The 55,991-nt window shown below is 72.0% G+C and carries 55 protein-coding genes, 1 tRNA gene and 3 pseudogenes (1 of these 59 running past the window's edge); 30 read left to right on the forward strand and 29 right to left on the reverse strand.

The genetic code is table 11. The annotated features are described in order from the left end of the window. Positions 1-183 (forward strand): annotated as a pseudogene (locus BMY89_RS08280) (hypothetical protein); the annotation flags it as partial. 157 nt (positions 184-340) lie between these two features. On the opposite strand, the gene cobA reads toward BMY89_RS08280, so the two are convergent. The 3 genes from cobA to cobC all read right to left on the reverse strand — a co-directional run bounded on the left by cobA (position 341) and on the right by cobC (position 3,865). After that, complete coding sequence (gene cobA, locus BMY89_RS08285) at positions 341-1,630, reverse strand: uroporphyrinogen-III C-methyltransferase (protein WP_092377618.1); 1,290 nt, start codon at positions 1,628-1,630, stop codon at positions 341-343. A 70-nt stretch (positions 1,631-1,700) separates the two neighbouring features. Next, complete coding sequence (gene cobT / locus BMY89_RS08290) at positions 1,701-2,792, reverse strand: nicotinate-nucleotide--dimethylbenzimidazole phosphoribosyltransferase (RefSeq protein ID WP_092379119.1); 1,092 nt, start codon at positions 2,790-2,792, stop codon at positions 1,701-1,703. After that, on the reverse strand, positions 2,792-3,865 hold the full coding sequence (cobC, locus tag BMY89_RS08295) for an Rv2231c family histidinol phosphate aminotransferase CobC (RefSeq protein ID WP_092377621.1): 1,074 nt from the start codon (positions 3,863-3,865) through the stop codon (positions 2,792-2,794). Before cobC ends, cobT begins: the two co-directional genes overlap by 1 nt. 121 nt (positions 3,866-3,986) lie before the next feature. Here cobC and BMY89_RS08300 point away from each other — a divergent pair, with 121 nt between their 5' ends. Next, positions 3,987-6,119, forward strand: a complete 2,133-nt coding sequence (locus BMY89_RS08300; protein ID WP_092377623.1) for a transglycosylase domain-containing protein — start codon at positions 3,987-3,989, stop codon at positions 6,117-6,119. On the opposite strand, the gene BMY89_RS08305 is transcribed toward BMY89_RS08300, so the two are convergent. Further along, entirely contained in the window at positions 6,120-7,589 is a 1,470-nt protein-coding gene (locus BMY89_RS08305; protein ID WP_092377626.1) for a cobyrinic acid a,c-diamide synthase CobB, read from the reverse strand. It abuts the gene before it with no gap. 284 nt (positions 7,590-7,873) lie between these two features. Here BMY89_RS08305 and BMY89_RS08310 point away from each other — a divergent pair, with 284 nt between their 5' ends. Continuing rightward, on the forward strand, positions 7,874-8,692 hold the full coding sequence (locus tag BMY89_RS08310) for an SURF1 family cytochrome oxidase biogenesis protein (protein WP_092377629.1): 819 nt from the start codon (positions 7,874-7,876) through the stop codon (positions 8,690-8,692). A 5-nt stretch (positions 8,693-8,697) separates the two neighbouring features. On the opposite strand, the gene BMY89_RS08315 is transcribed toward BMY89_RS08310, so the two are convergent. The 4 genes and pseudogenes from BMY89_RS08315 to BMY89_RS08330 form a co-directional block, all read right to left on the reverse strand. After that, on the reverse strand, positions 8,698-10,266 hold the full coding sequence (locus BMY89_RS08315) for an ATP-dependent DNA ligase (RefSeq protein WP_092377630.1): 1,569 nt from the start codon (positions 10,264-10,266) through the stop codon (positions 8,698-8,700). Between the two features lie 105 nt (positions 10,267-10,371). Then, positions 10,372-10,578, reverse strand: a complete 207-nt coding sequence (locus BMY89_RS08320) for a hypothetical protein (RefSeq protein WP_092377633.1) — start codon at positions 10,576-10,578, stop codon at positions 10,372-10,374. Positions 10,579-10,640: 62 nt separating this feature from the next. Beyond that, on the reverse strand, positions 10,641-11,996 hold the full coding sequence (locus tag BMY89_RS08325; RefSeq protein ID WP_175510343.1) for a dipeptidase: 1,356 nt from the start codon (positions 11,994-11,996) through the stop codon (positions 10,641-10,643). After that, positions 11,986-12,894 (reverse strand): annotated as a pseudogene (locus BMY89_RS08330) (uridine kinase family protein); the annotation flags it as partial. The gene BMY89_RS08325 and the pseudogene BMY89_RS08330, both read right to left, overlap by 11 nt. Here BMY89_RS08330 and BMY89_RS08335 point away from each other — a divergent pair. Next, positions 12,829-13,230, forward strand: coding sequence for a rhodanese-like domain-containing protein (locus tag BMY89_RS08335; RefSeq protein ID WP_092377637.1), 402 nt, complete (start codon positions 12,829-12,831; stop codon positions 13,228-13,230). The pseudogene BMY89_RS08330 and the gene BMY89_RS08335 overlap by 66 nt on opposite strands. A 29-nt stretch (positions 13,231-13,259) precedes the next feature. Here BMY89_RS08335 and BMY89_RS08340 read toward each other — a convergent pair. From BMY89_RS08340 to BMY89_RS08350, 3 genes and pseudogenes are all read right to left on the reverse strand, one after another. Beyond that, positions 13,260-14,793: pseudogene (locus tag BMY89_RS08340) on the reverse strand (cobyric acid synthase); the annotation flags it as partial. Beyond that, a complete protein-coding gene (locus tag BMY89_RS08345; RefSeq protein WP_092379125.1) occupies positions 14,790-15,785 on the reverse strand; it encodes a cobalamin biosynthesis protein in 996 nt (331 codons plus the stop codon). The pseudogene BMY89_RS08340 and the gene BMY89_RS08345, both read right to left, overlap by 4 nt. A 186-nt stretch (positions 15,786-15,971) precedes the next feature. Continuing rightward, complete coding sequence (locus BMY89_RS08350) at positions 15,972-16,781, reverse strand: single-stranded DNA-binding protein (RefSeq protein ID WP_092377639.1); 810 nt, start codon at positions 16,779-16,781, stop codon at positions 15,972-15,974. 346 nt (positions 16,782-17,127) lie between these two features. On the opposite strand from BMY89_RS08350, the gene BMY89_RS08355 reads away from it, so the two are divergent. From BMY89_RS08355 to BMY89_RS08415, 13 genes are all read left to right on the forward strand, one after another. Then, the gene (locus BMY89_RS08355) at positions 17,128-17,550 is read left to right on the forward strand and encodes an HPF/RaiA family ribosome-associated protein (protein WP_092377641.1); all 423 of its coding nucleotides are present in this window, start codon (positions 17,128-17,130) and stop codon (positions 17,548-17,550) included. A 56-nt stretch (positions 17,551-17,606) separates the two neighbouring features. Further along, positions 17,607-17,813: a hypothetical protein gene (locus tag BMY89_RS08360; protein WP_111313803.1), complete on the forward strand. Its 207-nt coding sequence runs from the start codon at positions 17,607-17,609 to the stop codon at positions 17,811-17,813. A gap of 80 nt (positions 17,814-17,893) precedes the next feature. Beyond that, entirely contained in the window at positions 17,894-18,943 is a 1,050-nt protein-coding gene (locus BMY89_RS08365; RefSeq protein ID WP_170147615.1) for an alpha/beta hydrolase, read from the forward strand. Between the two features lie 105 nt (positions 18,944-19,048). Then, a tRNA-Arg gene (locus tag BMY89_RS08370) sits at positions 19,049-19,121 on the forward strand. Between the two features lie 107 nt (positions 19,122-19,228). Continuing rightward, complete coding sequence (locus tag BMY89_RS08375) at positions 19,229-19,708, forward strand: hypothetical protein (protein ID WP_139217925.1); 480 nt, start codon at positions 19,229-19,231, stop codon at positions 19,706-19,708. 174 nt (positions 19,709-19,882) lie between these two features. Further along, positions 19,883-20,827 (forward strand): helix-turn-helix domain-containing protein, encoded by a 945-nt coding sequence (locus tag BMY89_RS30835; protein WP_269766859.1) that lies wholly within the window; start codon positions 19,883-19,885, stop codon positions 20,825-20,827. Positions 20,828-21,085: 258 nt separating this feature from the next. Then, a complete protein-coding gene (locus BMY89_RS08385; protein ID WP_092377650.1) occupies positions 21,086-22,423 on the forward strand; it encodes a cytochrome P450 in 1,338 nt (445 codons plus the stop codon). 9 nt (positions 22,424-22,432) lie between these two features. Continuing rightward, complete coding sequence (locus BMY89_RS08390; protein ID WP_232521135.1) at positions 22,433-23,341, forward strand: terpene synthase family protein; 909 nt, start codon at positions 22,433-22,435, stop codon at positions 23,339-23,341. Further along, positions 23,328-24,917: a prenyltransferase/squalene oxidase repeat-containing protein gene (locus BMY89_RS08395; protein WP_232521136.1), complete on the forward strand. Its 1,590-nt coding sequence runs from the start codon at positions 23,328-23,330 to the stop codon at positions 24,915-24,917. The genes BMY89_RS08390 and BMY89_RS08395 overlap by 14 nt, the downstream gene beginning before the upstream one ends. 173 nt (positions 24,918-25,090) lie before the next feature. Further along, entirely contained in the window at positions 25,091-27,544 is a 2,454-nt protein-coding gene (locus BMY89_RS08400) for a sensor histidine kinase (protein ID WP_092377654.1), read from the forward strand. A 17-nt stretch (positions 27,545-27,561) separates the two neighbouring features. Beyond that, on the forward strand, positions 27,562-27,975 hold the full coding sequence (locus BMY89_RS08405) for a roadblock/LC7 domain-containing protein (protein WP_092377656.1): 414 nt from the start codon (positions 27,562-27,564) through the stop codon (positions 27,973-27,975). Positions 27,976-27,983: 8 nt separating this feature from the next. Continuing rightward, positions 27,984-28,361 (forward strand): DUF742 domain-containing protein, encoded by a 378-nt coding sequence (locus BMY89_RS08410; protein WP_092377658.1) that lies wholly within the window; start codon positions 27,984-27,986, stop codon positions 28,359-28,361. Beyond that, entirely contained in the window at positions 28,342-28,947 is a 606-nt protein-coding gene (locus BMY89_RS08415; protein WP_092377660.1) for a GTP-binding protein, read from the forward strand. The genes BMY89_RS08410 and BMY89_RS08415 overlap by 20 nt, the downstream gene beginning before the upstream one ends. 123 nt (positions 28,948-29,070) lie before the next feature. Here the strand turns inward: BMY89_RS08415 and BMY89_RS30840 are convergent, their stop codons facing one another. Beyond that, positions 29,071-29,505, reverse strand: coding sequence for a mycothiol transferase (locus BMY89_RS30840; protein WP_232521137.1), 435 nt, complete (start codon positions 29,503-29,505; stop codon positions 29,071-29,073). Between the two features lie 103 nt (positions 29,506-29,608). Continuing rightward, positions 29,609-31,177 carry a PQQ-dependent sugar dehydrogenase gene (locus tag BMY89_RS08425; RefSeq protein ID WP_092377662.1) on the reverse strand — a complete coding sequence of 523 codons (1,569 nt, stop codon included), beginning with the start codon at positions 31,175-31,177 and terminating at the stop codon, positions 29,609-29,611. Positions 31,178-31,274: 97 nt separating this feature from the next. Between BMY89_RS08425 and BMY89_RS08430 the strand changes: the two genes are divergently transcribed. The 5 genes from BMY89_RS08430 (at position 31,275) to BMY89_RS08450 (ending at position 35,722) form a co-directional block, all read left to right on the forward strand. Beyond that, positions 31,275-31,709, forward strand: a complete 435-nt coding sequence (locus BMY89_RS08430; RefSeq protein WP_092377664.1) for a nitroreductase/quinone reductase family protein — start codon at positions 31,275-31,277, stop codon at positions 31,707-31,709. A gap of 178 nt (positions 31,710-31,887) precedes the next feature. Further along, on the forward strand, positions 31,888-33,066 hold the full coding sequence (locus BMY89_RS08435; protein WP_092377666.1) for a sensor histidine kinase: 1,179 nt from the start codon (positions 31,888-31,890) through the stop codon (positions 33,064-33,066). Then, the gene (locus BMY89_RS08440; RefSeq protein ID WP_232521138.1) at positions 33,056-34,261 is read left to right on the forward strand and encodes a hypothetical protein; all 1,206 of its coding nucleotides are present in this window, start codon (positions 33,056-33,058) and stop codon (positions 34,259-34,261) included. The genes BMY89_RS08435 and BMY89_RS08440 overlap by 11 nt, the downstream gene beginning before the upstream one ends. After that, positions 34,234-34,947 carry a response regulator transcription factor gene (locus BMY89_RS08445; RefSeq protein WP_092377668.1) on the forward strand — a complete coding sequence of 238 codons (714 nt, stop codon included), beginning with the start codon at positions 34,234-34,236 and terminating at the stop codon, positions 34,945-34,947. Before BMY89_RS08440 ends, BMY89_RS08445 begins: the two co-directional genes overlap by 28 nt. Before the next feature lie 73 nt (positions 34,948-35,020). Beyond that, positions 35,021-35,722, forward strand: coding sequence for a hypothetical protein (locus BMY89_RS08450; RefSeq protein WP_092377670.1), 702 nt, complete (start codon positions 35,021-35,023; stop codon positions 35,720-35,722). Positions 35,723-35,803: 81 nt separating this feature from the next. Here BMY89_RS08450 and BMY89_RS08455 read toward each other — a convergent pair whose 3' ends face one another. From BMY89_RS08455 to BMY89_RS08475, 5 genes are all read right to left on the reverse strand, one after another. Continuing rightward, positions 35,804-36,553, reverse strand: a complete 750-nt coding sequence (locus tag BMY89_RS08455) for a lysophospholipid acyltransferase family protein (RefSeq protein ID WP_092377672.1) — start codon at positions 36,551-36,553, stop codon at positions 35,804-35,806. 90 nt (positions 36,554-36,643) lie between these two features. Continuing rightward, the gene (locus BMY89_RS08460) at positions 36,644-38,704 is read right to left on the reverse strand and encodes an amylo-alpha-1,6-glucosidase (protein ID WP_092377674.1); all 2,061 of its coding nucleotides are present in this window, start codon (positions 38,702-38,704) and stop codon (positions 36,644-36,646) included. After that, positions 38,704-39,072 (reverse strand): SCP2 sterol-binding domain-containing protein, encoded by a 369-nt coding sequence (locus BMY89_RS08465; protein WP_092377676.1) that lies wholly within the window; start codon positions 39,070-39,072, stop codon positions 38,704-38,706. Before BMY89_RS08465 ends, BMY89_RS08460 begins: the two co-directional genes overlap by 1 nt. A 176-nt stretch (positions 39,073-39,248) precedes the next feature. Then, the gene (locus BMY89_RS08470; RefSeq protein ID WP_092377678.1) at positions 39,249-39,665 is read right to left on the reverse strand and encodes a CBS domain-containing protein; all 417 of its coding nucleotides are present in this window, start codon (positions 39,663-39,665) and stop codon (positions 39,249-39,251) included. A 62-nt stretch (positions 39,666-39,727) separates the two neighbouring features. Next, entirely contained in the window at positions 39,728-40,750 is a 1,023-nt protein-coding gene (locus BMY89_RS08475) for an aspartate-semialdehyde dehydrogenase (protein WP_092377680.1), read from the reverse strand. 321 nt (positions 40,751-41,071) lie between these two features. On the opposite strand from BMY89_RS08475, the gene BMY89_RS08480 reads away from it, so the two are divergent. Continuing rightward, positions 41,072-41,530, forward strand: coding sequence for a hypothetical protein (locus BMY89_RS08480; RefSeq protein ID WP_092377682.1), 459 nt, complete (start codon positions 41,072-41,074; stop codon positions 41,528-41,530). 1 nt (position 41,531) lies between these two features. Here BMY89_RS08480 and BMY89_RS08485 read toward each other — a convergent pair whose 3' ends face one another. Both BMY89_RS08485 and BMY89_RS08490 read right to left on the reverse strand, forming a co-directional pair. Next, entirely contained in the window at positions 41,532-42,881 is a 1,350-nt protein-coding gene (locus BMY89_RS08485; protein ID WP_092377684.1) for a M16 family metallopeptidase, read from the reverse strand. Beyond that, a complete protein-coding gene (locus BMY89_RS08490; RefSeq protein WP_092377687.1) occupies positions 42,878-44,170 on the reverse strand; it encodes a M16 family metallopeptidase in 1,293 nt (430 codons plus the stop codon). Before BMY89_RS08490 ends, BMY89_RS08485 begins: the two co-directional genes overlap by 4 nt. 123 nt (positions 44,171-44,293) lie before the next feature. Here BMY89_RS08490 and BMY89_RS08495 point away from each other — a divergent pair, with 123 nt between their 5' ends. Beyond that, positions 44,294-45,031, forward strand: a complete 738-nt coding sequence (locus BMY89_RS08495) for a phosphodiesterase (RefSeq protein ID WP_232521139.1) — start codon at positions 44,294-44,296, stop codon at positions 45,029-45,031. On the opposite strand, the gene BMY89_RS08500 is transcribed toward BMY89_RS08495, so the two are convergent. Together BMY89_RS08500 and BMY89_RS08505 are read right to left on the reverse strand one after the other, a co-directional pair. After that, the gene (locus tag BMY89_RS08500) at positions 44,998-45,213 is read right to left on the reverse strand and encodes a hypothetical protein (RefSeq protein ID WP_092377690.1); all 216 of its coding nucleotides are present in this window, start codon (positions 45,211-45,213) and stop codon (positions 44,998-45,000) included. The genes BMY89_RS08495 and BMY89_RS08500 overlap by 34 nt on opposite strands. A 99-nt stretch (positions 45,214-45,312) precedes the next feature. Next, positions 45,313-46,464 carry an alkaline phosphatase PhoX gene (locus tag BMY89_RS08505; RefSeq protein WP_092377693.1) on the reverse strand — a complete coding sequence of 384 codons (1,152 nt, stop codon included), beginning with the start codon at positions 46,462-46,464 and terminating at the stop codon, positions 45,313-45,315. 302 nt (positions 46,465-46,766) lie between these two features. Between BMY89_RS08505 and BMY89_RS08510 the strand changes: the two genes are divergently transcribed. The 3 genes from BMY89_RS08510 to BMY89_RS08520 all read left to right on the forward strand — a co-directional run bounded on the left by BMY89_RS08510 (position 46,767) and on the right by BMY89_RS08520 (position 48,674). Beyond that, complete coding sequence (locus BMY89_RS08510; protein WP_092377696.1) at positions 46,767-47,891, forward strand: 3-deoxy-7-phosphoheptulonate synthase; 1,125 nt, start codon at positions 46,767-46,769, stop codon at positions 47,889-47,891. Between the two features lie 268 nt (positions 47,892-48,159). Continuing rightward, on the forward strand, positions 48,160-48,402 hold the full coding sequence (locus BMY89_RS08515) for a hypothetical protein (RefSeq protein WP_175510344.1): 243 nt from the start codon (positions 48,160-48,162) through the stop codon (positions 48,400-48,402). 74 nt (positions 48,403-48,476) lie between these two features. Further along, a complete protein-coding gene (locus BMY89_RS08520; RefSeq protein ID WP_092377699.1) occupies positions 48,477-48,674 on the forward strand; it encodes a hypothetical protein in 198 nt (65 codons plus the stop codon). A 62-nt stretch (positions 48,675-48,736) separates the two neighbouring features. Here BMY89_RS08520 and BMY89_RS08525 read toward each other — a convergent pair whose 3' ends face one another. From BMY89_RS08525 to BMY89_RS08535, 3 genes are read right to left on the reverse strand one after another with little or no spacing between them, the layout of a single operon-like run. Continuing rightward, positions 48,737-49,267, reverse strand: a complete 531-nt coding sequence (locus BMY89_RS08525; protein ID WP_092377702.1) for a DUF1360 domain-containing protein — start codon at positions 49,265-49,267, stop codon at positions 48,737-48,739. Between the two features lie 49 nt (positions 49,268-49,316). Next, positions 49,317-49,640, reverse strand: coding sequence for an SRPBCC family protein (locus tag BMY89_RS08530; RefSeq protein WP_092377706.1), 324 nt, complete (start codon positions 49,638-49,640; stop codon positions 49,317-49,319). Continuing rightward, entirely contained in the window at positions 49,640-49,963 is a 324-nt protein-coding gene (locus BMY89_RS08535) for a DUF6158 family protein (protein WP_092377709.1), read from the reverse strand. The genes BMY89_RS08530 and BMY89_RS08535 overlap by 1 nt, the downstream gene beginning before the upstream one ends. 124 nt (positions 49,964-50,087) lie before the next feature. On the opposite strand from BMY89_RS08535, the gene BMY89_RS08540 reads away from it, so the two are divergent. Both BMY89_RS08540 and BMY89_RS08545 read left to right on the forward strand, forming a co-directional pair. Further along, positions 50,088-50,603 carry a hypothetical protein gene (locus BMY89_RS08540; RefSeq protein WP_092377712.1) on the forward strand — a complete coding sequence of 172 codons (516 nt, stop codon included), beginning with the start codon at positions 50,088-50,090 and terminating at the stop codon, positions 50,601-50,603. A gap of 28 nt (positions 50,604-50,631) precedes the next feature. Continuing rightward, on the forward strand, positions 50,632-50,967 hold the full coding sequence (locus tag BMY89_RS08545) for a DUF3817 domain-containing protein (RefSeq protein ID WP_092377714.1): 336 nt from the start codon (positions 50,632-50,634) through the stop codon (positions 50,965-50,967). Here the strand turns inward: BMY89_RS08545 and BMY89_RS08550 are convergent. After that, a complete protein-coding gene (locus BMY89_RS08550) occupies positions 50,964-51,491 on the reverse strand; it encodes a DUF6232 family protein (protein ID WP_092377717.1) in 528 nt (175 codons plus the stop codon). The two genes, BMY89_RS08545 and BMY89_RS08550, sit on opposite strands and share 4 nt — an antisense overlap. 459 nt (positions 51,492-51,950) lie before the next feature. Between BMY89_RS08550 and BMY89_RS08555 the strand changes: the two genes are divergently transcribed. Continuing rightward, positions 51,951-52,922, forward strand: coding sequence for a C40 family peptidase (locus tag BMY89_RS08555; RefSeq protein ID WP_092377720.1), 972 nt, complete (start codon positions 51,951-51,953; stop codon positions 52,920-52,922). A 104-nt stretch (positions 52,923-53,026) separates the two neighbouring features. Here BMY89_RS08555 and BMY89_RS08560 read toward each other — a convergent pair whose 3' ends face one another. The 3 genes from BMY89_RS08560 to BMY89_RS08570 all read right to left on the reverse strand — a co-directional run. Further along, entirely contained in the window at positions 53,027-54,016 is a 990-nt protein-coding gene (locus BMY89_RS08560) for a sigma-70 family RNA polymerase sigma factor (protein ID WP_175510327.1), read from the reverse strand. A gap of 419 nt (positions 54,017-54,435) precedes the next feature. Beyond that, positions 54,436-55,392, reverse strand: a complete 957-nt coding sequence (locus tag BMY89_RS08565; protein WP_092377726.1) for an N-acetylmuramic acid 6-phosphate etherase — start codon at positions 55,390-55,392, stop codon at positions 54,436-54,438. Beyond that, positions 55,389-55,991 carry the 3' portion of a MurR/RpiR family transcriptional regulator gene (locus tag BMY89_RS08570; RefSeq protein ID WP_092377729.1) on the reverse strand. Its footprint extends 312 nt past the window's final position, so the window shows 603 of its 915 coding nt (coding positions 313-915); its start codon lies beyond the right edge, outside the window — the gene reads right to left on this strand; the stop codon is at positions 55,389-55,391. The genes BMY89_RS08565 and BMY89_RS08570 overlap by 4 nt, the downstream gene beginning before the upstream one ends.

The raw sequence follows: 55,991 nt of genomic DNA on the forward strand, positions 1-55,991 counted from the left end.
CAGATCACCGACCCGGAGTACTCGACCCTGGCGTTCCTGAAGGGTCTGAAGCAGGTCGACGGCTGGCAGGACATGCCGCTGACCGTGGCCGCGCAGACCGTGCAGGTGTCGGCGTACCCGGATCACTACGCCCAGTGGGAGCAGTTGGCCGCCGACCTGGTCGCGCAGCACTGGAACAGCTGACCCCGCAACAACTGACCCACATCTCGATCAGACTTTCCTCGACAGAGGGGGAGCAGAAAACCGCTGGCCGGCACCCGTACCCCGGGTGCCGGCCAGCGGCGTCTCTCGACCCGTCACCTGCGGATGGCGGATGCCCACGACGGACTGGGGGCGACAGTCAGCGCCCCTCGGTACCCAGCAGCCCACCGAGCGCGACGACAACATCACCCACCACCACGACCGCCGGTGGCCGCAGCCCCGCAGCGGCCGTGTCGGCGGCGACCTCACCGAGTGTCGAGCGGATGATCCGCTGTGCACCGGTGGTGGCCTCCTGGACCACGGCGACCGGGGTGTCCGCCGGCCGGCCATGCGTCAGCAGCGTGGCGGTGATCGCCGGCAGGTTCCTCAGCCCCATCAGGATCACCAGTGTGCCGCGCAGCCCGGCGAGCGCGTCCCAGCGCACCAGCGAGTCCGGTGAGTCCGGCGCGACATGGCCGGACACCACGGTGAACTCGTGCGCCACCGCCCGGTGGGTGACCGGGATGCCCGCCGCCGCGGGGGCGGCGATCGAGCTGGTGACGCCCGGAACCACCGTGACCGGTACCCCGGCCGCCGCGCAGGCCAGCAACTCCTCACCGCCGCGACCGAAGACGTACGGGTCGCCACCCTTGAGCCGCACCACGAAGGCACCGGCCAACGCCCGGTCGACCAGAATCTGGTTGATCTCCTCCTGGGCGCGGGACGGGCCGTACGGGATCTTGGAGGCGTCGACCAGTTCCACCCCGCTGCGCAACTCGTCCAGGAGCAGGCCGGGCACCAGCCGGTCCGCGACCACCACGTCGGCCTCGGTGAGCAGCCGCCAGCCCTTCAGGGTGATCAGCTCCGGGTCGCCGGGGCCGGCCCCGACCAGGGCCACCCGACCGCCCCGCCCGGTCCTGCCGGGCAGGACGTCGACAGCGGACCGGGTGTTAACAGGGGGCCCCTGCTCTACAGAATCCGATAAGAAGGGGCCCGTCCTTTCATGCAGGAGGGTGCGGATGGCGTCGCGGACGGTTACCGCGCGGCGGGGGTCGCCGCCGCCGAGAACCGCCACGGTGACCGGGCCGTACCGGGTCACCGCCGGCGTCCAGGCGGTGGCCGCCCGGCGGTCGTCGGCGCGTACGCAGAAGATCTGACGTTCGGCGGCGGCGCTGCTGACCTCGGCCGCGGCGGCCGGGTCGTCGACGGCGACCTGAACCAGCCACGCGCCGTCCAGATCGTCGGGGACGAAGCGACGCGGCACCCAGCGCAGCCGTCCGGCGTCGGCGTGGGCGCGCAGCGCCGGGGTGAGTTCCGGCGTCACCAGCAGCACGTCCGCGCCCGCGTCCAGCAGCGCCGGTACCCGCCGGGTGGCGACGGCTCCCCCACCCACCACGACCGCCCGGAGGCCGGCCAGCCATAGCCCGAGGGGGTACGGGTTCGCGCTCACCGGACCGGCCTCTCGTTCGGCGTAACGGCGGCGGACGGCGTGCGGCCACGGAGCCGAACGGGTCGCCTGCTCACTTCTCGGCCACCCCGGCCGAGTCGAAGGTGGCCACCTCGTGCAGCACCCGGACCGCGCTGGTGACCACGGGCAGCGCCAGCAGTGCGCCGGTGCCCTCGCCGAGACGCAGGCCCAGGTCGATCAGCGGGATCAGGCCGAGCCGGCGCAGCGCGATCGTCGCGCCGGGCTCGGCGGAGCGGTGACCGGCGACCATCGCGCCGACCGCGTCCGGGGCCAGGGCCGCCGCGGCGAGCGCGGCGGAGACCGCGATCACGCCGTCCAGCAGCACCGGTACGCGACGCGCGGCGGCACCGAGCACGAACCCGGTCAGCGCGGCGTGCTCCAGCCCGCCGACGGCGGCCAACACTGCGAGCGGATCGTCCGGGTCGGGATCGTGGCGGCGCAGCGCGGCCCGTACCACCTCGATCTTGTGTTGGTACGTCGGGTCGTCGACGCCGGTGCCTCGGCCGGTCGCCTCGGCGGCGTCGACCCCGGTGAACACGGCGATCAGCGCGGCGGCCGGGGTGGTGTTGGCGATCCCCATGTCGCCGGTGAGCAGGATCCCCGCTCCCGCGTCGATCAACTCCCCGGCGATCCGGATCCCGATCTCGACCGCCGCCCGGGCTTCCTCCCGGGTCAGCGCGGCGGTGACGGTCATGTCCCGGGTGCCGCGCCGGACCGACTCGACGACCAGTCGGGGCACGTCGGGACGGTCCGCGCCGTGGTCGGTGTCGGTCGGTCCGGGTACGGGCAACGGGGTGGCCACTCCGACGTCGACCACGGTCACCGAGGCGCCGGCCTGCCGGGCGAACGCGTTGACCACCGCGCCGCCGGCCAGGAAGTTGGCCACCATCTGCCCGGTGACCTCCTGCGGCCATCCGGTGACCCGCTGGGCATGCACCCCGTGGTCCCCGGCGAAGATCGCCACAGCCGCCGGGCCGAGTGGCGGCGGCGGGCAGACGCCGGCCAGGCCGGCGAGGCGGACGGACAAGTCCTCCAGGACGCCGAGCGAGCCGGCCGGCTTGGTCAGCCGGGCCTGCAGCTGGCGGGCCGCGGTCATCGCCGGCTCGTCGAGTGGGCCGATGGCCGCGATGGTCGTCTCCAGCATCATGCCTCCATGATTTCCGCCAGCACCTCGGTGAAAGCATCGGTGGTCGCCCGGTCCCGTACCGCGATCCGCAGCCAGTCCGGACCGAGGCCCGGGAACGTGTCGCCGCGGCGTACCGCCCAGCCGCGCTCCCGCAGGGCGTGCCGGATCCGGTCGGCACCGGAGATCCGCACCAGCACGAAGGCGCTGGCCGGGCGGCCGGCGACGCGTACGCCGGGCAGGGTCGACAGCCGGGTGACCAGGTGTTCGCGGTCGGCGGTGAGCTGCGCGGCGATGGCGCGCTCGGCCCGGACCGCCTCGGTGCCGGCGCAGGCGGACGCGGCGGCCAGGGCCGGCGTGGAGACCGCCCAGAGCGGCTGTACGGCGGACAGCCGGCGCAGCAGTGCGGCGTCGGAGAGCAGGTAGCCGATCCGTAGCCCGGCCAGCCCCCAGGTCTTGGTGAGGCTGCGCACGACCACCAGCCCCGGCAGGTCCCGGCGGTCCGCCAGCGACTCGGGCTCGCCGGGTACGCCGGACGCGGCGGTGGTGTCGGCGAACGCCTCGTCGATCACCAGCACCCGGCCGGGGCGGGCCAGGGCGGCCAGGGCGGCGGCGGGGTGCAGTACGGAGGTGGGATTCGTCGGGTTACCGATCATGACCAGGTCGGCGTCGGCGGGGATCCGGTCCGGATGGAGCCGGAAGCCGTCGGCGGCGTCGAGCAGCACCCGCTGCACGGTGTGCCCGGCGGCCCGCAGCGCCGCCTCCGGCTCGGTGAACTGCGGGTGCACCACCACTGGCCGGCGTACCCCGCGCAGCGCCTGGGCGAGCAGCACGAAGCCCTCTGCGGCACCGGCGGTCAGCAGCACTTCGGCCGATGGCCGGCCGTGCCGGGCGGCGACGGCGGCGCGGGCCGGGCGAGGGTCGGGGTATCCGGCGAGATCGGCCAGCGATGCCCGGATCGGGCCGGCCAGCCACGGCGGCATCGGTGCGCGCCGCACGTTGACCGCGAGGTCGACCAGGCCCGCGCCGACCTCCGCGTCACCGTGGTGGGCGAGGTCCGGCTCGCTGGACGTCCCGGTCGACTGACCATGCATGACGGCGATCCTGCCGGGAAGCCGCCGGGTGGGACAGCAGCCCGGGGGGTTAGCCGCATCACCACCGATCACTTCATGAGTATTTCTCATGGACGAATCGGAAATGTCATAACTTAGCGGTGTGAGCAACCGACCCCTCGCTGCCGCTGGTCGTCTCGTTCCTCTCCTCCGTGCCGGACTGATCGCCGGCATCGTCGTCGCCGCCGTGGCGTACCCGTTGGTCGCCGTCACCGGCATCGGTGCCAAGGCCACCGCGCACGCCGTGGAGAGCAAGACCCGCCTGCTGGCCACCGCCCTGCCCGCCGAGACCTCCTACGTGTACGCGCCCGACGGCAAGACCGTGCTGACCATGTTCTACGAGGAGTATCGGCAGTACACGAAGCTCGCCGACATCTCGCCGAACATGCAGCAGGCCATCGTGGCCGCCGAGGACAACCGCTTCTACCAACACCACGGCGTCGACCCGAAGGGCGTCGCCCGCGCCTTCGTGGCCAACGCCCGCTCCAGCGGCGTCTCGCAGGGCGCCTCCACGCTGACCATGCAGTACGTCCGGATGGCGCTGCGCGACAGCGCCAGCACCCCGATGGAGGTGCAGGAGGCCACCGCACAGACCCCGATCCGCAAGATCAAGGAGATGCGGATGGCGGTCGACCTGGAGGAGGAGCTGAGCAAGGAGGACATCCTTGAGCGCTACCTCAACTCGGCGTACTTCGGGCACCGGGCGTACGGCATCTACGCCGCCAGTGAGATCTTCTTCTCCAAGACCCCGAAGGAACTCACCCCCGTCGAGGCGGCCACCCTCGCCGGCCTGGTGAAATCCCCCTCCCAGTACGACCCGGCCAGCTCCGACCAGAAGGGTGCCACCGAGCGACGCAACTACGTGCTGAACAACATGGCACAGCTCGGCTACCTCTCGCCGGACTCGGCCGAGGCGGCGAAGACCGAGCCGATCCGGCTGCGGCTGACCTACCCACCCAACGACTGCGCCTCGGTGCCGCAGGAGTGGAACAGCTGGGGCTTCCTCTGCGACTACCTGAAGAACTGGTGGAGCGCACAGCCCGCGTTCGGGGAGAACCGACTGCAACGGATCGACAAGCTGCGCCGGGGCGGCTACCGGATCGTGCTCAGCATGGACCCGAAGATCCAGGCGGCGGCCGAGAAGAACGTCGGCACCAAGGGCAACACCGGCAGTCCGTTCGCCAACGGCATCGTGGTCTCCGAGCCGGGCACCGGGCGGGTCAAGGCGATGGCGGTGAACCGCACCTACTCGTTGAACCTGGACGAGAACCCGCTCAGCTCCAATCCCGAGGCCGGGCCCAACGTGAAGGCGAACTACCCGAACACGGTGGCGCCGTTGATGGGCGGCGGTGACCTGCCGGGCTACCAGGCGGGATCGACGTTCAAGATGTTCCCCATGCTGGCCGCGCTGGACGCCGGCATGACGCTGAACACCACCTTCAACGCGCCGCACAGCTACCGCTCCGAGATCTACGACGGCTGGCAGCCGTCCAACGCCAGCGGCGCGATGAGCGGTACCCAGACCATGTGGTCCGGCTTCGGCAAGTCGGTCAACACCTACTTCGTCTGGCTGGAGGAGCAGGTCGGGGCGGAGCGGGCGGTACGGCTCGCCGAGCAGCTGGGGCTGCGCTGGCGTACCGACGTGGACCGGGACCACGCCTCACCGGCGAAGGCCAACAAGTGGGGCGCGTTCACCCTGGGCGTCTCCGACGCCACGCCGCTGGAGATGGCCAACGCGTACGCCGCCATCGCCGCCGACGGCCGGTACTGCGAGGCGATCCCGGTGAACGCCATCTACAACCGGGACGGCACCCCGGCCACCTTCACCACCGCCGGGGGGATCGAACGGGAGGTCGCCAAGCCGCGCTGCCGACAGGTGGTCAGCGCCGACGCCGCCCGGGCCGCGACCGACGCCGCCCGCTGCCCCACCGGCGACACCCCGGCCAAGGGCGGTTGCGGCGGCTGGTCGACGGCGGACAGCGTGCGCGGCACGGTGGGCCGACCGGTGGCCGGCAAGACCGGCACCACGGACAGCACCCGGTCGGCCTGGTTCGTCGGCTACACGCCCGAGCTGGCGGCGGCCAGCTTCATCTCCGACCCGGACAACCCGTTCAACGCGGTGGGCGACGGCCAGTCGCAGATCCCGATCGCGGCGGTCTCCAACACCCTCCGCGACGCCCTGAAGGGCAAGCCCGCCCGGGACTTCGTCCCGCCGTCGGACCGGATAGTCGGCTGATCAGGCGGACGGCCCACCGGCCGGCCCGAAGCCCGCGACACCCGCCGGGCTGGCCGGGGCGACAGCGGCCGGGTCGGCCGGGGCAGCGCCGCCGTCCCCGGCCGGGACCGTGGCCGGCTCGGCCGAAGCGGCGGCCACCAGCCGCGACGCGATGCCGGGGTACGCGGCCCAGTGCGGGACGAGCTGCGAGGCGTGCACGCCGCGCCAGATGAACCCCTCCGGTGATCCGCCCGGCCAGCTCCACGCCGGCCGCGGCCCGCCCCGGGGGGTGAGCACCGCGCGATGCTCCTTGTGCCCGGTCACCACCTCGCCCCGAGCGGCGACCACGCTGTCGCCCTGCGCGGTCGCTTCCCGGTAGCCGACCACCAGTCCGTCCCGACTACTGCCGATCGCGTCGATCACCCCGCACATCGGCAGTCCGTCCAGCTCCCGGGCCAGCCAGAGCAGGCCGGCGCCCTCGCCGATCACCGGCCGACCGGTCCGGGCCAGTTCGGCGACCGCGATGCAGAGCCGACGGTTGGCGGAAAGCTGCTCGGCGTACGACTCGGGTAGGGCACCACCGATCACCAACGCCCGGGTGCCGGCCGGCAGCACCTCGTCGGCGAACGGGTCGACGGTCGCCACCTCGGCCCCGGCGGCGCGCAGCAGCTCGACCGTCTCGGCGTGGCTGAAGCTGCCCCCCGGACCCCCGGCGACCGCGACGACCGGCGGTGCGGCACCCGCGGGAAGGGGCGGGTCACCCGCGGGCGACCACGGCTGGACGCCCAGTGGCGGGGCGGAACGGGCCAGCCCGATCAGCCGCTCCAGATCCACCGTGGCGGTCACCGCCTCGCCCAGTCGACGGACCGCCCGGGCGGCATCGTCGGTGGCTTCGAGCACCGGCATCACCCCGTGCCGGCGCGACGGCAGCACCGAGGGCAGGTCCTGGCGACGCAGCGCGCCGTAGACCGGTATGCCGATGTCGTCGAGCGCCTCACGCAGCAACGTCTCGTGCCGGGAGGAGGCGACCCGGTTGAGGATCACGCCGCCGATCCACAGCTGCTCGTCGTACGCCCGGAAACCGTGCACCAGCGCGGCCACCGACTGACCCATCGCGGCGACGTCGACCACCAGCACCACCGGGCTGCGCAGCGCGGTGGCCACGGCGGCGGTCGACTCGGTCTCGGACCGGCCGGTGAGGCTGTCGTACAGGCCCATGCTGCCCTGCACCACCGCGAGCCCGGTGCCGGCCGCACCGTGCAGCAGCAGTGGGCCCAACCGTTCGGTGCCCACCAGCCGCGGGTCCAGGGTGCGTCCGGGCCGGCCGGCAGCGAGCCCGAGGTACGCGGCGTCCACCTGGTCCGGTCCGATCTTGAACCCGGCCACGTCGACGCCCCGGTCGGCGAACGCGGCGAGCAGACCGATCGCCAACGCGTTCTTGCCGTGTCCAGAAGACGGAGCACTGAGCACCAGACGCGGCACGACGGTCATCATCGACTCCTCGCGAGCGGACGGCGTGCCGACCGTCGGCGCGCTCCGCCCGCGTGACGATAGCCGAACCCGGCCGGGCACACGCACCATCCCGGGCCCTACCCCGGTCCAGGGTGGCCCACCCGTGGCGGACCGCCCCGACACGGGCACGCTCCGCCACGGGCGGACGCCTCCGCCCGGACGCATCGACGGCCACTGCCTGCGGCAGCGGCGCGGGACCACGCCGAGGCGGGTACGCCGGTGGCTCGGCGCAGTGGCGGCGGTCACACGGGTAGCCTCGTGGCGTGTACCGGTTCCTGCTGACGCCGCGCTGGCTGGGCATCCTCGCGCTGGCCCTGGCCGCCGCCACGGTGATGGTGCTGCTCGGCAACTGGCAGCTGGACCGTTACCACGGCCGCACGGCAGTCAACGAGCGGATCGACGCCGGCCTGCGGATGGACCCCGTACCGCTGCGGGAGGCGCTGCCCGCGCCGACCGGCGGGCCCGGCACGGTCGGCCCGCCACCGGCGCAGGAGCGGACCTTCATCCGGGTCACCGTCACCGGTCGGTACGACACCGACAACGTCGTCCTGGTCCGGGGCCGGACGGTGGAGAGCCGGGTCGGTTTCGAGGTGGTCACCCCGCTGGTGCTGGCCGACGGCACCGCCGTCCTGGTGGACCGGGGCTGGATCCCGCCGGCCCCGGGTGGGGCGATCGCCCAGCCGGAGGTGCCACCGGCGCCCGCGGGCGAGGTGACCGTCGAGGGACGGATCCACGCGAGCGAGAGCGGCGACGCCAAGGTGGCCCGGCGCGACGGCGTGCTGGAGAGCCGCCGGGTGTCCGTGCCGCAGCTCGCCGGGGAGCTGCCGTACCCGGTGCACGGCGCGTACGTGCTGCTCGACGAGCAGACGCCGGCCGCCGACCCGGTGTTCAAGGCGGTGACGATCGGCCATACCAACAACTGGCAGAACCTCGGCTACGTCGTGCAGTGGTGGATCTTCGCGGCGATGACTCTCTTCGGCTACGGCTGGGTCGCCCGACGGGAGGCCCGCCGCCTGGCCGGCGTGGTCGACGAACGCCCCCGCGACCGAGCCGCCGACCCGGAGACGCAAGCGGCCAGCTGAGGCGTTCAGCCGGGCGGGCGGCCGGCTTGCACGGCGCGTACGGCGTCGATGGTGTCGGCCTCGGCGGCGGTCTTGTCGTCGCGGTAGCGCACCACCCGCGCGAAGCGCAGCGCCACCCCGCCGGGATAGCGCGAACTGCTCTGCACCCCGTCGAAGGCGATCTCCACGACCTGCTCGGGCCGGACCCGCACCACCCAGTCTCCGCGCTCCACGGCGAGGTCGAGGAAGCGCTCGGTCTGCCAGCGCAGCAGCTCGTCGGTGAGACCTTTGAAGGTCTTGCCGAGCATCACGAACCCGCCGGTCTGCGGGTCGCGCGCCCCGAGGTGCAGATTCGACAGCCATCCGGTACGCCGCCCGCTGCCCCACTCGACGGCGAGCACCACCAGGTCGAGGGTGTGCCGGGGCTTCACCTTCACCCAGGCCGCGCCGCGCCGGCCGGCATCGTAGGGCGCGTCGGGCGCCTTCACCACCACGCCCTCCTGACCGGCGTCGAGCGCGGCGGCGAACGCCTCCCCGGCCTGTTCCGGGCCGTCCACCTCCAGCCGGCCCACCAGCAGCGAGGCGTCGGCCGTGCCGCGCAACGCGGCCCACCGCTCGCGGCCGGGCAGGTCGATCAGATCCACGCCGTCGAGGTGCAGCAGATCGAAGAAGTACGGCGTGAGGACGGTCTCGCCGGTCCGCTCGGCGGCGGCGCGCACCGCCGCAGCGACCGGCGCACGGCCGGCTCGGCGGGCGGCCGCGCTCGACGTCTGCTGGAACGGCAGCGGCCGGCCGGTGGCGTCCAGCCCGATCGCCTCGCCGTCGAGCACGATCTCCCGCGCGGGCAGAGCACGTACCGCGGCGACCACCTCCGGTACCCGTGCGGTGATCTCGTCGAGGCTGCGGCTGAAGACGGCGATGTCGGCCCCGCTGCGGTGCACCTGGATGCGGATGCCGTCGAGCTTGACGTCGACCACGGCGGGCGCGCCGGTGGCCGCGAGCGCCTCGTCGACCGACGGCGCGCTCTGTGCCAGCATCGGCGCGAGTGGCCGCCCGACCTGCAGCCCGAACCCGGCCAACGCCGCGGCCCCGCCGCCGAGCGCGGCCACCGCCACCGCCCGAAGGTCACCGCTGAGCAGCAACGCCCGGCGCACCGCGGCGACCGGCACCCCGGCGGCCCGGGCGATCGCGTCGGCGAGCAGCCCCGCCTGGGCGCCGTGGCGCAGCTCGCCGAGGAACAGGCCGGTCAGCAGGCGCTGCTCGTCGGCGGTCGCGGCGGCGTAGAGCGCCGCCACCAGTGCCCGCCGGCGGGCCTGCGAACCCGCTCCGCTCACCGCCGCGATACCGTCGATCGCCGCGTCGACCGAGGCCACGGTCAGGGTCGGCTCGGCCGCCGGCGCGGGCAGCTCACGCAGCGCGGCCCAGCCGACGCCGGTCTGCCGTTGCCGCAGCTCACCGGCGAGCCAGCCGGAACCCGCAACCACTTCGGTCGGGTCGAGCCGGCGCAGGGCGTCGGCGAGCAGCTCCACCTTGGCCCGCCGGCCACTGATGGCGCCGACGGCGGCCGAGGTGGCAGCCAGGTCCAGGAACCGCACGACCTCATCCTGCCAGCCGGGTAAGGAAGGGGCCCCGGTTAACGCCTGGTGCGTAGGAGGGGGCCCCTCCCAACGTGTGCTGCCGGCGCGCCGGGAGCGGCGGCGTCAGGCCGGGACCGGTTCCTCGACCCGCAGGCCGCGGGCGCGGACGCCGTCGGCGATGCGGGACAGCGACGTGTCCAGGGCCACCAGGGCGGCGGACAGCTCGCCGAGCTGTTCCTTGAGCGTGTCCTCGGGCCACGCGGAGACGTCCACGTCTCCCAGGGCGCTGACAGCGGCCTCCAGGCGGGCCAGAACCTCGTTCGTACGCATGTTCGAGAGGCTACAACAGCCCCGCGCCCGACACACCGGAAACGGTCACCATCCACCGGAAGTTACGGGTTCACTCCGCTCCGCGTCTGCGCGACCCTGGCCAGCAACAACGCCTCGGCCAGGCAGACCCGGGCGAACTCGCCCAGGTGCAGGCTCTCGTTCGGCCCGTGCGCCCGGGCGTGCGGGTCCTCCACCCCGGTCACCAGGATCGCCGCCTGCGGAAACATCTCCTGGAAGGTGGCGATGAACGGGATGGAGCCACCCACCCCGATCTCCACCGCGTCGGTGCCGTCCCAGGCGGTGCGGAAGGCCGACCGGGCCGCGTCGAACATCGGGCCGCTGGCGTCGATGACGCACGGGGCACCGTCGTGTTCGAAGGTGATCTCCACCTGAGCGCCCCACGGCGCGTTCCGCTCCAGGTGCTCGCGGAGCGCCGCGTACGCCCGCTTCGGCTCGTCGCCCGGCGCCAGCCGTACGCTCAGCTTGGCCTTGGCGGTCGGGACCAGCGCGTTCGGCGCCTCGCCGGTGGCCGGGGCGTCGATGCCGAGCACGGCCAGCGCCGGCTTGGTCCACAACCGGTCGGTGATCCGCCCGCTGCCGAACAGCCGCACCCCGTCGGCCAGCCCGGCCTCGACCCGGAACCGGTCCTCGGGGTAGTCGACGCTGGCCCCCTCGCGGGCGACCAGGCCCTGCACCGCCACGTTCCCGGCGTCGTCGTGCAGGGTGGCGAGCAGCCGGACCAGGGTGGTGAGCGCGTCCGGCACCGCACCGCCGAACATCCCGCTGTGCACGGCGTGGTCCAGCGTGCGCACCTCGACGAAGCAGTTGACGATGCCGCGCAGCGACGTCGTCAGCGCCGGCACGCCGACATCCCAGTTGGTCGAGTCGGCGATCACTATGACGTCGGAGGCGAGCTTGTCCCGGTGCTCGGCGAGCAGTCGCTCCAGGGAGTCCGAGCCGTACTCCTCCTCCCCCTCGACGAACACGACCACGCCGACCGGCAGTTGGTCGCCGAACGCGCGCAGCGCCGCGACGTGCGCCATGATGCCGGCCTTGTCGTCCGCCGCACCGCGCCCGTACAGCCGGCCGTCTCGCTCGACCGGCTCGAACGGGTCGGACTCCCACAGCGCCCGGTCGCCGATCGGCTGCACGTCGTGGTGGGCGTAGAGCATCACCGTCGGCGCACCCGGCGGTGCCGCCCGCCGGCCGATCACGGCCGGCTGACCACCGGCACGGGCCACCTCGACGTCGAGGCCACAGCCGCGCAGCAACTCGGCCACCGCCTCGGCGGAACGCTCCACGTGTGAGTGGTCGAAGCCCTCGAAGGCGATGCCGGGGATGCGGACGAGACGCTCCAGGTCGGCCCGGACGCCGGGCAGTTCCCGGGTGACGGCCTCCCGCAGGTCGGACTCGCTCATGATCGGTGAGGTCATGACCGGCATCGTATGCCGGCCTTACCCAGGGCCGACGTCCGCGTCACCCGGTTCGCACCCCATCGACACCGCCCGCGCCAGTGGTCCGCAGGTAGTAGCGGTCGGCATCGTGGGGCAACGTGGGCGCGCCGTCGACCAACAGGTCGGCCCGGCCTTCGGTACCGTCGGCGGCGAAGTGTGCCTGCTCGGTGATGTGCCAGCGACGCAGCTCCGGCAGGATCGCCGGCCCGTCGCGGGCCACCGCCCGGGCCAGCCGTTGCGGTTGCGGTGCGGTGACGAGAACCGCCAGGGTCGCCTCGGGGACGGCGGCGGCCCGGGCCGTGCTGACCCCCTCCACGATCAGCACCGGCGCGGCCGGCACCGGCACCGGCCTGGGCAGAAAACGACGGCGTACCCAGCTGTAGCGCCGGTAGGCACCGGCCTGCCCGGCCCGCACCGGCGCCAGCACCTGCTCCTCCAGCCGGTGCCAGAAGGTGAGCTGGTCGTCCCACCCGTCGAGCAGATCGTCGGTGTGCACCACGGGCGGCCGGGGCACCGCCCCGACGCCGGCCGCCCCGACGCCGGCCAGCTCGGCGGCGAGCGCGTCGGCCAGGCGTGCCGCGAAGACGGTCTTGCCCGCGCCGCTGGGACCGTCGATCACCACCAACCGGGTACGCCCCAACCGGGCCGGGCCGGCCAACACCCGCCGGGCCAGTCCGGCGTACGCCTCGAAGACCGCCGTCACGGGCACCGACGTTACCGATCGGGTTGTCCCGGACCACTTCGGACCGCATGCCCGTGCGCCGAACGGCATGCTCGTGGCGTGTCCCATTCCGTGATGAGTCCTGGTGTCGAGGCGTTGCTGGAACAGGCCCGCGCGGGCATGACCCGACTGACGCCGCAGGAGACGGTGCAGGCCGCGACCCGAGGTGCACTGATGATCGACATGCGCACCGAAGCGCAGCGGCGGGAACAGGGCGACCTGCCCGGCGTCATCGTGATCGACCGGACGGTGCTGGAGTGGCGGCTGGACCCGGCCAGCGACTGGCGCATCCCGGAGGCCACCGGGTACGACCTGGAGATCGTGGTGATGTGCTGCCAGGGCTACAGCTCCAGCCTCGCCGCGGCGAGTCTGCGCGCCCTCGGGCTGCACCGGGCGACCGACATGATCGGTGGCGTGGAGGCGTGGCAGTCGGCGGGACTGCCCTTCACCGACCAGGCCGCCGACGTCCGTCGCTGATCGCCGGTGCCCGTCCCGGCTCAGGGTGGTGGGGCGCCGGGTGGCACGAACGGCAGGCCGGCCGGCGGGCCGGTCTCGATGAGCCGCCACAGGGCGTCGGTGTCCAGGTGCTCCTCGACCAGGTCGCCGAGCAGGTCGAGGGTGCGCCCGCGGGCGGCGGCGAAGGACGTCCCCGGCGCCACCTGGAAGCCGGTTCGCCCGGCGAGGCGGGCCACCCGGGTGAGGAACCAGCGCCGGAACTCGTCGGACTCGAAGGCGCCGTGCCAGTGGGTGCCGTGCACGAGGTCGCGCAGCGCCCCCTCGCCGACGCCGCCGGCATCCCGCAGCAGCGGGGGCAGTTCCGGGTCGGCAGCCGAGACGTACCCGTGGTGGATCTCGTAGCCGTGCACCGGAAGGTCGCCGGCGGCGGTGCCCACCGCCAACCGGACCGTCTTCTGCGGAGCGAAGGTGATCTCGATGGGGAGCAGGCCGAGGCCGGGCACCGTGCCCCGGCGACTCTCCACCGGGTCGTGGATGGTCCGGGCCAGCATCTGGAAGCCGCCGCAGATGCCCGAGTACCGGACGGCCCGCCGCCAGGTGCGTGGTGACCGCGTCGGCGAGGCCCGTCTCGCGCAGCCACGCCAGGTCGGCCACGGTCGACTTGGAGCCGGGCAGCACGACCAGGTCGGCGGCGGCCAGCTCGGCCGGCTCGACGGTCAGCCGCACTCGCACCCCGGGCTCGGTGGCGAGCGCCTCGACATCGGTGGCGTTGCTGATCCGGGGCAGCCGCAGCACGGCCACGTCGAGCCACTCGGTGCCGTGCGGGGCGGCCGGACGGCCGAGCACCCGACCGTAGGCGAGCGAGTCCTCCGCGTCGAGCCACAGGTCCAGCGCCCAGGGCAGCACCCCGTAGGTGGGACGGCCGGTCACGCGGCGCAGCATCTCCAGCCCGGGGGCGAGCAGGCCGAGATCGCCCCGGAACTTGTTGACCACGAAGCCGGCGAGCAGCGCCTGGTCGGCGGGGTCGAGCAGGGCCAGGGTGCCGAACATGGCGGCGAACACACCGCCCCGGTCGATGTCGCCGACCACGATGGTGGGTAGCCCGGCCTGCCGGGCCAGGCCCATGTTCACGTAGTCGCCGTCGCGCAGGTTGATCTCCGCCGGGCTGCCGGCGCCCTCACAGATCACCACGTCGTACGTCGACCGCAGCTCCGCCAGCGCCGCGTACGCGGTCTCGGCCAGCCGGGGACGCAGGGTGCGGAAGGTGTCGGCGGTCATCGTCTCCACGGCCTGGCCGAGCAGCACCACCTGACTGGACAGGTCGCTGCCGGGCTTGAGCAGCACCGGATTGAACCGCAGGTCCCCCTCGATCCCGCAGGCCGCCGCCTGCATCGCCTGCGCCCGGCCGATCTCGCCGCCCCGGCCGTCCGCGCCGACCACCACGACGGAGTTGTTCGACATGTTCTGCGCCTTGAAGGGCGCCACCTTCACGCCCTGGCGGTACAGCCATCGGCAGATGCCGGCGGTGAGCACGCTCTTGCCGGCATCCGAGGTTGTCCCCGCGACCAGCAGCCCACCGGTCACCCCCGCCTCCACGGCCGGGCGGCCCGACGGGCGGCGGCACCGACCAGGCGACCGGCGGTCAGCGGGTACGCCGCCGTCAGCCCGAGCGCCGCCAGCCCGACCGCGCGGGAGATCCGGGCGGCCCGGGGCAGGTGCCGCGCCTCGGGGCGGGGACCGTCACCGAGGAACGGACGCACCTCCGTCCGGCCGAAGTACACGTTGCGCCCGCCCAGCCGCACGCCCAACGCACCGGCCATCGCCGCCTCGCACTGCCCGGCGTTGGGGCTGGGATGGTCGTCGCGGTCCCGCCGCCAGACCCGCCAGGCCCGGTCCCGATCACCCTTCCCGGTAGGTGCCAGCGCCACGGTCAACAGGCCGGTCAGCCGGGCGGGCACCAGGTTCAGCAGGTCGTCCAGGCGGGCGGTCGGGGTGCCGAAGCGGGCATACCGGGCGTTGCGGTGGCCGACCATCGCGTCGAGGGTGTTCGCCGCGCGGTAGCCCAGCAGGCCGGGCAGCCCGGCGACCGCGCCCCAGACCAGCGGGGCGACCACGGCGTCGGAGGTGTTCTCGGCCACCGACTCCACCGTCGCCCGAGCCAGTTCGTGCTCGTCGAGCGATGACGGATCCCGCCCGCAGAGATGCCCGAGCCGCTGGCGGGCGGCCGGCAGGTCACCGCCGCGCAACGCGCGACCCATCGTCCTGGCCTCGTGGCGCAGGCTGCGCCCGCCCAGCACCGCCCAGGTGCCGGCGGCGACCAGGGCCGCACGGGCGACCGGCCGGTGCCGGGTGCCGTAGGCGGCGGCGGCTCCCACCAGTACCGGCGCGCCGACGGAGAGCGCGGTGAAGACGCCACCGGCGAGGCGATCAGGTCGGTAGAGGCGGCGTTCCAGGGTGGCGGCGGCCCGACCGAACCCGGCCACCGGGTGTCCGCGCCGAGGGTCGCCGAGGAACGTGTCCAGGGCGTACCCCGCGACGAGTCCCGCCGCGTTCGCCACCGCTGCCGCGTGTCGCACCCGCACCACCCCCGGGCGGCCAGCCTAGCCGAGCCCGGCACCCGGACCGGCCGGGCGGACGCGCCGCCCCACCTGCGACCGGGCGGACGCGTCGCGGGCGACCGTGGCCGGTCGTTCGCGGGTGGGTGACCCGAAACGTCACGTAACCGGTCACCCACCCACGGCCGCGCCGCAGGACTCGCACCGTCAGGCAGGCTGCGGCAGCTTCCCGCGTCCTCGCCGGCCACGCCCGGTGACGGCGACGTCCGCCCCCGATTCCTCCGGACCCACCGCCAACCCCTCCTCGGGCCCGGTGATCCCGGCCCGCACCGGCGCCAGCTCGTCGGAGGCCGCCCGGTCGGCGTCGAGGAGGTGGTCGAAATCCTCGGACGCGAGCAGCTCGTCGGCGGACGAAGCGGACCGGGCCCCGGCGCCGGTGGCCGGCTCGGCGCCGTCGGGCCAGCCCTGCTCGTCGTCGAGGTCGTCGGCCAGCCCGGACCGAGGCCGGGTGAGGTCGGGCAACTCGAAGTCGTCGTCGACCGGTCCGTTGTCGAGCCGGGCGGGAGCCTGTTCGTCCGGCACCGGCTCGGTCGGCTCACCGTGCACCCGCTCCTCGGCCTCGGCGTCGGAGACCGCGCTGGTGGCCAGGTTTGGCCGGTTACGCAGGAACCGGCCCCGCCCCCGGGACAGATCGTGGCCGATGGCGACGGCCTCCAACTCGTAGAGCGTGCGGTGGTTGCCGGCGTCGTCGGTCCAGTCACGGGTGTAGAGCCGACCGCAGACCACTACGGGGTCACCGACCGCCACCGAGGCGGCCACCCCCTCGGCGAGTTTCCGCCAGCAGTTGACCCGTACCCGCAGGCTGTTGCCGTCGACCCAGCGCCGGCTGTCACGGTCGAGACGCCGGGCCGTCGAGGCGACCTTGAAGTTGGCCACCAGAGTGTTGCTCTGCGTGGTCCGGCGCCACTCGGGTGCCGTCAGCACATTTCCGACGATCGTCACAAAAGTATCGAACATTGTCCCTCCAGTGGAATCCAGGGCCGGTCTTCGCAAGTCGACTCGAACCCGAGCCTGCACCTCGGCAGCGCGCTCGGGCAGCCCTTCACACCGCACCTGTGGACGACGAGGCCGCCTGTGGACAACCACCTGATCAAGGTCCCGGCGTGGTAGGCCGGTCGACCCTGACCCGCCGACGCCCGGACCGCGATGATCAAGAGGCGGCGAAAATGGTCACGTTCCGGACGGAGCCGACCTGGGTAGGGAATGTGCCAACCGCACCTGTGAGCACGACGTCGAACGAAAGGTCAGCGATCATGAAGATGACCATCACCCGTTCCGCCCGCGTCCCTGGTCAGGTGCGGCGATGAGCCCGAACCCGGCCACCGTGGCGGAGTGCCTCCGGCTCGGCGCCGGCTTCTCGCAGGCCGACCGGAACTGGATCGTCACCCAGTTCGCCACGCTCGACGCCCGGCTGGCCAGCTTCCACGCCGACGCCACCGAGTTGGAGCTGTCGGTCAAGGACCGGGAGGCCAAGGGCCAGAAGGTCACGCTGGAGTGCTGGATCGCCGGCCGGCAGAAGATCGTCACCACCTCCACCGAGGAGGACCTGCACGCCGCGCTCAACGACGCCCGCGACGACCTGCGCCGCAAGCTCAACGACGCGAAGACCCGCCAGGAGCCGCGCAACAACAAGCACCTGCGGGTGGCTCCCCCACCCGGCCCCGTGACCCCGGGTGACGAGCCGGCCGACGAACTGGCCGGCGCCGGGACGACCGACGAGAGGTGATCGCGCGCGCCGGCCGGGCCACCCGGCCGGCGCACGACCATGGAGAGGTGAACGGCATGGCCAACGTGCAGCAACCGGAGATGCGCCGCAGCGGCGAGACCCGGCTGGTCCAGGACAGCGACGGCCCGAACCCGGCCGGCGACTCCTCGCCGAGCCGGGAGCACCGCTCGGTGCCGGTCGACCAGGTGTCGCCGTACGGCCCCGGCCGGGGGCGCGCCACGACCTCGCAGGAGCCGTCCGGCCGCGAGGCCGAAGGCGACTGAGCGCGGATGCCCCCGCCCGCCCGCAGTACGGGCGAGCGGGGGGCTACCGCCGGGTAGCCTGCCGGCGTACCGTCGGCGGGGTGGAACCCGACGTGCTGGGCCCGCCGTACGAGCGGCACACCATCGACCTGGGCCGCGACGACGAGGGCCCGGTGGTGGCCACCCTGGTCCGCCGCCGCGCCGAGCGCCCCACCGGGCGGGCCGTGCTCTACGTGCACGGCTTCGTCGACTATTTCTTCCAGACCCACGTCGCCGACTTCTTCGCGGACCGGGGCTGGGACTTCTACGCGCTGGACCTGCGCAAGTACGGCCGCAGCCTGCTGCCACACCAGACCGCCAACTTCTGCCGCGACCTCGGCGACTACTTCCCGGAGTTGGACGCCGCCGCAGAGATCATCCGCGATGAGGACGGGCACGACACCCTGCTGGCCATGGGCCACTCGACCGGCGGTCTGGTCATCTCACTCTGGGCGGACAGCCGCCGCGACACCGGTCTGGTCGACGGCCTGTTCCTCAACAGCCCTTTCTTCGACCTCAACGCACCCTGGTTCGTGCGCCGGCCCCTCGCGACCGCCGTCGCCCGCCTGGGCCGCAGGGCGCCACACCGCATCCTCCCGTTCGGGCTCGGCACCGTGTACGGCGAGAGCATCCACGCCGACCACCGGGGCGAGTGGACGTACGACCTGGCCTGGAAGCCGCTGGCCGGCTTCCCCGTCCGAGCCGGCTGGCTGGACGCCATCCGCACCGGTCAGCGACGGCTGCGCGCCGGGCTGGACATCCCGGTACCGGTGCTGCTCGCCTGCTCCACCCGTTCTTTCCGGGGCGCGAAGTGGCACGACTCGGCGAGCCTCGCCGACGCCGTCCTCGACGTCGAACACATGGTCCGCTGGGCGCCCCGTCTCGGCCAGCACGTCACCGTCGCCAGGTTCGACGGCGGCATGCACGACCTGACGCTCTCCGGCCCCGCCGTACGAGAGAAGGTCTTCGCCGAGGTCGGCCGGTGGGCCGAGGCGTTCCTCGGTGCCGGACCGACGACTCACCGCCCGGCCCCACCGCAACCCCGTGGCTCGACCGAGAACGGGTCCGCGCCGGCGGCGGAAACCACGCCCCACGCGGACGCGGACGCCTGAACCCGCCCCACGGGTACCGCCGAGGCCGCGCACGACGTGGACCTGGCCACCCGTTCCGGCGTGCGGGGCACGGGCGGCGGTACCCTTCTCGCGCGATACCACGACGCGCCCGTAGCTCAGCGGATAGAGCAGGGGACTTCTAATCCCAAGGCCGCAGGTTCGAATCCTGCCGGGCGCACCGCCACTTCCCCCGGAGCGAGGCCGCTGCCGAAATTGTCGCTGCGGGGCGATAGCTTCCCTCGGTCGCGCTACATCTGGCGGCATGTTGGCGACCGGGAGGCTTCTGTGGGCGTGCTGTACGACTACTTCCGCACCGGTGACGAGGAGGCCGTCGCGAAGCTGATGGCCGCCACGGACGGTGGACCTGTGGTGCGGGAGGGCGGCTCGCCTCTCGTGGACGCGCTCGATGCGAAGGGGATCGATCCGTCGGTGGTCCTCGGCAAGGTCGTGTCGTTCGCTCTCGACGTGCCCTGGACCGCCGGCCTGGTCGGGGAGCGACTTGTCTGGCCCGACGGCCCTGGCCCGGACCCCGAGTACGAAGGACCCTGGGTGGCTGCGCTCAGCGACCGCGCCAGGGACGCGCTGGCCGGTGTTACGGACGACCAGTTGCCGGGTCTGGCTGATCGTTGGTCACGTATTGAGGAGCTGTCTCACTACAGCGACATGCAGCCGGGGGCAATGCTGTCGGTCCTGCACGAGTTCGTGGGGCTGGCACGCAGAGCACGCGCGAACGCGGAGAGCCTCTACTGCTGGATCTGCCTCTGATCGCGGTCGGTGGTCGCATCGACGGCAGGGATCATCCTGGGGTGCCGGGTAGGCTCTGTGTCCGCCACCTGACCGGCGGGCAGACAGGGGAGGTGAGCTTCGATCCTCCGCGTCGAGACTCTTGACCTGACGCACTTTCCCAGGCGTGACCGGTTCGATGTCTGGCAGGACATCATCTCGAAGGGGACCGCTCCGTCGCTGTTCTCCAGTCCGCACGCGACGAACTTCACCGGGTTCGCCCGGGCGGTCGACCTGGGCGTGTCGCGGGTCATGTCGTTTCGCTATCCGGGGCTGACGATGCGGCGTTCGCAGCGGATGATCCGGCGGAGCGATCCTGAGATGTACGAGCTGGCCCTACCACTGACCGGTGACAGCGCACTCGTTCAGGAGCGCCGTGAGTCGGTCATCCGGCCGACCGAGTTCACGTTCCTCACCACCTCTCGCCCCTACGAGTGCCGGCATCTTCCGGAGCGGGAAACCGCACCCAGTGGCGGGACGGATCCCGCGCCACCAGCAACGTCGTCCACTGTGGCGATTCTCGTTCCACAGTCGGCGGTACCGCTTCCGCAACAGAAAGTCGTTCGACTGCTCGCCGGCCGCATGCGGACCGAGGGCATGACGGCCCTGCTGGCGCAGTTCCTGGTACAGGTCGGGGAGCACCCGGAGCAGTTCCGAACGGCCGCCGCCGGGCAGTTGGACAGGATGGCACTCGATCTGGTCTCGGCGACGCTGGCGCAGCACCTCGACCTGGAGGATGCGCTTCCGGTCGAGGTGCGGCAGCAGGGGTTCCGGGCCCGGATCGACGCGTTCATCACCGCGCACCTGGGCGACGTCGACCTCAACGCCCGTACGATCGCCGCCGCCCATCACATCTCGCTGCGTACGTTGTATCGACTGTGGGCGGACGAGGGCACCAGCATCGCCGAGTTGATTCGTCATCGGCGACTGGAGCGCTGCCGACACGACCTGGCCAATCCACTCCTTGCCGGTCAGCCGATCTACGCCATCGCCGCCCGCTGGGGCTTCGCCGACAAGGCGAGTTTCGCCCGCCTGTTCCGCGCGACCTACGGCTTGACGCCACAGGAGTACCGGCAGACGTCGGCCCCGCCGCAGGCGTGACGAGGACGCCCTCCGACGCCACCCCATCGACCTGAGTGACCACTCAGTAGGGTGGGCGACGCCCAAGACCCGCAACCGGTACGAGCGCGGCCACGCGACGAAGGCGATCACCCATTGCTAGATCGCCCTCACAACTTGCACACTTAGGCTGCATTAAGTCCTGGAAGTTGCGCGATCCACAACTACCGGGCCTAGCCGAAGGAGAAACGATCCGCAGTGGAGACGCCGGAGGCCAGAGCAGCAGGCAAGCCCAGGACGGTGCCGGTATGGAAGGCGCTGCCGAGCGCCCTCCGGGACGCACATCAGTCCCTGGTGGACGTCGGCAACGCGGCTGACGGTGCGGTCGTCCGTCTCGGGCTCGGGATCTCCAGCCCGTACCTGGTCACCCATCCCGAGCACGTCCAGCAGGTGCTGCAGGAGAATGCCGCCAACTATCCCCGGGGCGACAACACCGCCCTGTGGCGCTCGGTTCGCCGACTCGTCGGTGACGGCATCCTCTCCGAGGGTGAGACCTGGGCCGCCAGCCGCAGGACGTTGGCTCCACTGTTCCGCCCGGCCCGCATCAACTCGCTGGTCGACACGATGGCCGAGGCGATCGAGGGGGCGACCGACCGGCTCGACCAGGCGGCGGCGGACGGCACCGTCGTCGACATCGGATCGGAGCTGTCCCGCCTCGTCTGCGCGGCCATCATGCGGGTGTTCTTCGCCGACCGGCTGAACGTCGACGAGGCCCTGCGCATCATGGCGGCGCAGGAGTCGATCGTCACCTCCATGGCGCCACGGCTGCTCGCTCCCGTCGTGCCCTGGTGGGTGCCGATGCCGGGCGACCGGCGCTTTCACCGCGCCGTGCAGGAGATCGACGGCATCCTGCTGCCGGTACTCCGGCAGGCGCTGCGTCAGCCCGGGACGGAGGGGGACGTGCTGTCGACCCTGGCTCGGGCGAGCCGGGACGGGCAGCCCCTGACCGAGCAGCAGATGCGCGACGACCTGGTCTCCATGGTCGCCGTCACCACCGAGACCAGCTACGTGGCACTGACCTGGCTGTGGCCCGTCCTCGCCACGCACGAGCACGTCGCCCGCCGGCTCTACGCCGAGATCGACGACGTGGTCGGCGCCGGTCCCGTCCGGGCCGCTCACCTGCCCCGGTTGAGCTACACCCGGATGGTGCTCGACGAACTCCTGCGGCTGTTCCCCGCCGGCTGGATCGTCCCCCGCCGAGCCGCCGGGCCGGACGTGCTGGGCGGGGTACGGATCGACAAGGGCGCGACGGTGGTCCTCTCCCCCTATGCCACCCACCGGATGAAGGCGTTCTGGGGCCCGGACGCGGAGACCTTCGACCCGGAGCGGTTCGCCCCGGGACGGACCGATCAGCGGCACCGCTACGCCTACTACCCGTTCGGCCTCGGGATACATCGATGCCTGGGCGAGCACCTGTTCCAGTTGGAGGCCCAGCTGATCGTCGCGACGCTGGTCAGCAAGTACCGCTTCACCCTGACCGAGCCCTCGGTGCCCGGGATACGGGTCGCCGCGTCGCTGCGTCCACAACGACGGGTCGAGCTGACGCTCACGCGGCTTGAGCCCTCCGTCGCCCGCTAGGAGCCGATCTTGTCTTCCCCACCCCTCGCTACCGCATTCGAGCTGGCCGCCGAGGCGGGACGCATCTGTTCCGTGGCGACCAAGGGCCAACGTGACCTACAGGCCCGGGTCGCCGCGTACCCCAGCCTCTTTCCGGACCCTCCGGTCGACGCGACGATGCTGAGCGCCCTGGCGCTGTCCACGGCGTTCATCGCGCCGTGGTGCAGCGCAGCCGAGCTGCGCACCGCGAACCGGGCATCCCTCTGGGTCACCGCCGAGGACTGGTACATCGACTCCGTGGCCACCACCGCCGAGACGGCCACCGCGACCGTGACGACCTGTCTGTCCATCGCCGCCGGCGACGCGCCGGCCGCCGACGATCCCCTGGGGCGGTTCCTCGCCGACATCCGCGATGACCTCGCCGCGATGCCGGCGTTCGGCCGCCTTGCGCACCTGTGGCGCGAGGAACTGCACCGCATGCTTGATGCTGAGCTGCGGGAGTGGCAGTGGCGGGCGGCCAGGGATGCCGACCCGACAGATCTACCCGGCCCGGCTGAGTATCTGGACAACGCCCCCGGCTACGGCGCCACCTGGGTCAACGTCTCGCACTGGATCGCTACCGGGGCGGTCGACAGCGAGCAGCGACTCGCCGAGCTGATCACCGCCAGCCTGGCGGTGGAGAAGGTTCTGCGGCTGGTCAACGACCTGGCCAGCTACGGTCGGGACGTCAAGGCCGGGGACCTGAACATCCTCATGCTGGGGGTCGACCAGGACGACGTGCGTCGACAGGTCGGCGACCAGATCCGCCGCTGCCGGACCCTGCTGGACTCGCTGGCGGACTCGTGCCCACGGGAGGCCGTCTACCTTCGGCGTGAGCTCGGCTTCACCACCTCCTTCTACGGCGGAGGCGACTTCTGGGGCAGCGGTGACGACCGTTGACCGTGGCACGCCGGCCGGGTCGGTCCTGGACCCCGCCGAGCTGGCTGGCGACCTGGTCGCCGAGATGTTGCGCGAGCCCGCTGGCCGCACCTCCCCGTCGATCTACGAGACCGCGCGGTTGGTGAGCCTCGCCCCATGGCTGGTCGGGCACGCCGACCGGGTGCGGTACCTGCTCGACAACCAAGACCCGGAGGGCGGCTGGGGGCCACCCGGGGGCTACGCCCTGGTCCCCACTCTGAGCGCGACGGAGGCCCTGCTCGCGGCGTTGCGCGCGGCGTCAACCGCGAACGCCGCCGAGGTGGCTCGCGCCGCCGGCCGGGCGCTGGACAGGTTGGCCGTGCTGCTGCGCGGCTCCGGGCCCCTACCGGACACACCGGCCATCGACCTGATCGTTCCCGCGCTGGTCGACTCGCTCAACAAGCACCTCGGCCACCTCGCGGGCACCTCACCGGGCGATCGGCGGTGGCAGCGGCGCGACCTGGATCTGCCAGCGGGTATGACCCGCCAGCGGCTCGCCGCCGTCCGCCGTCTGGTGGCGACCGGGGCACCGGTGCCCGAGAAGCTGTGGCACGCCCTGGAGATCCTGCCCGACCTCGCCCCGACCGCCTCGGGTGTGGTGTCGATGTCACCCGGCACGGTGGGTGCCTCGCCGGCCGCGACGGCCGCGTGGCTCGGTGCGCCGGATCGCCCCGACGGGCGGCAGGCCGTGGCGTTCCTGGAGGAGACCGTGCGCCGCAACGGCGGCCCGGTGCCGTGCGCGACGCCGATCACCGTCTTCGAGCGGGCGTGGGTGACCGCCACCCTGGTGCGGGCAGGTATCCGGGTGACGGCCTGTCCCGACCTGATCGACAGCCTCACCGCAAACCTGGGTGCGGCGGGCACACCGACCGGGCCCGGCCTACCGGCGGACGCCGACACCACCTCGGTCACCCTGTTCGCGCTCGGTCGGATCGGGGCTCCGGTGTCCCCGGACTGCCTCTTCCACTTCGAGACGGGCGAAGGTTTCTGCACCTGGCCGGGCGAGGACGGCTTCAGCGTCACCACCAATGCCCACGTGCTCGACGCACTCGGGCAGCACGCGGGCCGGCATCCCGAGCCGGGACACCGGTACCGGAGCGCGGTTCGCCGCCTGGTGGCGGCGCTACAGGAGCGCCAGGACGCCGAGGGCAGTTGGGATGACCGCTGGCACGCCTCCCGCTTCTACGCGACGGCATGCTGCACCGCGGCGTTGGCGGAGTTCGGTCCCACGCCCACGGTGCACGCCTCACTCGCCAGCGCCGCCGACTGGGTGCTGGCCACGCAGCGCCCGGACGGCTCGTGGGGTACCTGGGGGGGCACGGCCGAGGAGACCGCGTACGCGGTGCAGACCCTGATCGCCACCGGACAGCGGCGCACAGAAGTCGTCACGGCGGTCCGTCGCGCCCACACCTATCTCAGCTGTGACGACGGGCAGGACGGGCTGGCGCTGTGGCATGACAAGGATCTATATCAACCCACCGTGATCGTTCGTGCTGCCGTACTGGCTGCTCAGCACCGGGCGGCGGGCTGGCTGGCCGCCGTACCCGCCTGGGCGTGACGGCAGCCGTCGATCACCCACTCCGGACAAAGATTGTCCGGGTCGGACGGATCTGTTACCTGCGACCTTGAGTCGATAGTCAGATAACTGATAGCGTTTCTCGGTCTGTCTAGACCAGCGCTTGCGGCTCATCCGGCCGGCAAGCTCGTCGATGCTCCGCTTGGGACGGTCTGATGCGGTCCTCCAGTGCGAATCTGCGCACTAAGGTTATTGCACTCCTCGTATCGCTTGTTGCGCTCTGGCTGTTCGCAGCTTGGGTCACCTTACGAGACGGCGTGAACCTGCTCGGCGTCCAGGTGATCGACAGTCAGATCGTCTCGCCGAGCGAGCCGTTGCTGCTGGAGCTTCAGGTGGAGCGGCGACTCGCCGTCGCGTACCTCGGCGGGCCGACCACCGAACGGAAGGACGCGCTGGACGCCGCCCGCCAGAGCGTGGACGACAAGGCCACCGATTTCCGGGCCACCGCCCGCAGCTGGCGCGCCCGGCTGGCCGCCGACGCCGACGCCGAACAGCGCGTCGACGAGGCCATCTCCGCACTCGACGGGCTGGCCGCGGTCCGGACCTCCATCGACGACCGGGCCGTCGACCGCGGACGAACCGCCGAGACCTACGCCACGCTCGTCGAAAAGCTGTTCCAGATCTACGACGTCGTCGGCACCCTGGACGACCCCGAAATCGCGCAGGATACGCAGAACCTCATTGAGCTGTACCGCCTCAGGGAACTCATTTCGCAGGAAGATGCCCTGCTCTCTGGTGTTATCGCAGCCGGCCGAATGACTGATGAAGAACAGTTCCGGTTCACCGAGCTGGTTGCCGCTCAGCGATTCCTGGCCGCCCGCACACCGAACAAGATGAACGAATCCGACCGGGCCGATTTCAATCAGGTCATCAATGGGACGGCGTTTAGCAACCTGCGCCAACTCGAAGACCAGGTGGTCACCAACCGCACCGCGACGAAGCCGGTCGTGACCGCGTCCGACTGGGACGCCGTCGCCAACTCCGCCCTGACCCACCTGCAGGAAATGGTGCTCGGCAGCGGCGACAACCTGGTGCAGCGGGCGGTTCCGGTCGCGGTCGGCGTCGTCATCCGGCTGGTCCTGGCCGCCGGTCTGGGCCTGCTGGCGGTCATCGCCTCGATCGTCCTGTCCATCACCACCGCGCGTGCCCTGGTCGCCCAGCTCCAGCGACTCCGTGACGCGGCCCACCGGCTCGCCGACGAGCGGCTTCCCGCGGTGGTCGAACGCCTCCGGCGCGGCGAGAAGGTCGACGTCGCCGCCGAAGCACCGCCCCTGGACTTCGGCATCGACGAGATCGGTCAGGTCGGCCAGGCCTTCAACCGGGTCCAGGAGACCGCCGTCCGCACCGCCGTCGAGCAGGCGGAGCTACGGCGCAGCGTTCGCGACGTGTTCCTGAACCTGTCCAAACGCCAGCAGGCCCTGCTGCACCGCCAGCTGACCCTCCTCGACGGGATGGAGCGCACCGAGCAGGACGCCGACGACCTGGAGAACCTCTTCCGCATCGACCACCTGGCGACCCGGATGCGGCGGAACGCCGAGAACCTCATCGTCCTGTCGGGCTCGGTACCCGGTCGCGCCTGGCGTAAGAACGTGCCGATGGTGGACGTCGCCCGTGGCGCGCTGCAGGAGGTGGAGGACTACACGCGGGTGCGGGTACTGCCGTTCGGGTCGGTGGGACTGGCCGGCCGCGCCGCCGGCGACGTCATCCACCTGCTCGCCGAGCTCATCGAGAACGCCCTGTCCTTCTCTCCCCCGACCACCGACGTCGAGGTCCGGGGACAGTTGGTGGCGAACGGATTCGTCATCGAGATCGAGGACCGGGGCCTCGGCATGAGCGAGGAGGACCTCGCCGCGGCCAACGAGCGCATCGCCACCCCCACCGAGTTCAACCTCGACACCGCCGCCCAGCTCGGGCTGTTCGTGGTCAGCCAGCTTGCCGCGAAACACCAGGTCCGCGTGCAGCTCAAGGCATCGCCCTACGGCGGTACGACTGCCGTGGTGCTGATTCCCAAGAGCCTGGTGACCGACGCCACCACCACCACGACGTCGACCACGGCTGGCGGCAACATGACCACCACCAGCACGGTCACCGCGGGCGGTGGCGTGGGCACCGCAGTGACCCACCCGACGTCGGTCGCGGTGGCAGAGCCGCAGCCCCTGCACCGTCCGACGGTGGAGCTGCCGACCCTCGCTCGACCACCAGCCGATTCCGACGCTCCGCCGCTGCCGCTTCGCCGGGCCGCCGACGAAGCCGCGACCGTGGTGGACGAACCACCTCGCAGCGCCCCGCCAACCGGGATGGACGAGTCGCCGCACAGCGCCCCGCCGCCAGCCCAGCGCACGGCACCCGCCACCGCGCACACCGAGGGTGGACTGCCCATGAGGCGTCGCCAGGCCCACCTCGCGCCACAACTGCGCGACGGGTCGACGGCGGAAGGCCCGGACACCGCCGAGGCCGACAAGGAAAGGTCGCCCGAACACGTTCGCTCCCGGATGAGCTCTTACCAGAGCGGCACCCGTCGCGGACGCGCCGAAGCGCAACGTCTCGGCGACGGAGAAGAGCAGGGCCACGCGGACCACGGACCTTCCGCGACCGAAGCCGATCGGTGAGAAAGAGGAACGGGCAAGTGCAGCAGAACTCTGCGAGCGCCGATCTGACCTGGCTGCTCAACGACCTGGTCGGGCGGGTCAAACAGGCCGAGCATGCCATCGTCCTCAGCGTCGACGGCCTGCTCCTGGCTTCCTCCGCCGGGCTCTCCCGGGACGACGCGGAGCACCTGGCCGCGATGTCGGCGGGGATCCAGAGCCTCGCCAAGGGCGCGGGCAAGCGGTTCGGCGGCGGCAAGGTACGGCAGACCATCATCGAGATGGACTCGTCGTTCCTGTTCGTCTCGGCCGCCGGCAGCGGCGCCTGCCTCGCCGTCCTCGCGGCCGAGGAAGCCGATGTCGGGCTCATCGCCTACGAGATGGCGATGGTCGTGACACGGGCTGGCAAGTTCCTCGCGTCACCATCTCGGTCGATCCAGCCCACCAACATCTAGGGGCCGCCATGACGACGCCCGACACCGACCCCCACTGGGTAGACGAGGCCGCCGGGCCCGTGGTCCGGCCGTACGCCGTGACCGGCGGGCGAGCCAAACCACGAAATGGCCACAACGTCGTCGCACTGCTACTCGCGACCCGGACGGCGCCACCGCAAGAGGCGTGGATGGCACCGGAGCACGCACAGATTGTCGACCTCTGCCAACGCCCGATTGCTCTGGCTGAGGTCGCCGCCAACCTCGGCCTGCCGCTCGGCACGGTACGGGTCCTGCTCGACGGACTGCTCGACCGCGGACTCGTCCGGGTCTCCGAACCCCGCGAGGCCGCCGCCCTTCCCGACAACAGCGTATTCGAGGCGCTCATCAATGGACTACGTGCACTCTGATCGGGAAGACCGCCCGATCCTTCCCACTGCCATCAAGATCCTTGTCGCGGGCGGCTTCGGCGTCGGCAAGACCACCCTCGTCGGAGCCGTCAGCGAGACCAAACCGCTGCGCACCGAGGAACTCCTCACCGAGCAGGGCGTGGGCGTCGACGACCTCTCCGGCGTCGAAGCCAAGTCGACCACCACGGTGGCGATGGACTTCGGGCGGATCACCATCAGCGACGACCTTGTCCTCTACCTGTTCGGTACGCCCGGCCAGGACCGGTTCTGGTTCGTCTGGGACGAACTGGCTCTCGGTGCGCTGGGTGCCGTGGTGCTGGCGGACACCCGGCGACTCGCCGACTGCTTTCCGTCGGTCGACTACTTCGAGAGAGCGGGGCTGCCTTTCATCGTCGCGGTGAACTGCTTCCACGAGGCGAAGCGCTACAGCCTCGACGAGGTGCGACTGGCACTGGATCTTGATCCCGGCATCCCGATCATGCTGTGTGACGCGCGGGAGAAGGAATCGTCCAAGGATGTCCTCATCAGGCTGCTGCAACATGTGATGAAGGGACGCGGGCTGAGCCGCGAACCACAGCCGGTGTAGCGGCCGGGCGACGCCAGCCGGGTACGGCCGGCCGGAGTCGATCCGCCTCCCGTCCAGAGTTGGCACAGAGCGCCCCGTCGGTGGCACGAAATATCAACATCTCCACCGGGGACCGGCCGCAGACTAATGATCGACGGGCGGTACCGGAGCGTGAGCGACGGAGCCGCCGAAACGGGGGTTCGACGGGGGTCTCGCTCGCGCCGGGTAATGCACCGCATCGCACCTCGGCGCAAGGCCCGTCACCAGCGGTTCCCGGCCCGGGCGTAGCCGCCCGGGGCGGGGACCGTGGGCCTCGTACGGTGAGCACTGCCGGTGCCGCAGGCCGCCGGTCGGCACGCCGTCAGCCGGGCAGTCGGTAGTGGCCGGACCGAGGGCGCCAACCGGCTGGCGGATCCTCGCCACCAGGCCGTCGACCGCCTCCCGCAGCAGGTCGGCGTGACCGGTGTGTCGGCCGTACTCCTCGATCAGGTCGCAGACCAGCCGCCGCAGGTTGGCCTGACGGCCGTCGGCCCCACGGGTGTGCACGAGCTGGTCGAGCCCTCCGGCGGCCAGCGCCACGTCGAGCCTCGCGCGGGACCGGCGTCCCGGTCAGCCGGAGGGTGGCGCGGGACGACCGGCTCGTCGAACCCGCGCCACCCGAGGTGGCCACCGCCGGACCGGGTCAGCCCGGCTGGCAGGCGGTGCCGTTGAGTTGGAAGTCGGTCGGACGGTCATTGGTGCCGGAGTAGGTGGCCTGGAAGCCGAAGCTCACCGTGCCGTTGGTCGGCAGGTTGCCGTTCCAGGAGACGTTGCGTGCGGTCACACTCCTCCCCGACTGGGTGATCTGCGCGTTCCACCCGTTGGTGACCTGCTGGTTGCCGCTGAACGACCAGGTCAGGGTCCAGTTGGTCAGGGCTGCCCCGCGGTTGGTGACGCGTACGTCGGCGGTGAACCCGGTGTTCCACTGGTTGGCCGTCCAACCGACCGTGCAGGCAGCCGGCCCGGTCGTGGGCGGCGGCGTGGTCGGTGGCGGGGTGGTCGGTGGCGGCGTGGTGGGTGGCGGCGTGGTGGGTGGTGGCGTGGTGGGTGGTGGCGTGGTGGGTGGTGGCGTGGTCGGGGGCGGCGTCGCACCGTCCCGGGGCGGGAACCGCAGGACCCGGTCGTCGTTGGCCGCCGGGGTGCCCCGGCCGTCGCGGTTGCTGGTGGTGACCCAGAGCCACCCGTCGGGGCCGTACTCGACGGTGCGCAGCCGGCCGTAGCTGCCGATCAGTTCCGCAGTCGGGGTGCCGACTCCCCCGGACCCGTTGAGCGGCACGTTCCACAGTCGGTTGCCGCGTAGGCTCGCCACGAAAAGCCGGTTGCCGGCGATGGCCGCTCCGCTCGGTGATGCCTCGGCGGGAGTCCAGGTGATCAGTGGGTCACGGAAGCGGGGGTCGTTCGCCCGCCCCTCCACTGTGGGCCAGCCGTAATTACCGCCAGCCACGATCAGGTTGATCTCGTCCCAGGTGTTCTGACCGAACTCGGTGGCATATAGTCGGCCCTGGGCGTCCCAGGCCAGTCCCTGCACGTGGCGGTGGCCGAGGCTGTAGACCGGTGACCCGGCGCTCGGGTTGTCCGGCGGGACGGTGCCGTCCGGCCGGATCCGCAGGATCTTGCCGTTTCGGCTCTGCGGATTCTGTGCCGTGGCGGTCTGTCCGGCATCACCGACTCCGACGTAGAGCATCCCGTCCGGACCGAAGGCGATCCGGCCACCGTTGTGGACCGCCGCCCGACTCAGTCCGGTAAGGATCGGCTGCTGGGTCTGCGGCGCGGTGAGTCGGAACCTGGCGATGCGGTTGTCGGACGCGGTGGTGAAGTAGACGTAGATCCAACCGTCCTGGGCGTAGCTGGGCGAGACGGCCAGACCGAGCAGCCCACCCTCGCTGGTCGAGGTCACGCCGGAGATCGTGACGACGGGCTCGGGCTGCTGACCGGGACGGATGCGTACCACCTGGCCGGTGGGGCGTTGGGCGACCAGGGCACTGCCGTCGGGAAGGAAGTCCATCCCCCACGGCACCTGCAGGCCGGTGGCGACGGTCTCGGGTTGGGAGAAGTCGAAGTCGCCGACGGCGAGCAGCCCAGGCAGCGCGTCGGCGGCGGTACCGGGCGGGCGTTCCGCGTTCGGGACCGCACCGGCGAGGCCGCCGACACCGACGCTGCCGGCGAGCAGCCCGGCGGTGAGAGCGGCCCCGACCGCGAGTCGGATCCTCATACCCCCTCCTAAATTAATTGATTTTTGTCAATATAACACGTCGTATTCAGCTTTACCGCGAAGAGCGTGGGTTGCCGACGGCTGCTGAGATCGAGGCATGGTGGAGAACTCGCATGCCAGCGCCGGTCGGTGGGAGCCGGCCTACCGGCCACCCGGATGGTTCGTGACCCGGGTGGCCAACCCATTGGTGCGACGGCTCGGCGCGGCCAGCACGCTCACCGTGACGCGCCGGACCACCGGCACGCCGCAGCGCGTACCGGTGAACATCCTCGAACTGGACGGCGAGCGATACCTGGTCTCGGTGCGCGGCCGCACCGAGTGGGTACGCAACGTCCGGGCCGCCGGCCACTGCACGGTGGACCGACGTGGCCGAAGCGCCCGGTACCGGGCGGTGGAGATCTCCGGCGGGCAGCGCGAGATGGTCCTCGCCGCCTACCGGGAGCGCTGGGGCACCGGGCCGGTACGCCGCCTCCTCGACGAACTACCCGACCCCTGCGACCACCCGACCTTCCGCCTCGACCCCGTCGGGTAGGCCCGACCGGGCTCGTCACGCCACCGCGGGCGGGAGCGGCGAGTAACCGGACCCTGACAGAACGACGGCGCAGCCAACACCCACGGTAATCGCGACCCTCATCACGTGTTATTCTCCGGCGTCGATCTCCGCAGCGCGGACCCGGATCGGGTCGTTTGTCGCAAAGGACGCCTTCCCGATGCCGGCCCCGCCCAGTCCGACCAAGCCACCCGCCCCGTTGGAACGTCCGGGTGCCGGCGCACTGGCATTCATCTTCACCCGGCTGCCGGCACTGCTGCGGCTCTCCTGCGGGCTGGTCTGCGCAGTCGTGGCGCTCGCCGTGCGTACCCCGCCGGTGCGTCCGGGCCTGCTGGTGCCCGCCATCGCGGTGTTGACCGCCTGGTCGATCTGGTACGCACTGCGCGCCTGGAGCCACGGCATCGACGCACCGCTCGTCGCCGGGGACGTGGCGCTGACCAGTGCCGCCTGCCTGGCCATCCCGGTGTTGGTCGCGCCCGAGGTGCTGCCCGGCGAGTCGAGCTGGATCGCCGTGCTGGCGAGCACCACCGTGATCAACACTCAGGCGACGGCTCCGGCCCGCTGGTCCATCCCGGCCGGGCTGCTGGTCACCGTCGCCTACGCGGCGGGCGCGTACACGGCCGGCGACCCCACCGAGGCGAGCGCCCATGCCGCGACCCTGCTGGCACAGACCGCCTGCACGGCGATGATGACCACGGTGATGCGACGACGCATCGCCCGGGCCGACACCGAATTCCTGGCCGACCAGCGGGCCGCCCGGGACGCGCTGGTCGCCCGCACCGCCCGGGAGGCGGAACGGCAGCAGAATCGCGACCTGCACGACACCGTCCTGGCCACGCTGACCATGGTCGGGCAGGGCGCGGTGACCGGCCCCTCCACGGCGCTGCGCGAGCGGTGCGCCGCCGATCTGCGTACCCTCGCCACCCTGGCCGACGCCCGGTCGGTGCCGCACGACGCAACGGCCCGGCTCGACGAACGGCTGCGGCAGGTGTGCGCCCGACTGCCCGGCCTGCCGGTCACCGCAGACCTGCCACCGTGCTCCGTGCCGGCACCGGTCGCGGAGGCGGTCGCGGAGAGCACCCACGCCGCACTGTCCAACGTGGCGCGGCACGCCCCCGGCGCCCGGAGCACCCTGCGGCTGCGACGCTTCGCCGGCAGCGTGACCGTCGAGGTGACCGACGACGGTCCCGGCTTCGACCCTGCGACGGTCCCCGCACATCGGTACGGCCTGCGCGAGTCGGTAGGCGGCCGGATGGCTGCGATCGGCGGTCGGGTCGACATCGACACCGCGCCCGGCCACGGGACCCGGATCCGGCTGGAGTGGTCGGATGTCGGCTGAACCGCACACCACCCTCCTCCCGCAGTCGGCGCGGTCGTACCCGAAACCGGATGCCCGGACCACGGAGGCGACCGACGAGGTCGACGCGGCTCGGGCGGCGGCAGCGGTGGCGCGCACCTCCGACCGGGGGGCCCGGGTCGTCGCGGTGACCATCGCGCTGGTCTGGCACCTCGTGATCGGGCTGCCGGCGGTGCTGGCCGCCCGATCGGCGCTGGCGGTGCCCCACGTGGTGCTCGGCGGCTGGCTGCTGGTGGCCGGGCTCGGGGTGGCCGCCGGGATCCGGTTGCTGCGCGACAAGCCGCTGCCGGCACCGCCGCTGGTCGGCGTCCTGCTCCTGGTCGACGTGGTGGTCTTCGCCGCGGTCGGTCGAGGGCAGCTGTTCAGCCCCGCCAACTGGGTCTGGGGGACGCTCGCCTGGTTCTTCCTGGTGGTGCTCTGGGGACGGCCGGTGCGGTGGCTGCTCGCGTTGCTGGCCGCCCACGCGGCCACCGCGCTGACGGCCGTCGCGTTGTACGGCGCGACCGGCGCCGCCGACCTGGCCCGGTCCACGATGGCCCTGTACGGCACCTCGTCGCTGCCGGTGGCGGTCTTCGCCGGCGCGGCGGTACTCGCCACGCTGTCCCGGGCCCGGGCCGCCACGGCAGCGACCACGAACGCGATGGTGGCCGAGCGGGAGGCCGCCGAGCGTACCCGGCACGACCGGCGGGAACGGCTGGCGTTCGTCAGCCAGGCCGCCAGCGAGCTGCTGACCGAACTGGCGCAGGGGGAGGCCGATCCGACCGACCCGCAGGTGCAGCGCCGCTGCGTACGCGCCGCGACCCGGCTGCGCCGCCTGATCGCCGAGTCCGACGACGTGCCCCATCCACTCCTGCACGAGCTGCGCGCCGCAGCCGACCTGGCCGAACGCAACGGACTCCCCATCGACCTGGTCACAATTGGTACGCCGCCATCGCTGCCGGTGCCGATCCGCCGCAGTCTGGCCGATCCGCTCACCGCCGTCCTCGCGGACGCGCGCGACTGGGCCCGACTGACCGTCGTCTCCGGACCGGACGAGGTGGTGGTCAGCCTCGTCACACCCGACCGGGCCGGCCCCGACCCCGCCGGGCATCCGCCGGTGGACAGCGGCGGGCAGGTCGAGCACCTATACGAACGGGACGGGATGATCAGATGGACGCAGACGCGGTGGCACCGGTGACGCCGGGGCGGCCGGTCGGGGTGGCGATCGTGGACGACCATCCGGTGGTCATCGACGGGGTGCGCGCCTGGCTGGCCACCGAGCCGCGGCTGACGGTGCTGGCCACCGGCGACGATCCCGACGAGGTGTTGCGGGCCGCGCCGGAGGCCGATGTCATCCTGCTCGACCTGCGGTTGCACGGCCGGTTGGTGCTGGACAAGCTCGCCGAGCTGAGCGCCGCCGGCCGGCGCGTGGTGGTCTACTCCGAGCACTCCGACCCACAGACGATGCTGGCCGCGCTGGACGCCGGGGCGGTGGCCTTCCTCGCCAAGCACGAGGGGCGGGAGCACTGCGTGGCGACCGTGCTGGACGCGTCGAGCGATCGGCCCTACGTCGCGCCGGCACTGGCCGGGGCGATGGTGGGCGATCCACGACCGGACCGACCGGTCCTGTCCGACAAGGAACGCGAGGCGCTGCTGCTGTGGTTCCAGTCGATGTCGAAGGCGTCGGTGGCCCGGCGGATGCGGATCAGCGAGCACACCGTCAAGCAGTACGTCGACCGGGCCAGGATCAAGTACACCCGGGCCGGCAGGCCGGCGGCCACGAAGTCGGCGCTGCTGGCCCGGGCGATCGAGGACGGACTCGTCCGACCGGAGGAAATCGGCATCTACCGGTCGCACGCGTCGGCCGATCGGCCGACCCCCTAACGGGCGTCATGACAGCAAGGGGCGGGCTGAGCGAGGCTCGTCCGCAGATGCCGTCTGCACCGGAGGTCTGACGATGCACGATGATGCGTCCCCGTTCTTCATCTCCCCGCATCGCTTCGACGCGGTCGACGACGACGCCGGCCCGGTGCTGGACCGCCGGCACGAGCTGGTGCCGGAGGGCGGCGAGCGGGTGCTCGGCCGCTACCGGGTGGACGTCGCGGGTCACCTGCTGAGTCCGAGCGAGACCAGGCGGGCGTGGGCGCTGCCCGCACCGGTCACGGTCACCGTCACCGACCACCGGGTGACGTACGTCGGCCCGGGTAGCCAGCTCGCCCTCGTCGGCGCCGGGAACCGCCGAGGTTCCCGGATGCCGGGCCTGGTCAGCGGGCAGATCCGTTGGCAGTGGCCGTCCCGCCTGGAGGTGCGGGCAGCCACCGAGAGCCGCCCGGCCCGGCTGCTGGTGGTCTGTGACGCGCTGCGTACCATCCAGCAGCCGGCCCTCGCCCTGATCGGTCCGGCCGCCCAGATCGACGACCTCGCCCGGCAGGTCCGTCACGCGGTGGCCACGTTCCGCCTGGTCCGGCCCGAGCTGGTCGATCTGTCGCCGCCGGAGCGGGACGCGTTGGCCCGGCTGGCCCGGGTCGCGCCGCTGGCCGGCGCGGCGCGGGTGCTGCTACCCGGCTCGCTGCCCATCGAGTTCCACTCCCGGGACGACTACTACCGGCCGCGGCACTCCGACCCGCTGCCGTACGGCGCGGTGTCCGGGCAGCAGTAGGCCGCCGATCCGGCTACGCCGTCAGCTCGACAGGCCAGCTCCTCCCGCAGGGCAGACGGCCGTGCCGGAGCGCGGACGCGGTCAGGAGGTCGGCGTGCGGCGGTCGGCGGCTTCCAGCGCGAGGGCCTGCTCGGGGGTTGGTGCGCTGCCGCCGAGATGCGCCGGCAGCCACCACCGGTCGTCCGGCCCCGACGGCTGGTCCGGGTACTCCCGCTGGGCGCGGTCGACCAGTGCGTGCAGCCGCGTGCGCAGCTCGCCGTTCATCGCGTTGGCGTCCGGGTACCCGGCCGGGTCCATCGGCTCGCCGACCAGGATGGTGATCGGGGTGTGCCGGCGGGTGAGCGTGCGCGGGCGGCCCTTCATCCACAACCGCTGGGTGCCCCAGAGCGCGACCGGCAGCACCGGCACCTGCGCCTCGAAGGCCATCCGGGTGGCTCCGCTCTTGAGTTCCTTGACGGTCAAGGACCGGCTGACCGTCGCCTCCGGAAAGACGCCGACCGCCTCACCGGCCCGCAGCGCGCGCACTGCGGCCGCGTACGAGTCGGCGCCCGCCCGCCGGTCCACCGGGATGTGCCGCATACCGCGCATCAGCGGCCCCGACACGCGGTGCCGGAATACCGCGTCCTTGGCCATGAACCGGACGAGTCGCCGGGATTCCAGCGCGCCCAGCCCGCAGAAGATGAAGTCCAGGTAGCTGACGTGGTTGCTGGCCAGGACCGCTCCGCCGGCACGGGGCACGTGGTGCGCCCCCTCCACGGTCAGCTTCAGGTCGAGGACCCGGAACATCGTCTTGGCGGCGGCGATAACGGGTGGGTACACGAGTTCCGGCATTCGTGAACTTTACCCTGAGTAGGTTACGCATCGGTAGGGATGGTGCACCGCCTGGCCGAGCCGCTGTTCACCGCGGCCCGGCCGGATCCGTCAGTCGCCGAGCTGGTGCAGATCGAGACGACCCCGGGCGAAGGCGTCCACCCGGCCCCAGCGACCCGGGATGTCCAACACCTCGATCCGCCCCATGCCCACCGGCAGTCGCGGTTCCACGGCCAGGTGCCCGTCGTGCGGCTCCAGACCCAGCATGGTACGCAGCAGCAGCAGCGGTGCACCGGTGGACCACGCCTGCGGGCTGCATGCCGTCGGGTACTCCACCGGGAACTTCGTCTGCTCACGCGGGTAACCGCCGAACGCCTCCGGCAGCCGTCCGTCGAAGTACCGGGCCGCGTCCAGGATCCCGTTGGCGATGACGGCCGCCTCGTCGGCGAAGCCGTACCGGCGCAGACCCCAGGCGCAGAAGGAGGTGTCGAAGGGCCAGACGGCGCCGTTGTGGTAGCCGATCGGGTTGTAGCGGACCTCCCCCTCGGCCAGTGTCCGCACTCCCCAGCCGGTGAAGAGCCGCGGCCCGACCAGATGGTGGGCGATCTGCTCGGCCCGGTCGTCGTCGACGATCCCGCTCCACATGAGGTGGCCGATGTTGGAGCTGAGCACGTCGCACTGCCGCCCCTCCGGGTCCAGCGCGAGCGCGTAGTAGCCGCCGTCGGCCACCCACCAGTCCCGGTTGAACCGTTCCTTGAGGGCCGCCGCCTCCCGTTCCAACTGGTCGGCGAACGCCGGGTCGCCCCAGAACTCGCGGGCCAGCCGCGCCCCGCGGACCTTCGCGTCGTACGCGTACCCCTGCACCTCGCAGGTGGCCCGCGGGAACGGCGGCAGCGTGCCGTCGCGGTAGGAGATGGAGTCCCAGGAGTCCTTCCAGCACTGGTTCTCCAGGCCGGTGTCGGTGTTGCGCCGCTCGTACCAGATGTACCCGCTACCGATCAGATCGGCGTAGTCGTCGATCCACGTGAACGCCCGGCGGCACTCCTGCTCCAACTCCTTGACCAGCGCGCCGTCGCCGCTCCACTGCTCGTACTCGTCGAGCAGCACCACGAACAGCGGCGTGGAGTCCACCGCACCGTAGTAGGGCGAGTGCGGCTGCTCCTCGAACGCGGCGCTCTCGCCGTAGCGCATCTCGTGCAGGATCCGGCCCGGATCCTCCTCCCGGAAGTCGTCGAACCGGGTGCCCTGCAGGGCGGCCAGAATACGCAGCGTGGTCGCGCTCAGCTCGGGCGTGAACGGCAACGTCTGCAGGCAGGTCAGGATGCTGTCCCGGCCGAACATCGTCATGAACCAGGGCAACCCGGCGGCCGGGAGGGTCTGGCCACCCAGCGACAGCGGCGAGAAGCGCAGCGCGGCCAGATCGACGATGCACTTGCGGTACGTGGCGGCGACCTGCCCGTGCTCGCTGTTCACCTTGGGTGCCTTCGCGATCCAGTCCTCCAGGTCGTGCTGCAACGCGAGCCGCTCGGTGCCGTGCACCCGCAACCCCATCCGCAGGTCCCGCCCGCCCGGCCCGACCGCCAAGGTCTGCACATCGATGGCGGTGTCCCACTGCTCGTTCGGTTCCAGGTGCACGGTGTACCCGAAGCCGTTGCGGTCGTAGCGGGGCGGCACGGAGGAGGAGATGACCGTCTCCCGCTTGAAGTTGCCGCGCCGATAGCCGAGGCGCAGTCTGTCCGGCTCGACCTCGGAGTAGATCTCGCCCTTCTTGTTCAGGATCTCGTCCTTGACCTCGAACAGGTCGGCGAAGTCGCAGGCGGCGTCCATCCTGATCTCCAGGTCGACCGCCTTCTCGTCGTGGTTGAGGATGGTGATGCTCTCCCGGAAGCTCCCACCGACCGCCCGCTCCCGGATGATCGACAGTTTCGCGTCGACGTAGTGCGTGGCCAGCCCGGGCACCAGGAAGAAGCGCGATTCGAAGTACTGGAGATCGTCGTAGGACAGGGCGTTGAGTCGCTCGCCGTTGACCGTGAGCACCCACTTCGACAGGAAGCGGGTATCGAGGGAGAACAGCCCGGTGGGCTCGGTGGGTGTCGCCTCGATGTCCCCGGTGGCCTCACAGACGACGAAGGTGTTGCCGTCGAGGATCCGCACGGTGTGACTCGGAGCCATTACCGCACCCCCTTCCGGTAGCGGTGCGGTCCCTGGGCGTGCGGCGGGCCGGGAAAGATCCGTTCCACCTGCACCACCAGGCGGGCGTCGCCGGTCACCGTCATGTCCCCCCGCAGCAGCGCCGACAGACCGTTCTCCCGGCCGGTGACCAGGTCATCGAACAGCTCCGGACTGGTGCCGACCACGGTGTCCGCCTCCATGTCCTCCTGGCTGACCCTGATCTCCCCCCGGTCGATCCGCACCAGCCAGTGCGTGGTCTGTGGCCCCTCGTGCAGATCGAAGCGCAAGGCTCCGGAGATCTTCGCCAGCAGGGGCTCGTACCCCTGGCGGTCGAGTTCCTCGAAGAACCGTGTGGTCGCGTCCGGCATCTCCGCCCTCCTCCCGGTCGCTCGTGTCCCGGTCGGGTCCCCGTCCGACGAGCCGTCAACCTCGCCCGGATGGGGTGAGTCGCGGACGACGCCCAGCGACACCGAGCCGGCCCCCGCAGGTGCGGGGAGCCGGCTCGGCGGCGGTGCGCAGGCACCGCGGTCAGTGTGGAGAGGGTCTAGTTGTTGGGGTCGTCGGCGCTGATGTCGGCGAGCACCGACTGCGGCTCCCGCTCGACGGCCAGGTCACCCATCGACACCAGGCCGATCAGCCGGCCGTCCTCGATCACGGGCAGCCGTCGTACGGCGTACGTCCGCATCAGGTCGGCGGCGGCCACGGCGTCGTCGTACTGACTGACCGTCACCACGTCTCTGGTGGTGACCTGGTTCAGCCGGGTGGTGTCCGGGGGCATGTTCTCCGCGACACCTCGGACCGTGATGTCCCGATCCGTGATGATACCGGCCACGTTGTCGCCGTCCATCACCACCACGTCGCCGATCGCCGAGTCGCGCATCTCCTGGGCCGCCTCGACGAGCGTGGCGTTGCCGTCCATGGTCACCAACCGGGTCGTCATGAACTCTCCGACCGTTGTCATGGCGCCTCCCTCTCGTTGTAGGGCAACAACGGGTCTACCCGACCACCCCGACCAGTAACGCCTCAGCCCTCGGCGGCGACCAACTCGGCGAGTTGCACGGCGTTGAGCGCGGCCCCCTTACGCAGGTTGTCGTTGGAGCAGAAGAGCGCCAGGCCGTGCTCGACGGTCTCGTCGGCGCGGATCCGTCCGACGTACGTCGGGTCCTGACCGGCCGCCTGAAGCGGGGTCGGCACGTCGGAGAGCGCCACACCGGGTGCGCCGGCCAGCAGTTCGTGTGCCCGCTGCGGGCTGATCGGCCGGGCGAACCGAGCATTGATCTGCAGCGAATGCCCGGTGAAGACCGGCACCCGCACGCAGGTGCCGGAGACCTTCAGGCCGGGGATCTCCAGGATCTTGCGGCTTTCGTTGCGGAGCTTCTGCTCCTCGTCGGTCTCCGCCGAACCGTCGTCGACGATCGAGCCGGCCAGCGGGAGCACGTTGAACGCGATCGGCCGGGCAAACGAGCGGGGGGCGGGGAAGTCCACCGCGGCACCGTCGAACGCGAGCCCGGCGGCGGTCTCGGCGACCTTGCGAACCTGCTCGTCCAACTCGGCGACCCCGGCCAGCCCGGCGCCGGAGACCGCCTGGTAGGTCGAGACGACCAGGCTGACCAGTTCCGCTTCGGCGTGCAACGGACGCAGCACCGGCATCGCGGCCATCGTGGTGCAGTTGGGGTTGGCGATGATGCCCCTGGGCCGGACCGCGGCGGCGTGTGGGTTCACCTCGGCGACGACCAGCGGCACCTGCGGGTCCATCCGGAAAGCCGACGAGTTGTCGATGACGACCGCACCGGCGGCGGCCACCCGCGGGGCCAACTCCTTCGCGGAGCCCTTGCCGGCGGAGAAGAGCACGATGTCCAGCCCCGAGTAGTCGGCGGTGGCCGCGTCCTCGACGGTGATCTCCTCGCCGCGCCACGGGAGGGTTCGGCCGGCCGACCGCGCAGAGGCGAACATCCGCACCTGCTCCGCCGGGAACTCCCGCTCCGCCAACACCTGCCGCATCACGCCACCGACCTGGCCGGTGGCTCCCACAATGCCGATCCTCATGCCGCGAGGCTACCCAGCCCGACGCGTGCACCGGGAGGGCTTTCCCACCGCCCGTGGTCGGCGTCGCCGGTCCGGGCCGCCGCGCTCCGGGACAGTCCTCTCCGCAGCGGCCGGATCCCGGGAAGAACGACACCGGGTCACCTTCTCCGACCGGAACATCTCAGCCGGTTGCACCGTGACCGCGACCGACGTCACACCATCGCTGCCCGCCCGGCAGGGGCAGCCGGGCATCGACGGGTTCAGTACGCTTCCGGGTCACGGAACGTCGGCGCGGCACGGCCGTCGGCCGCACCCCGCCGACCCGGGCCGAGGGGACGCGACATGGCACCGATCGTTCGGATCGCCCTCACCGGCTGCGGTGTCGCAGCCGGCGCCGCCGGCAACCTGCTGGCGATCGGTGCGCTGCCGTGGGCCAACTACGGCGCCCTGGAGCAGCCGCTCGACCGGTTCCCGGGCTGGTTCTGGCATGTCGCCGCCGTCGCCGTCCTGTACACCGTGGCGGGATGGACGCTGCTGTCACCACCCGCGCGGCGACGAGCGCCGATCGTGATCAGCGGGCTGGCCGGGCTCGCCGCCGCCGGCTCCGCCGTCGCGCTCGCGGTGCGCTACGACGACGCCAGCCTCTTCTTCGACACGTTCGTCCCGGCGGTCAATCCGGTGCTCGGCACCGGGGCGGTGCTCGCCGTGCTGTCGGTGCTGGTCTGCCTCGCCGCGGTCGGCTCCTGCTGGCCGAGGTCGAGTGGCGCACCGGCGCCGGCCCGCCCCGGTGCGCCGACCTGACTCACCCCGCCGGATCATCCGTGAGCTCACCGAGGCCGGTGGCGACCAGCTCGTCCCTGATCAGCGCGGCATCGCCCTCCACCACCAGGGTCAGCGACTGAGGGTGCAGGTGGGTGGCGGCGGCCGCGGAGACCTGGGCCACGTCGGCGGCGAGCAGCGCCTCGCGCAGCCGGGCGTGGTAGTCGTCCGGCAGGTCGTGCACCACCAGCGTGCTCAGCGCGCCGGCGATCGCCCGAGGGCTCTGCAGCTCGACCGAGAGCTGTCCGGCCCGCCAGGACCGGGCCACCGCCAGCTCGTCCTCGGTCACCCCGCCGGCCTGGGTACGCGCGATCTCCCCGACCGCCTCCACCAGGGCCGGTGCCGTGACGGCGGTCTGCACGCCGGAGCTGACCGCGAAGCGGCCGAACCGGCGGGACGAGGCGAAGTCACCTCGGATGCCGTACGTGTAGCCGCGCACCTCGCGGATGAGGTGGTTCAGCCGGGAGGTGAAGGCCCCGCCGAGCACCGTGCCGGCGAGTGCCATCGGCACATGGTCCGGGTGGGCCCGGTGCGGTGCGGGATGGCCGAGCCGCAGCGTGGACTGCACCGAGCCGGGCCGGTCGACCAGGATGATCCGGCGCTCGGCGCGCACGGGCACCTCGATCGTCGCGCCCCGGTCCACCGCAGGGCCGCCGGTGCCGGCGAACGCCGCCGCGGCCAGCGCGTCCAGGTCGAGCCGGTCCAGGTCACCGGCGACCACGAGGGTACCGGGGCGGATGAACCACTCCGAGTGGAAGACGGTGACGTCCTCGACGTCCAGGCCGGCCACCGAGTCGGGGTCGCCGTACATCGGGCGGCCCCAGCGGTTGCCGGCCCCGAACAGGTCGGCGCGCAACGCCGCGTCGGCACGCGGGCCGGGGTTGGCCCAGTCCATCCGCAGCGCGGTCGCCTCGTCGTCGCGGACCCGCCGGACGTCGTCCGGATCCAGCCTCGGCGTACGCACCGCCTCGGCGAGCAGCTCGACGGCTGCGCCCAGCCGGTCCACCGGCACCTGCACGCTGGCCTGGAAGGTGTCCCAGTCCAGCCCGGTCACCAGCTCGGTGCCGAGCGCCTCGATGGCCAGTGCGTACGAGGTGGCGTCGCGCTGCGTGGTGCCCTCCTCCAGCGCCTTGGCCAGCACCCCGCCCAGCCCGTCCTTGCCCACGGGTTCCCGGCCGGCCCCGGCGTCCAACAACAGCAGCGCGACCGCGAGATTCTGCCCGGGCAGGTGCGCGGCGACGACCTGACCGCCGGCGACGGAGCGGCGAACCACCTGCGGGAAGCGGTACGGGCGGGCTTCGCCCGGTCCCGGACGGTCGGCGATCAGGGTCACGACTTCTCCTCGGGGCGGTAGGTCAGGGTCACCCGGTTGTCGGCGGCGAGCACCTCGGCCGCCACCTCGGCGATCTGCTCGGCGGTCACCGCGAGCCAGGCCGGCAGCCGCTGCGCCACGGTGGCCGGGTCACCGAACTGCGTGGCGTACCGGCCCAGCGCGTCCGCACGACCGTCCACGGTGGACATCTGCCGCCACCAGGCGGTGGCCAGCAACGCCTTCGCGCGATCCAGCTCGGCGGCGGTGACCGGCACGGTGGCCAGTTCGTCGATCACCTCGGTGAGCCCGGCGGCCAGCCGCTCACCGGTCACCCCGGGACGCGCGGTGGCGGTGGCGATCAGCGGCGCCGGCGCGTGCGCCAGGTCCACCCCGTACGCCCCGACCAGGTCCGGCTGGGCGATCCGCTCGCCGTCGGCGAGCCGCTGGTAGAGCCGGCTGCCCCGGCCGCTGCCGAGCACGGTGGCCAGCACGGTCACCACGTCGTAGCCCGGACTGCCGAACGGGTGGGTGCGGTGCGCGACGAAGACCCGGGGAGCCGGCACGTCGGTGACCACGGTCTCCTCGGCGGGCACCCCGGTGGCCGGTACCACCCGGCCGTCGGGCGCCGGCGGGATCTCCGGACGGGGCGGGAGCGCGCCGAAGTACTTCCTGGCCAGGGCGACCACCTCGTCGGTGGTGGCGTCGCCGACCACAGTGAGCACCGCGTTGTTCGGCGCGTAGTAGGTCCGGTGGAACGCCTGGAAGGTGGCCAGATCGGCGGCGTTCAGATCGGCCATGGAGCCGATGGTGGCGTGGTGGTAGGGGTGGCCCGGCGGGTAGAGCAGCGGCAGCAGCCGCAGCCAGGCGTCGCCGTACGGCACGTTCTCGTAGCGCTGTCGCCGCTCGTTCTTGACCACGTCCCGCTGGTTGTCCAGCGTCTCCTGGGTGAGCGCCGGCACCAGCCCGCCCATCCGGTCGGCCTCCAGCCAGAGCGCCAGCTCCAGGTGCTCGGCCGGGACCGTCTCGAAGTAGTTCGTCCGGTCCGGGTTGGTGGTCGCGTTGAGCGAGCCGCCCGCGCCCTGTACCAGCTTCATGTGCTCGGTCTTCGCGACGTGCACCGAGCCCTCGAACATCAGGTGCTCGAAGAGGTGGGCGAAGCCGGTCTGTCCGGCCGGCTCGTGCCGGGAGCCGACGTCGTACCAGAGGTTGACCGCGACCGCGGGGGCGGTGCGGTCCTCGCTGACCACCACGCGCAGGCCGTTGTCCAGTCGGGTCATCGAGATGGGCCAGGGGTAACCGCTGTCGGGCATGGCACCGACGCTATCCGATCTCCCGCCCCGGCAGAGCCCGGGACGCCCACCTGCGCGCCGACGCCGATGCGATACCCGCCGAGCGGGCGGCATCGACGAATCCGGCCCGGGTATACGGAAGTCATGCCGACGAGCCCCTCGCTGTGGCCCGCCGCCGCTGTCGAAGCCATGGCAGGGGTGTTGGCCCGGCTGCGCCGGGGCCGCCTGCTGCACCCGGCCGGCCGGTCCTTCACCGGTGAGGTGCTCGTCTGGGGTACGCCCGGCCCACCGACCGGCGTCCGGCTGGTCGACCGGCCAGGGCGATACCCGGCCGTGGTCCGCGTCTCCAAGGGGGTGCCGAGCCCGGGCAGCTGGCCGGATGTGCTGGGCCTGGCCGTGCGGATACACCGTCCGACCGGCCGGCCGTTCGACCTGCTGGTCAGCTCCAGCGCCGCCGCGCCGGTGCTGCGCCAGCTGCCGCTGCCCCGGCGACGGTTCACCGGCACGTACAGCTCGGTCATGTCCTACCGGACCGGTCGGCGGCGGCTCTGGTTCTCCGCCCTGGCCGACCCGGAGTCACCCGACCTGGGCCGCGACCTGGCTGGCCTGTCCACCACGGTGGCGACGGACGCGCCCCGGCTGGTGCTCGCGGTCGCGTCCGCCGCCGGGCCGTGGCGGCCGTTCGGGCAGGTCAGCTTCGGCGACGAGCTCGATGCCCGAGAGGGCAACGCGCTCGCCTTCGACCCGGTGGCCAACCTTCCGGAGGAGTTGCGGTTAGCGGGACCGCTGCGCTGGCTGCGGCAGCACACCTACCGAGGGTCCCGCCGGGGGCGGCGCGCCACCGACGCTCAGTCCGGCGGTTCGATGGGGGTCACGGTCTGATCGGAGGTACGCCGCTCCAGCACGGTGTCCGGCGCGGCGTTCGGGTCGGCCTCCCGGGCGTCGGACTCGGCGAGGATCGCGTCCGCCTGCGCCAACGCGTTGTCGCTGCCGGCGGCCGCCTCCTCGGGCAGCAGGTGGGCGCGGGACTCCACCCGTTCCTGGTCGCTTAGCTCGTCACTCATGCCGCTCCTCATACCCCACCAACGTCTCCGTCACGCAGATGGGGATGGGCACCGTCTCGACGCCACCCCGGGCTCTGCCAGCGGCTCCGATCCGTCGGGTCAGCGGAACGGCCCGCGTACCTCGTAGGTGATGCCGCCGGAGGAGGATCCGGAGGTCCCCCGCTGGGACGAGAAGTAGAGCCGGGTGCCGTCCGGCGAGAAGGCCGGCCCGCAGATCTCCGAGGAGGACTGACCGGTGATCCGCAGGAACGGCGCGACCACCCCGGCCGGTGTGATGATGTTGATCTCCATGTTGCCGCCGTCCTCGGCGACGTAGAGGTCGCCCGAGCGGGTGCCGGTGATGTTGTCCACACCGGTCAGCGGTGCGCTGCCGGAGACCAGCGAGTCGTCGTAGGACAGGTCGATGCGCTGGTTGACCGCGTCGTACGCCCACACCCGGTTGTCGCCCTTGGTGGTGAACCAGCAGGTGCCGTCGGCGTACCAGCAGCCTTCGCCGCCGTTGAAGCGCTTGGCCCCGGAGACCTGGTTGCGGGTCAGCGTGCTCGCCGCCGACGGGTCGGGCACCCGTGCCCAGGTGACGGGCCCGCTGGTCGCGGTGCCCGCGACCAGCACCTCCAGGGTGCCGGTGGAGAGGTTGCCCCAGTTGGTCGGCCGGAACCGGTAGAGGCAGCCGTTGCTCTCGTCCTCGGTCAGGTAGATCACCCGGCGGTCCGGGTCGCAGGCGGCGGCCTCGTGCTTGAACCGTCCCATCGCCGCCCGCTGCACCGCCGCGGTGCCGCCCTGCGGATATGTCTCGTACACGTACCCCCGGCTGACTTCCTCGCAGGAGAGCCAGGTGCCCCACGGCGTGGCGCCGCCGGCGCAGTTCTGGTTGGTGCCGGAGAGGATCCGGTACGCCGAGGCGATGCCGCCGTCGGCGTTGAACCGGATCGCCGAGGCACCACCGCCCGGAGTGATCTCGGAATTCGAGACGTAGATCCAGCCGGTGCCGGCGACGAAACAGGCACCGCCGTCGGGCGCGTCGTGCCAGCCGTACGACGTGCCCGGCACCGCCTGACGGGACCGGGCGATCATCCGGCTGGTGAAGTTGGCGGGCAGTTGGATGCCGTTGGCGTCGGCGGTACGCAGCGCGCCGTACGGGCTGGAGCCGGGTTGAGCAGGGGCGGCCGTGGCGGCGCCGGCCCAGAGGCTGCCGGAGAAGGCGGCGGCACCACCGGCCACGGTGGCACGCAGGACGGTACGACGATCCATCAGGACCTCCGAGGAAGCAGCGTTCGGTGGCACTGAAGTTACCGACGGTTTGATCGATGCAGGTGAACACGAGGCGAGGCTTGGTCGACGAAGGGGTGAGCGTCTGCGCACGGTCGGGTACGCTTACCGCCGTGACGCACTCGTATCGATGGTTTAGGCAGCCGGCTCGCAAGCCGGTGACCTCATCATGATCTGACGTCACCGTTTTCGAGCCGGCCGGGCAGGAGCTTTCGTTCCTGCCCTTTCGCGTACGAGCAGCCGGCTCGACCTGGGCACCGGCCCCGGGTGCGGTCGGCGAGAGGATGCCCACCGTGACGACCCCGGAGAACCACCGGGTCATCGACCAGCGGATCGACCGTGTCGTACCGCTGACCACCCCGGCCCTGCTGCTCCACGAGCTGCCACTGGACGACGAGCTCACCTCCGCCGTGCTGGCCGGCCGCCGTGCGGTCGCCCAGGTGCTCGACCGCAGCGACGACCGACTGCTGGTGGTGGTGGGACCGTGCTCGGTCCACGATCCCGCCGCGGCCCTGGACTACGCACACCAGCTCCGCGCGGCGGCCGATCGGGTCGCCGAGGACCTGCTGGTGGTGATGCGGGTCTACTTCGAGAAGCCGCGCTCCACGGTGGGCTGGAAGGGGCTGATCAACGACCCGGGGCTGGACGGCTCCGGCGACGTCAACACCGGCCTGCGCCGGGCCCGGGCCCTGCTGCTCGACGTGCTGCGCCTCGGCCTGCCGGTGGGTTGCGAGTTCCTCGACCCGATCACCCCGCAGTACATCGCGGACACCGTCGCCTGGGGGGCGATCGGGGCGCGCACCGTGGAGAGCCAGGTGCACCGCCAGCTCGCCTCCGGCCTGTCCATGCCGATCGGCATGAAGAACCGCCCGGACGGCAGCATCGGCACGGCGGTCGACGCGATCCGCGCGGCCGGCGTACCGCACGTCTTCCCCGGCATCGATGTCTCCGGCACCCCGGCGATCATGCACACCCGAGGTAACGCGGACGGACACCTGGTGCTGCGTGGCGGCGGCGGCCTGCCGAACTACGATGCGGCCTCCGTGGCCGGCGCCTTGGAGCTGCTACGCGCCGCCGGGCTGCCGGAACGACTGGTGGTGGACGCGAGCCACGCCAACAGCGGCAAGGACCACCGCAACCAGCCCAAGGTCGCCGCCGACGTGGCCGGGCAGATCGCCGCCGGCCAGCGGGGCATCGTCGGGATCATGCTGGAGAGCTTCCTCGTACCCGGCCGGCAGGACCTCGACCCCACCCGTGAGCTGACCTACGGCCAGTCGGTCACCGACGCCTGCATCGGCTGGGAGAGCACCGACGAGGTGCTCGCCGTACTCGCCACCGCCGTCCGCGCCCGCCGGTCCCCCCACCCCCACCCCCACCCCAACCCCCACCCCCTCCCCACCCCCGCCTAACCCCCACCTACCCCCCACCCGCGTCGATCAAGAGGTTGTTGCCACGGGCAGGCGCTTTCCAGGGCGAGAACCTCTTGATCAACTAGGGCAGCGGCCGGTGCAGGTGGGGTTTTGCTGGTTCGGTCGCGGGTAGGCGACAAGCGTGACCAACGACGTACCCGTGAACGGGGCACCCACGGCGCCCACGACCGAGGCACGACTGCCCGAGGCCATCCTGGCCGACGTGCCGGTGGTCGACACCGCCGCGCTCGATCCGCTCACCACCGAACTGCCCGGCACGGCCGCCGCCGTACCGGACGAGGTGGAGATCGACAACGTGGACACCCGGCCGCTCGACGAGCTGCTCGACGACCTTTACCACGGTCAGGAGCGGATCAGTCAGGTGGACATCTACCGCCGTGCGGTGGCCGCCGAACTGCCGGCGCAGCTGCTCGCCCGGCTGAACGCGTTGCCGCAGGGCGAGTACGCGGTCGACGAGGTGACCGACCTGCTGGGTGGCTCGGTGGGCTGAGCCGCCCACCAGTAGACGTCGGCGACGACGAGACAGCCCCGCCCCCGCCGGTGACGAGGAGAAAGAGGAGCGCGATGTCCCAGCCCGAGGAAGACCACCACGACCGGATGCCCGCGCTCGGCCAACCCCCGGAGGGCACGGACACCCTGCCCGAGCCCGACTTCGCCAACGAGCACGACAGGACCGCCGTCGACCGGGACATCATCACCGGGGCCGACGAGGACGAACGGGAGCCGGAGTCTCCGCACGGTTGGTCCGGCATGCAGCGCTGAAACCGCGCACCAGAACGACGATGGCCGGCCGGTGAACCACTGGCCGGCCATCATCGGGTCCCTCACCCCTCCTTCTTGCCCTCCGCGGCCTGCTGGGCCACCGCGTACCCCATCTGGAGGAAGTCGGAGGCGGCGACCGCGGTCAGCGCCGTGGCGACCAGGCGGGTCAGTCGGGGTGCCAACACCAGGCCGCCGGTCAGTCCGGTGGCCACCCAGACCGCCAGACAGAACGGGCAACTGAGCAGCTCACCGATGGCGTGCCGGGTGGAGCTGCCCGAGTCGCGCACCTGCTCCATCACCTCGCCACTGCCGATCGGTCGGTCGTACCGGGTGAACGGGGCCCGCAGCGGACTGGTCACCGCGTCCTTGGACAGCAGCCGGCTGAGTTTGTGGGTGGCGATGGCGACGAGCACCACGTCGGACGTGCTCGGCCGCTCCGGCACGCTACGTCCGGTCGCCTTGACCAGGCCCGCGATCGCTCCGGTCACCCCGACATAGGTGCCCATCGCCGCCAGGTACCCGCCGAGCGGGCGGTGTTCGTGCGGGGCGTACGCCTGGCGTAGGCGCGTCACCTTCTGCTTCAGTTCGCTCACCCGGTCTCCTTCGAATCACGTTTCGATCGCCCCGCCCGGTGCGGGCGCCTCAGCCGGCCTGCAGGTTGTCGGCCACCTCACGGGCGAGGTTGGTCAGCGCCTCGTCGGCCAACTGGTCGGCGTCGTCGCCACCGCCGCCGAGTTCGAGCCGGAGCCGGCAGCCGCCGGCATCGGTTGACTCCACCCGGAGTTCGGCGGTCCAGTCGCTGTGCCGGGCATCCCAGCGGGCCCGCATCTGCTGGGGGTCCCCGTCGCGGGCGGGATCGGCCGACAGCAGCGGCTCGGGCAGCCAGGCGGAGATCCGGTCGGGGTCGGTCGCCGTGTTGAAGGCGACTTCGGGAGGGGCGGACACACCCCGCTCCGCGTACGCCATCAGTGGTCCCGCAGCCGATTCGGGTCGACCTCGCGGCCGGGGTACCGGGCCAGGTACTCGGTCTCCAGTTCGGCGGTACGCCGCAGGTGATTGGCGAGCGCCGAGTCGGTCGCGTGCCGGAGCGTGTCCAGCCGGGTGCGGTGCAGGCTCTGCACCTCGCGGATGAGGTCCTCCTCGGCCAGCTCGGCCGGGTCGATGCCGGGCAGGTCGGCGTCGGCCGCCGGGGCCGCGACCCGGTCGTCCCCCCACTCGGGGATCCGCTGCTCGGGGCTCACCTCCGTACCGCCGACGGGAAACCCGTCCTGTCGTCCCGATGCCGTCATCTCCGCCCCCTCGTCAGTGTGGGTTGGCATCTGTACGGTTGCCCACGCCGGGTGCGGCCAAACCATCGCCGCCACTACGACGCCGTGTCGGAGAACGCCAACGGCCCCCGGTACCCTCGTTGCCATGAAGCGGCTCTGGACCCCGGCGTGGATCGCCCGCCACGTGGCCATGGTCGTTCTGGTGATCACCTTCCTCGGACTGGGCTGGTGGCAGGTCAGCCGGGCCGCGGCGGGCAACGCCATCAGCTGGGGCTACGCCGTCGAATGGCCGATCTTCGCGGGGTTCGTGGTCTTCGTCTGGTGGCGGGAGGTCCGTCACGCGCTGGGCGACGGGTCGACCACCGACGCGGCCGGCTCGACGTCCGACACGGCCGGGACGACGCCGGCACCGAACGGTGCGGATCGCGCCGCCGAGCAGCACACCAGCGGGCCGGCCGGCGACGCCGCCACCAGCGGCACCACGGCCGGCCTGGCCGACACCGCCGGTGCGGGCCGGCCGCGACCAGGGATCCGTCGGCCGGTACGGGTCGCCCGGGTCACCACCGGTGACGACGGCGACGCCGACCTGGCCGCCTACAACCGCTACCTGTCATGGTTGAACGCCAATCCGGGCGCGAAGCCCGGCGACTATCCCGGCTGAGGCCGGGCCCGGAAGGACGGACGAGAAAGTGCGCGCTGCCCTCACCCGATACCGCGTGATCGCCTGGGTCGTCGGCGTGGTGCTGATCCTGTTGGTCGTGATCGGTATGCCACTGAAGTACGGCTTCGACAACCCGATCGTGGTGGAGACCGTGGGCCAGGCGCACGGCTTCCTCTACATGCTCTACCTGGTCGCCGCGTTCGACCTGTCCCGGCGGGCCAACTGGCCGCTCAAGCGGATGGTCCTGGTGATGCTCGCCGGCACCGTGCCGTTCGTCTCCTTCTGGGCCGAGCGCCGGGTGAGCGCCCTGGTCGTTGCCGAGCAGCGGAATCAGGAGCCGGCACCGGAACCGGTCGCCGGCTAGCGCCGAGGTCGCCACGGTTGCGTGACGGTCAGCGGGTCCTCCCAGGCGCCGTAGCTGTTCATCTCCCGCGCCCGGCGCAACGCCCGGCTCACCTGGCCGAACTGGCGCTCGTCGTCGCTGCTGAACAGCAGCTCGTCCGCCCCCGCAACGCGGCCCCACAGCTCGTACGCCGGCGGACGCCACCGGTCGCCGGCCATTGCGAGCAGCACCGGCACCAGGAACACGGCACCCAGGAGGAGGTACGCCCCGGCGGTGAGCCGTTGCAGCCCACCGGTGAAGCCGAGTAGCAGGCCGACCCCGCCGATCACCGCCGTGGAGACCAGGACGGCCCGGGTCGCCACCCGGTCGTGCGGTCCTCGGGTGCTGTGCAGGTGGGTCATCTCGGCGACCCGCCAGCTGGTGCGACCGACCGTGAACCGGTCGACGGTGACGATGATCCCGGGTCGGGCGTAGAGCAGCGTAGGCTCCCGGCCGGCGCCCCGTGGTGGCCGCGGCGGGTGTGTCCTCGCGCCTTCAGGGTTCACGGCCCTCCTTCCACGGCTGGTGCTGCCGGGTTGGGTCCCCGCCGATCTCTGCCATCGACGCCGGTTGGCGGAAATCCCGGCTGCGCGATTCATTGTGGGCCGGGCGCGCCAGTTCGGCCCGGCCGTTTCCAGTGGTCAGAGGTGCCCGCCGGGATCATTCCCGCCGGAAAGAGCACGCCAAGTCCGTCTTATCGGTTATAGCGGTCCGGCATCCGACGTCATGCGCCGAGAGCGACTAGTCCGGCATCTGGCTAGATAAGCCATCAAGGCCGACTTGCCCGGATCGGCGTCGCCCCACCGCCACCATCGGTCCCGACTTTCTCTGCGGATGACTCCCGTCCCGTACTAGGTTGGGCAGGTCGGCTCGGCCGGCCGCCGTCCGACCGGACGGCACCGGGCCGACGCCGTCGCGGAGCATCAGCAGCCCGCGCCGGCCCCGGGAGAGGAGCGTCCGAGCTCTTGTCGTCCCTGACGCACACGCTGCGCGCCCTGACGGTCGCCGCCTTCTCGCTGGCACTGGTCGTGCCGGCGACGGTGGCCCGGGCCGAACCTTCACCCGCCGAACTGACCCGGCGGATCGAGAAGTCCTCCACCGAACTGGAACGCGTGGTGGAGTCCCACAACGAACTGCGGGAAAAGATCAAGGAGAACCGGACCGCCGTCGAGCGGCTGGAGGCCCGGATCGGCCCGCTGGAGCAGCAGACCGAGCAGAGCCGAGCGGACGTCGGCGAAATGGCGGTCACCGCGTACAAGACCGGCAATCTCGGCGCCGTGGACGCGCTGCTGCACGGCGGCGACTCGTCCGCCGTGCTCGACCGGCTCGGCACGCTGGACCATCTGAGCCGGCAACGGCAGGCCACCATCGCCAGCTTCACCGCCGACCAGCAGCGGCTGCTCGACGAGAAGACCCGACTGGACGTCACGCTCAGCCGGCAGGCGGCGCAGTCCCGGGAACTGGCCGCGGCGAAGCAGCGGATCGAACGCGACCTGGCCGGGCTCTACGAGCTGCGTCGGGAGGCGTACGGCCGAGCCACCGAACGCCCGACCAACCGGGCCAGCAGCGCAGACGACGCGCCTGCCGTCTCCGGTCAGGCAGGCGTCGCCGTGCGATACGCGTACGGCGCGCTCGGCAAGCCGTACGGCTGGGGCAAGGATGGGCCGGGCAGCTACGACTGCTCCGGGCTGACCTCGGCCGCGTGGCGGGCGGCGGGCAGGTCCCTGCCGCACAACACCCGGATGCAGTGGGGTGTGGTGGCGCACATCAGCCGCGCTGAGCTGCGCCCCGGGGACCTCGTCTTCTATCGCAGCCTCGGCCATGTGGCGATCTACGTGGGCAGCGGGCAGGTCATCCACGCACCGACCTTCGGCCGCAACGTGGAGAAGCGCGACGTGGACCTGATGGCTCCCTACGGCTACGGCAGGGTCCGCTGAACCGATCCCGGCGCGTCGGGGTCGGCGTCAACTGGCTGTCGTAGCCGGCGAACGGCCGGCGTCCCCCTATCGGACGCCGGCCGTTCGCCGTCGTTCTTACCAGCTCAGGCGGCCTGTAGGCCCTCCGCGCGGGCCAGCTCACGGAGCCGGCCGAGCGCCTGGATCTCCAACTGCCGGATTCGCTCCCGGGACAGCGAGAACCGCGAGGCCACCTCGGTCAGCGAGTGCTCCCGGCCGTCCTCCAGCCCGTAGCGGGCCCGCATGATGCCGGCCGAACGGTCGTCGAGGTGGTTGAGCAGCCCCTCGATGCGCTGCCGCTCCAGCCCGGTCAGGACGATCTCCTCCGGCGACGGGGCGTCGCTGTCGGCGACCAGGTCGCCGAGGTTGGTGTCGCCGTCGTCGCCGATCGGGGTGTCCAGCGAGACGGTGTCCTGCGACCAGCGGACCAACTCGTTGACCCGCTCGACGGTCACGCCCAGGGCCGCCGCGATCTGCTCCGGCTCCGGGTCGCCGCCCAGTTCGCGGGTCAGCTGACGGGCCACGTTGCGCATCCGGTTGACGTCCTCCACCAGGTGCACCGGCAGCCGCACGGTGCGCTCCTGCTGGGCGATCGCCCGGCTGATCGCCTGGCGGATCCACCAGGTCGCGTAGGTCGAGAACTTGTATCCACGTTCGTAGTCGAACTTCTCCACCGCCCGGACCAGGCCGGTGTTGCCCTCCTGGATCAGGTCCAGCATTGGCATCCCCGAACGCACGTAACGTCGGGCGATCGACACGACCAGTCGCAGGTTGGCCCGGATGAACAGGTCCTTGGCCCGCTCACCTTCGGCGACCAACAGCGCCAGATCGTCCCGGGTGGCCCCATCGGGTACGCGGTCCTCCCCGAGCAGGTGCTCGGCGTAGAGCCCGGCCTCGATGGCCTTGGAGAGGTCGACCTCCTTGGCGGCGTCCAGCAGTGGCGTCCGGGAGATCTCGTGCAGGTAGACTCCGACCAGGTCGCGCTCCTCGGCAACCTCGTCGGTACGCATCCCGATGTTCTTGTCCACGGTGCCCACGGTCCCCTCGCTCGCGCCGGTTGCCCGGTTCCTTGCCATCCCCACGCCCATCAGCCCTCCCCCGTAACATCCGCTGTGCCCACAGGTGCTGACATCTACACAACAGATGAGACGTATCGGGGATTCCATGTCGTGGGTCGAAAGTGTCACGAATGCCTGATAATCAGCTGAGAGCACGGTCCACGTTTGCTGTCAGCACCCTGTCTGCCGGTCGCCGGCAGACTCCCCGTGAGGTCGACGGATCGACGGATCGCCGTCCGTCCCGGTCCATGGCAACACTGCCGGCCGGCAGGCACAGCGACCCGGGTCACCACCGTGCTGCGATCCTGGTCACTGCCTGATACGCGTACGCGGACGGGTTGGTTCATCCACGCCGGTGGTAATACCCCACGCCCTGATGAACAATCCGTGCCCCGGTCCTATGCCCACCCCGGGTAACCGGTACACGAGCGTCGGATTCAGGACGCGAGCAGGGCGAGAGCTCCGCGAACCTGGTCGGCGGACCGGGCCAGGGCGGCCCTGGCGGTGGTCGCCGCCACCCCGGAAACCAGGCTGACCAGGGCGGTCTTCAGGTCACCGCCGGCCTCGTCGAGTGCCTGCCGAGCGACTTCCTCGGCGCAACCGGTCGACTCGACCAGGATCGAGATCATTCGTCCCCGGAGCTTCGCGTTGGTGGCCACCATGTCGATCATCAGGTTCGAGTAGACCCGCCCCAGGCGCACCATGACCGCCGTCGAGAAGCCGTTCAGCACGAGTTTCTGGGCGGTGCCCGCCTTCATCCTGGTCGAGCCGGCAACCACCTCGGGTCCGGTGTCCACCCCGATGAAGACGTCGACGGCGGGGGCGGCCGGCGTCTCCGGATTCGCGCAGAGCAGCACTGTCGAGGCACCGTTTGCCCGGGACGCGGCGAGCGCCCCGAGGACGTACGGGGTGCGCCCGCTCGCGGTGAGTCCCACCACCACGTCCCCCGGCTCGACACAGTCACCGGCCTCGGCGGCGCCACCGCCGTCGTCGTCCTCGGCGTCCTCCACGGCCCGCCACATCGCGTCCGGGCCGCCCGCGAGGTGGGCACAGAACCAGTGCCGCGGCGAGTTGAAGGTCGGCGCCAACTCGGCGGCGTCGAGCACGCCCAACCGGCCCGAGGTGCCGGCGCCGAAGTAGTGCACCCGGTGCCCGCCGCGCAACGCCGTTACCGCCAGATCGACGGCCTCGGCGATCTCGTCGACGACGGCGGCCGCCGCAATCGGCACCCGCCGGTCCGCCTCGTTGATCACGGAGAGCACGTCCCGGGTGGACATCAGGTCCAGGTCGACACTGAGCGGGTTGCGCCGCTCGGTCGGTGCGCCGACCCTGACCACCGGCCTGCGGCCGGTCGGAACGGGTGCCTCGTGGGGCTCCACCGCACCGGCGGTCATGCCCGCCTCCGGCCGGAGCCGAGCCGATGGGACCGGACCGCCTCGGCGGTCGCCTCCAGCGCCTTGCGGGCCCGGGGACGGTTGCGCGCGGCCACGCCGACGAACAGGCAGTCGACCACGGTGAGTTGGGCGAGTCGGCTGGCCGTCGCCCCGGAACGGTAGGTGGTCTCGCGGGCCGCGGTGGTGAGCACGTGGTCGGCGACCTCGGTGACCGGCGAACGCGGGAAGTTGGTCAGCACCACGGTGGTGGCTCCGCGGGTGCGGGCCTGCTCCAGCACCTCGACCACGTCCGAGGTGGTGCCGGTGTGCGAGATGCCGACGGCGACGTCACCACGGCCCAGCAGCGCCGCCGAGGTCAACGCGGTGTGCACGTCCGGGAAGTAGAAGGCGGTGCGGCCGATCCGGTGCAGCTTCTGCTGGAAGTCCGAGGCGACGAAGCCGCTCGCTCCGGCGCCGTAGATGTCGATCCGACCGGCACCGACGATCGCGTCCACCACGTGCCCGCAGACCACCGGATCGAGCTGCTCAGCGGTCTCCTCCACCGCCCGGGCGTCGTTGAAGGCGATGGTCGCGATGATCTGGGCGAGGTCGGCGCCGGG

Source organism: Micromonospora phaseoli (genome assembly GCF_900109115.1).
GTDB classification, from domain to species: Bacteria; Actinomycetota; Actinomycetes; order Mycobacteriales; family Micromonosporaceae; genus Micromonospora; species Micromonospora phaseoli.

Bases quoted from the DNA above. Each gene is read 5' to 3' on its own strand.
- cobT (WP_092379119.1), bottom strand. From the start codon at position 2,792: ATGCTGGAGACGACCATCGCGGCCATCGGCCCACTCGACGAGCCGGCG.
- cobC (WP_092377621.1), bottom strand. From the start codon at position 3,865: ATGCATGGTCAGTCGACCGGGACGTCCAGCGAGCCGGACCTCGCCCAC.
- BMY89_RS08305 (WP_092377626.1), bottom strand. From the start codon at position 7,589: ATGACCGTCGTGCCGCGTCTGGTGCTCAGTGCTCCGTCTTCTGGACAC.
- BMY89_RS08320 (WP_092377633.1), bottom strand. From the start codon at position 10,578: ATGCGTACGAACGAGGTTCTGGCCCGCCTGGAGGCCGCTGTCAGCGCC.
- BMY89_RS08325 (WP_175510343.1), bottom strand. From the start codon at position 11,996: ATGAGCGAGTCCGACCTGCGGGAGGCCGTCACCCGGGAACTGCCCGGC.
- BMY89_RS08335 (WP_092377637.1), top strand. From the start codon at position 12,829: ATGAGTCCTGGTGTCGAGGCGTTGCTGGAACAGGCCCGCGCGGGCATG.
- BMY89_RS08350 (WP_092377639.1), bottom strand. From the start codon at position 16,781: ATGTTCGATACTTTTGTGACGATCGTCGGAAATGTGCTGACGGCACCC.
- BMY89_RS08355 (WP_092377641.1), top strand. From the start codon at position 17,128: ATGAGCCCGAACCCGGCCACCGTGGCGGAGTGCCTCCGGCTCGGCGCC.
- BMY89_RS08360 (WP_111313803.1), top strand. From the start codon at position 17,607: ATGGCCAACGTGCAGCAACCGGAGATGCGCCGCAGCGGCGAGACCCGG.
- BMY89_RS08400 (WP_092377654.1), top strand. From the start codon at position 25,091: ATGCGGTCCTCCAGTGCGAATCTGCGCACTAAGGTTATTGCACTCCTC.
- BMY89_RS08410 (WP_092377658.1), top strand. From the start codon at position 27,984: ATGACGACGCCCGACACCGACCCCCACTGGGTAGACGAGGCCGCCGGG.
- BMY89_RS08415 (WP_092377660.1), top strand. From the start codon at position 28,342: ATGGACTACGTGCACTCTGATCGGGAAGACCGCCCGATCCTTCCCACT.
- BMY89_RS08425 (WP_092377662.1), bottom strand. From the start codon at position 31,177: ATGAGGATCCGACTCGCGGTCGGGGCCGCTCTCACCGCCGGGCTGCTC.
- BMY89_RS08430 (WP_092377664.1), top strand. From the start codon at position 31,275: ATGGTGGAGAACTCGCATGCCAGCGCCGGTCGGTGGGAGCCGGCCTAC.
- BMY89_RS08435 (WP_092377666.1), top strand. From the start codon at position 31,888: ATGCCGGCCCCGCCCAGTCCGACCAAGCCACCCGCCCCGTTGGAACGT.
- BMY89_RS08440 (WP_232521138.1), top strand. From the start codon at position 33,056: ATGTCGGCTGAACCGCACACCACCCTCCTCCCGCAGTCGGCGCGGTCG.
- BMY89_RS08445 (WP_092377668.1), top strand. From the start codon at position 34,234: ATGGACGCAGACGCGGTGGCACCGGTGACGCCGGGGCGGCCGGTCGGG.
- BMY89_RS08450 (WP_092377670.1), top strand. From the start codon at position 35,021: ATGCACGATGATGCGTCCCCGTTCTTCATCTCCCCGCATCGCTTCGAC.
- BMY89_RS08455 (WP_092377672.1), bottom strand. From the start codon at position 36,553: ATGCCGGAACTCGTGTACCCACCCGTTATCGCCGCCGCCAAGACGATG.
- BMY89_RS08460 (WP_092377674.1), bottom strand. From the start codon at position 38,704: ATGGCTCCGAGTCACACCGTGCGGATCCTCGACGGCAACACCTTCGTC.
- BMY89_RS08465 (WP_092377676.1), bottom strand. From the start codon at position 39,072: ATGCCGGACGCGACCACACGGTTCTTCGAGGAACTCGACCGCCAGGGG.
- BMY89_RS08470 (WP_092377678.1), bottom strand. From the start codon at position 39,665: ATGACAACGGTCGGAGAGTTCATGACGACCCGGTTGGTGACCATGGAC.
- BMY89_RS08475 (WP_092377680.1), bottom strand. From the start codon at position 40,750: ATGAGGATCGGCATTGTGGGAGCCACCGGCCAGGTCGGTGGCGTGATG.
- BMY89_RS08480 (WP_092377682.1), top strand. From the start codon at position 41,072: ATGGCACCGATCGTTCGGATCGCCCTCACCGGCTGCGGTGTCGCAGCC.
- BMY89_RS08490 (WP_092377687.1), bottom strand. From the start codon at position 44,170: ATGCCCGACAGCGGTTACCCCTGGCCCATCTCGATGACCCGACTGGAC.
- BMY89_RS08495 (WP_232521139.1), top strand. From the start codon at position 44,294: ATGCCGACGAGCCCCTCGCTGTGGCCCGCCGCCGCTGTCGAAGCCATG.
- BMY89_RS08500 (WP_092377690.1), bottom strand. From the start codon at position 45,213: ATGAGTGACGAGCTAAGCGACCAGGAACGGGTGGAGTCCCGCGCCCAC.
- BMY89_RS08505 (WP_092377693.1), bottom strand. From the start codon at position 46,464: ATGGATCGTCGTACCGTCCTGCGTGCCACCGTGGCCGGTGGTGCCGCC.
- BMY89_RS08510 (WP_092377696.1), top strand. From the start codon at position 46,767: ATGCCCACCGTGACGACCCCGGAGAACCACCGGGTCATCGACCAGCGG.
- BMY89_RS08520 (WP_092377699.1), top strand. From the start codon at position 48,477: ATGTCCCAGCCCGAGGAAGACCACCACGACCGGATGCCCGCGCTCGGC.
- BMY89_RS08530 (WP_092377706.1), bottom strand. From the start codon at position 49,640: ATGGCGTACGCGGAGCGGGGTGTGTCCGCCCCTCCCGAAGTCGCCTTC.
- BMY89_RS08535 (WP_092377709.1), bottom strand. From the start codon at position 49,963: ATGACGGCATCGGGACGACAGGACGGGTTTCCCGTCGGCGGTACGGAG.
- BMY89_RS08540 (WP_092377712.1), top strand. From the start codon at position 50,088: ATGAAGCGGCTCTGGACCCCGGCGTGGATCGCCCGCCACGTGGCCATG.
- BMY89_RS08560 (WP_175510327.1), bottom strand. From the start codon at position 54,016: ATGGCAAGGAACCGGGCAACCGGCGCGAGCGAGGGGACCGTGGGCACC.
- BMY89_RS08565 (WP_092377726.1), bottom strand. From the start codon at position 55,392: ATGACCGCCGGTGCGGTGGAGCCCCACGAGGCACCCGTTCCGACCGGC.